We start from the raw sequence: 57,671 nt of genomic DNA, 5'->3' as shown, positions 1-57,671 counted from the left end.
TACAGCTTGAGTTTCAGCATTTTTCTTAATATGAACGACTGAAACACCGTGTGCATTTACTTCACGAATCACTTCATCTTCTGGGCGACGTCCATCCTTTTTAGTTGCGCCTTTTGGATGTAAGAAGGTTTGGTTGATATATTCGTGGTTCAAAACCAATAAGCCATGATCTGATGCATTTTCATCATAACGACCAGTTTTAGTACTTAAGCCAAAATAGCTCATGCCATCGTGACAGTCACCAGAGCGGAATTGGAAACTTGGGCCAGATGGAACATCTGCATCTGCATTCCAATTGCTATAAGAAGGATTGATTGAGTCACCTAAAGCATATAATACAGTTGCTTGGTAACCTTCAGGAACAGTAACAATATCATTTAAATTTTTATCTACAGCTTTAAATGTTAATGTTTCAGGCTTGGTATTGGGTTCTTCTTTACTTGTTGGTGGTGTTACATTTGTATCTTCATCATCATCACTACATGCAGATAAAGAAGAAGCTAAAGCTAAAGCTGCTGCACCGCTTGCAGTTTTTTTAATTAAACTGCGACGGCTCATGCGTTGTTCTAGAATGTCACGAAAGTGCGTATTGTCTGAAGTGTTATTATCTAACTCTTGATCTTCATTGTAAGGCATAAAATCAGTCATTTTTTTTCCTAGCAAATTGCTTAGTCGTTTGAAAGTTATATGTAAATTAGTGGCTAAACATGACATGCGGGTTAAGCTTATGTGTCAAACTGATTAAATCCGTTCAGTTGTGATCTACACGCACAAAAAAAGAAGCAATCATGTGCTTCTTTTTAAAATTCAATATTTTAGATTAGCTGTGACTGACTCGGCGCTTCTCAATTAATTTGCCAAAAAACAAACCAATTTCAAACAGCATCCACATCGGAATGGCAAGCATGATCATCGATAAAGCGTCTGGCGGTGTGACAAACATGGCCACAAAAAAACAGCCAACAATAATAAAGCGACGTTTTTCAACCAAAGTTTGCGTAGACACGACACCAATCATAATCAGCAAAAGTGTGACAATTGGAATCTCAAAGGTAAAACCAAAAACCAAAAACAGCTTCAAACAAAACGTAAGATAGCTATTAATGTCGGTCATCGGGGCGACTGTTTCAGGGGAAACGCTAATGAAAAAGTGCAGAATGGATGGCAAGGCGACAAAGTAAGCAAAGCTAATTCCGATATAGAACAAGCAAATACTGCCGATCAGCAAAGGCAGCGCCAAACTTTTTTCTTTTTCATATAACGCTGGTTTTACGAATGCCCAAATCTGATACAAAATAAATGGCATCGCAATGAACAGCGCGACAAAAAAGTTTAGTTTAAACGGCGCCATAAAGGTTGCGGTAACATCAGTCGCAATCATGGTTGATGTATGTGGCAACTGTGCACGTAATGGTTCCGACAATACTTGATAAGTTTTATTGGCAAAGGGCAATAAACAGAAGAATAAGGCAAGAATAAGCCCTACAATTTTAAAAAGATGATTACGCAGCACCATCAAGTGCTTGGTAATTGGCATTTCTTCTAATGCGGCTTGCTCTGCCTTCACAGGCAAATGTGAAAGCTCAGAAGCGTTTGATTGGCTCATACTGCAACCTTCATTTCAGTATAGGGCGCTGTAGTATGTTGTAGCGCAGATAAATTTGAATGTGATGTCATTTTAGTTTTAGGGAGTAACACCGCAGAGGTTTTTTCAGTATTTAAAACCAAGGTGTAATGATGCTGTTGTAAGGTATTTTTTGATACGGCATGCGGGGAATGTGTGCTTTTTGCAGTTGTATCTTCAAATATTTTTTCTTGCTGCATTTCATGCATTTGTGCTTGCATCTTTGCTTCAAGTTCCTGAATACGCGCCATTTCTTGCTGCATTTGCTCGCGTAATTCAGATAAACGCAATTCGCGGTCAATGTCATTTTGAACATTACTGACCATACGTTTAATTTTAGCGTACCACTTGCCGACAAAACGCGCTGCTTCAGGGAGTTTTTCAGGACCCAGCACCAATAATGCAATGATGCCGAAAATCAGCAGTTCCGTCATTCCAATATTGAGCATAATCTCAAACCCTCAGCCTTAATGCTTTACAGTCGAATTTACATCACTGCTATTGGCTTGATGTTCAATCGTACGAGGTTCTTTCAGTTGCGCCGCTTCTGCCTCATCATCTTTTATTGATTTTTTAAAATCTTTGACCGCGCCACCTACATCTTTACCTAAGTTTTTAAGCTTAGATGTACCAAATAATAAAATGACCACAATTGCAAAAATCAGCACGTGCCAAATAGATAATCCTGCCATGATTTAGACCTCTCAATAGTTGAGCCTATCTCAACAGGTCTGTATGACAATGCGGTGACGAATGTGTTGCGATTTGACGACAAGGGATGTTTGACCTGATTTGTAAAGCTTGAAAATAAAACAGCCCGTGTTTGAAAACGGGCTGTAAGATCAATCACATCTGTTAAATCTAAGCTTGTAAACTTGCTTTAAACAGTTGCATCGCCTGACCACGGTGACTGATTTTATTCTTTTCTGCTTTCGACATTTCTGCGCTCGACACTCCCAATTCAGGCAACCAAAAGAGCGGGTCATAGCCAAAACCATTTTCACCACGAGCTTCTGCTAAAATCTCGCCTTTCCAAATACCTTGGAAAATTTGTGGTAATGGATCATCGGCATGTTCAACCAAAGCCAAAACACAAACAAACATACCTTCAATTGCTGCGCCGTCTTGACGTAGTGGTTTGAGTTTATTCAAAAGTTTTTCATTGTTGGCTGCATCATTGCCATGTTCGCCTGCAAAACGTGCAGAATAAATCCCCGGTGCGCCGCCTAAAATAGGCACACATAAACCAGAGTCATCTGCAATGGCAGGCTTTCCTGAAATTTTTGCGGCATGGCGTGCTTTTAAAATGGCATTTTCAACAAAGCTCAAACCATCTTCAACAGCATCTTCAATATTTAGTTGACCTTGCGGAATCACTTGCACAGGCAAGTCTAATTGCGCAAACAGGGTTTCAAATTCTGCAATTTTTCCCTTGTTATTGCTTGCTAAAACCAAAGTACCTTGAGCGCGCCAATCAGTTACAGCCATAATTCAGATCTTAATTCAAAATAATATTGGATATTTTAACGGATTTTGCAGACTTAAAAGTTTAATCTTGCACAGATTTGTTTTCATACATGCTAATAATATTTAGGTTTCAAAAAGTAGGGGAATCATGATGAGCAAAATATCAGAGATTTACCGTTATTCGAGTCAGCACCGCGCATTACTGCAGCAAAGTGAGCGTTGTGGCTGTTTTTACTGTCTGGAAACTTTTGCTTATAGCGAAATTGAAGATTGGTGTGATGATGAGCAAACCGCAATTTGTCCGCATTGTGGTATAGATGCGGTATTAGGTTCTGCTGCAGTAGAAGAATTCAGCCCTGAACTGCTACAGGCCATGCAGGCAGTTTATTTCGGATAAAACAAAAAGCACCCGAAGGTGCTTTGAGATCACTTCAAACGTAGTTAAATTTATTGCGCTTGAATCCATTGGTCAGCACGGTCACGTGCTTGACGAATTTGTTCTTGAGTTAAGTTAGCTGCCAAAGCGGTTTTCTTACCTTCAGACAAAGAAATTACTTTATTGTCGAGCATGCCATCACGGGTAGATAACTCATACCACTGATACGCGCCCATATAGTTTTTCTTTTGTTCTTCCATCATGGCAAGGTTAAAGCTGGCACGGTTATCACCACGGCTAGCCGCCTTTTCAAAATATTGACGTGCTAAGACTTCGTCTTTTTTCGTGCCAATACCATCCGCCAACATACGGCCTACATTTAATTGCGCAGCCGATAAACCTTGATCTGCCGCAGCTTTGTACCAAGCAAACGCTTGACGGCTGTCTTGTTGAACGTCTTTACCTTGTTGATATTTCGTCGCTAAGTAAAATTGTGCGCCTGCCTGACCTGCTTTGGCTGCTTTAATCAAGCCATTAATATCCATAGTTGAATATTGAGCCGCTTGGCTCGCTACAGAAGATGACGGTGAAACATAATCTGCATGGGCTTGAATGCTCAACAGTCCAACCAATAGCGTGGTGCTTAATAATAGTTTTTTCATAGAGCGCTCACTCGATAAATTGCGACTTCACCAAACAAATTAGGCAGATGCTTACTGAGTAAACTATCTTGTTGATTCCCATTCACGGCAAGTCGGTTAATGATGCGAATATTATTTTCGGCACAAAGTGCCTCAAAATCACGAAACGTACATAAATGAATATTTGGGGTGTTGTACCACATATAAGGTAATGCATCTGAAACAGGCATTTTTCCTTTTAAGGCAAGAAAAGAGCGAGTCTTCCAATGCGCAAAGTTTGGAAAGGTAATAATTGCCTGTTTACCCACACGTACCATATCTCTTAATAATACGTCAGGTGCATCTACTGCTTGCAAGGCTTGTGCCATGACCACATAGTCAAAAGACTGGTCTGCAAAACGGCTAAGCCCCAAATTCAAGTCTTGTTGGATGATATTTAACCCGCGACTGATCGCAATTGCAATCTTTTCTTGATCAATTTCTAATCCGTATGCACGAATATTATGCTGTTTGCTCATGTGTGCCAACAGTTCACCATCGCCACAACCCAAATCGAGTACTTTAGAATTGGGTTTAATCCACTTTTCGGCAAGTTGCTGATCAAGACGCATTACACGGCCTCCTGTGGGGTTGCTTGAAGATGTTCTGTTCCGCCCAAGAATGCACGCATGGCTTTCACGTACAGTGGAATTGGGAACAAGAACGAGTCGTGTCCTTGTTCGGCATCAATATCTAAATAGCTGACAGGTTTATGATTGCTAATTAGCGCATCCACAATTTCCTGCGAACGCTCAGGGCTAAAGCGCCAGTCGGTGGTAAATGACACCACTAAAAACTTGCATTTTGTATTCGCCATGGCTTTTTGTAAGGATTGCTCGTATTCACGTGCAGGATCAAAATAATCCAGTGCCTTGGTCATAATTAAATAGGTATTGGCATCAAAATTACGGCTAAATTGTTCGCCCTGATAGCGCAAATAGCTTTCGACCTGAAATTCGACATCAAAACCATACATAAACTTGCCAGATTTTAAGTCACGACCAAATTTCTGTTTCATGGCTTCTTCAGACAAATAGGTGATGTGTCCGACCATGCGTGCCAAAATCAATCCACGTTTTGGATAGCTGTCATGTTCCAAATAACGCCCATGATGAAAATCTGGGTCAGATAAAATGGACTGACGTGCGACTTCGTTAAAGGCAATATTTTGTGCAGACAGTTTTGGTGCACTGGCAATAATCACGCATTTTTTCAGACGGTCAGGATAATCTACCGACCACTGCAAGGCCTGCATACCACCCAAAGAGCCGCCAATAATCGAATACCAGACCTCAATGCCTAAACGATCAGACAGCATGGCTTGGGTTTTTACCCAATCTCGCACCGTCACTAAAGGGAAGTCTGGGCCATAAGGACGGTTGTCATTTTCAGGGTTAGGCGATGTGGGGCCAGTAGAACCGTTACAGCCGCCAATATTGTTTAGCGCCACCACAAAGAAACGACTGGTATCAATGGCTTTTCCAGGGCCAATACAGGCATCCCACCAACCTGCTTTTTTATCATCGGCATGATGATAACCCGCAGCATGATGATGCCCTGACAACGCATGACAGATCAGAATCGCATTGGATTTGTCGGCATTGAGCGTGCCATAAGTTTCGACCATGAGTTCAAAGCGGGGCAGAACACGACCGCATTCGAGTTCTAAAGGTTCTTCAAATTGGAATTTTTCTGGAACAACAATACCTACTGAGTCAGCTGGAAAAGACACGGGAATAATTCGCCTTAAATCCTGAGGATGAATAAATAAAAGGATACCACTTGGGGTATCCTTTTCAAAATGCTTTTACATGTTAGCGCAAGATTATACTGCTGCTGCAACTACTTGATCTGTGCTTAATACGCCTTGTTCAATCAAGCGGTTGGTGCAGGCAATAATTGCATCAATAGATGAGGTCACGATGTTGTCATGTACCCCTGCACCAAAGGCAGATTTACCTGTGCCTTTGACTTGCAACTCAATCAATGCCAACGCTTTTGCATGTGCGCCAGAGCTAATGCTGCGTTCTTCATAATTCAAGACATCAATTGGTAATTGAAGTGCATTCAAAATTGCTGAAATTGGGCCATTGCCTTCACCGCGTAAGCGTTGCGTTTCGCCGTTCACGACCACATCTAACTCAATGACTTGATTGCCATTTTCATCAGATAGTTTGTAGTTTTTGGTCGCATAGTGCGCATCTTTTACTGCAACGTAAGTGTCTTTAAACAAGTTCCAGATTTCGCTTGCGCTAATTTCAGTGCCTTGCTCATCGGTACGTTGTTGCACAATTTGTGAGAATTCGATTTGTAAACGACGTGGTAAAGTCACGTTGTAGTTCGATTCTAACAAGTAAGCTATCCCGCCTTTACCCGATTGTGAGTTGACACGAATCACTGCGTCATAGTCACGACCTAAATCTTTCGGGTCAATTGGCAAGTAAGGCATATCCCAAATTTCTTCATTTTTCTGGAACTCAAAACCTTTCTTAATTGCGTCTTGGTGTGAACCAGAGAATGCAGTAAAGACTAAGTCACCTGCGTACGGATGACGAGGGTGTACTGGCAAGCCTGTGCATTCTTCAACTGTTGCAATAATTTCGTTGATGTTTGAGAAATCCAACTCTGGTGCAACACCTTGGGTGTACATGTTCAACGCAATCGCAGCAACGTCTACGTTACCTGTGCGCTCACCGTTACCAAATACACAACCTTCTACACGGTCTGCACCCGCCATGATGGCCAATTCAGATGCGGCAATACCACAACCACGGTCATTGTGACAGTGTACTGAAATGATCACGCCATCACGACGCGCAATGTTGCGGTGCATCCATTCCACTTGGTCGGCATACACGTTTGGTGTAGACACTTCTACCGTTGCAGGCAAGTTTAAAATTACTTTATTGGTTGGCGATGCTTCCCAAATTTCAGTCACGGCATCACAAACATCTTTAGCCACTTCCAACTCAGTTGCAGTAAAACATTCTGGGCTGTACTGGAATACCCATTCTGTTTCAGGTTGCTTCGCTGCGTATTCTTTTACTTTGCTTGCTGCATTGATTGCCAATTGTTTGGCACCTTCAACATCAACATTCAAGACTTTGTTACGGAAGGTTGGTGAGTTGGCATTATAAATATGCACAATCGCACGTTTAGCACCTTGTAAAGATTCAAAAGTACGTTGAATTAAGTGGTCACGCGCCTGTACCAAGACTTCAATATACACGTCATCTGGAATATGACCTTCTTCAATCAATTTACGGGTGAAATCGAAGTCAACTTGAGATGCCGATGGGAAACCAATTTCGATGTGTTTAAAACCAATTTTCACAAGCATTTGGAACATTTTGAATTTTTGTTCTATGTTCATTGGCTCAAAGATCGCTTGGTTACCGTCACGTAGGTCGGTACTCATCCAAATTGGCGCTTTGGTAATTTCGTTATTTGGCCATTGGCGGTCTGGTAAATCGACACGCTGGTACATACGACGGTATTTTTTGCTTGGATCTGCCAACATCATGTGAAAACTCCTTGAATAGTAGCGGTTGCATCGCGTGGATAACGGCAACTTACTATAAATATAGATTGTGTCTATTCTATCAATTTACAAGCTGTTTTCAGGAGGCTATCGCTAAAAGTAGAATCATGGCACTTGTAAACCAATATCTGTATGTTAATCGATCTGCAAGCGTAATAATTCCCTGTTTTTTACATATACTGCATGTGCTGTGAAATATTTTTCTGCTATTGGCTGTTTTGGTGATAAATATAACTGTTGTTAATCTGTTCAATGCTGCTTGTTCCCATAAGTGCCATGCTCACTTCAAATTCTTCTTTTAAGAGCTTGATGCTATGCGCTGCCCCTAATGCACCAGCAACTGCCAAGCCATAAATATATGGCCGTCCAATTAATACTGCATTTGCCCCTAGGGCTAATGCTTTAAAAATATCTGTGCCACGGCGGATACCACTGTCCAATAGAATAGGGAAATCGTGCGGTAAAATTTTTCGGATAGTACTTAAAACTTGAATTGGACTGACTGCGGTATCTAAAACTCGACCACCGTGATTAGACACAATAATCCCTTGTACGCCGTATTGATACGCCTGTTGTGCATCGGCAGGGTGTAAAATACCTTTGAGTAAAATAGGGAGCGGGCTGCGTTGTACCAGCCAAGCAATATCTTCCCATGTGGCGGCTTGCTGCATTAAGCCATCAAATAGAGCATGCTGATTGTCTTTGAGGGTTGCTGTACTCACAGGATGATGATGCACTGCCTGAATATGTGCGGGTAACTGAAAGTAAGCACGACGTTCACGATCTCGAATACCCATGTGCGGTGCATCTACAGTCAGAACAATGGCTTGATAGGCATAATGTTGCGCTTGAAAAATCAAATCCAAAGCGGCTTCACGGCTGCCTTGCCAATATAGCTGAAACCATTTTGGCGCAGAAGAAACCTGATTAAGCGTTGCCATTGGGGTGGTGCTTAAATGACTGAGAATCATGGGTGCTTGCATAGCGGCGGCGGCTTGCGCTGTAGCAATTTCCCCCTGCGGGTGAAATAGCTGTTGATAAGCCACGGGGGCTAAAAAAATCGGGTGTGGATAGTGTTTGCCTAAAAGTTGAATCTGCGTATTGGCATCTTTAAAAGAATTTAAGTGACGTGGTAATAATTGAATATTGGCAAAAGCAGTTTGGTTGTTATTTAGACTGTATTCATCGCCCGCAGCGCCTTCTAAATTGGCCCATGTGGCTGCATTTAAATGTAGTTGTGCCTGTTTTTGATAGTCGGCAATGGTTTGTAAATGTGGGGGAATATGGTTTAAGGCTGCTAATGGTGCGGTATTCATAATTGACTCCATTGACGAATCAAATTGTGATAGTGCGCAGTCAGGGACAATACTTCTGCTGTATCTCCAAGTTGTTGACGCAATTGCAAAATAGTCATATCTAAATTGAACAACATACTGCGTTGCCAGTCATCTTTGACCATACTTTGACACCATGTAAATGCTGCAATTCTTTGACCTGCGGTGACAGGTTCGACTCTATGTAAACTGGTGGCAGGGTATACGATGGCATCGCCTGCATTGAGTTTAACCGCATGGCTACCGTAACTATCTTCAATGATCAGTTCACCGCCCTGATATTCTTCAGGCTCACTTAAAAATAGGGTCATGGATACATCGGTGCGAATCGGGCGTCGTACTTGTGCACAATATTGCACGGCATTATCGACATGATTGCCATAAGTTCCTGTGTTTTGATAACAATTGAACATGGGTTGCAGAATGTGCAGCGGCAAGGCAAAGGACTGCAATAAAGCCTGTTGTTTTAGTGCACTGAGGATGTCTTGTGACAGAGTTACATAGCTCGGATGCTGCAGGTCAAATTGTAAATTCTGTTTAATTTTCTGTGCTTGTGCGCCTGCACTGAATTGACCATTTTGCCATGCAGCTGCAGTGTCCAATTCAGCGCGAATCTGTTGGACTTGCACTTTACTGAGTACGTTAGGAATGTGAAGCATCATATTGATTCTTCCTGTGAAAGTTATAATTCAAAAAATTGAATACTCGACATTATGGTTCAGTATTAAAAGTTCGAGCGATCTGTGCTATGAAAGCGACACATCACCCGAACCAATCTATATAGCCTCTTTTGAGCTACGCTATAGATTTATTGCAATTGCTTAGAACTTGTAATTCAAGCTAAGAGTTGCCGAGCGTGGCTGTCCAAGAACCACACGACCACCACCATTGTTAAGGGTGCTGATATATTCTTTATCGGCAAGGTTGTAGAGGTTAAGATTTAGTGAAGCATGCTTGTTAAAGTTGTAGCCGGCTAAGGCATCAAAGACGACATAGCCTGGGATATTCGGCATGTTGGCAGGTGCGGTGCTGTCAGTGACTACACGTTTTTGTTCATCAACATAACGAGCGCCTAAACCAAATTTAAAGCCTGCCCAGTCGTAGGTTGACCATAAGCTTGCAGTCCATTCAGGTGACCAGCGTTCAGATAATGTTGTGCTACTCGATGAACGTTGATTCAGTTGTTTAACTTTCATGTGGGCAACGCCTGCAGAAATATTCCAGGCATCGGTAATTTGCCCCACAGCACTTAGCTCAACACCATCGACACGTTTTTTACCTTCCTGCACGGCTAGCTGGGAAATCGGATCAATGGTCGATTGATTTTCATTTTCTGTACGATACGCAGCAGCAGCCATAGCAAGTTTGCCTTGCAATAACTCCCATTTGCTGCCTACTTCATAATGATGGGTTTCTTGAGGCTGCGCATTAATGGCATCATTGCCTGATTCAGACAGCGTGAAGTTGGCACTGCCTGGCGGAGTCAATGATTTGGCATAAGAGGCATACACACTGCTATTTAAAGTAGGTTTATACACACCGCCAAGTTTCCAGCTTAACAATGTGTCGTGCGTACTGAGGTCTTTGGCGACCAAGGCATTACCACCTCGCGGCAAAGTTAAGCCCTGATAATCGGTTTCATAATAATCGACCCGAACACCGCCGTTCAGCTGGAAACGCTCTCCAAATTTTAAAGTATCGAATAAATAAGCTGCGGCAGTTTGGGTTTCACCATTGGTATAACCGCCATTATAAATAAGCGCTGGCATGGCTTGATTGCGGTCTGGGTGATAAAGATTGGCCCACGGTGTATCGGCAGTGGCTTCGCCAGGCATCTGGGTTGCCATGAGTTTGCTAGATTGCTGTTCTTTTAAAAACTCCATGCCTGCAACAACATCATGCTGTACTGCCCCCGTTTTGACACTCCAGTTTAAAGTGCTTTGATTGGCCAGAATTTTATTTTCTTGATCGACGCCTTGGCGGGAGCGGTTCACTTCCCATTCGGCAGGGTTTGATGAACCATTGGTTCGAAGACCATTTGCACCTGTATTGATGCCTGTTAAAACCCGATTCATCTGTGTTTTGCCTACACGGGTGATGTTGGTCAGTTTGAGTCGATCCGTTAAATCACTTTCGATTTTTGCCGTAAACATATCGGCATCGACATCTTCATAGTCATTGACATGACCATAAAAATTTTCCCGATTGACTTGAGGTGCAGTCGCTAACAGCGAGTCTGAGTTATAAAAGCCCTGCATGCCAATTGTTGGAATACCACCATCTGGAATATTGCGCTGTCTGATGTGTTGAGAATATAAATATAAACGTGTGGCCGTGTTTAATCCAAAAGCAAGAGAAGGGGCGATGGCATAACTGTTATTTTCGATATAGTCACGTCCTTCCACACCACCTTCTTGCCCCATCACGTTCAGGCGAAACGCCGTATTGGGGTTGATGACTTGGTTAATGTCTGCAGAGAGTCGGGCATGTTCTGCGGTGTTATAGCTGGCAGAAATTTCCTGACTGTTTTCACTTTGCGGTAATTTACTCACCAAATTGATATAACCCGAAGCCGCACCACGACCTGCTTCTGAACCTGATGGGCCTTTGACCACTTCAATTTGATCAAGGTTAAAGACATCACGGCTGATAGCACCTAAATCGCGAATACCATCGACATAAGTAGAGGTTTGGGTAGAAAAACCTCGCATTTGAAAGGCATCGCCTGCGCTGGTATTACCATTTTCACCAAGTTGCAGGGTAATGCCTGGAGTGTTGCGTAAGGCTTCAACCAACGAGGTTGCACCTTGCTCCTGCAAGATTTCTTTTTTAATTACAGATATAGTTTGTGGAGTATCCAACAACGGCTGTGTGTATTTTGCAGAGCTTAAACTGTCTGCCTTGTATTTGCTTTCGGCTTCTGATTTAACCGTAATGGTGGGTAAGTGGGTGACGTCATCTTCAGGGCTTGCGGCATGTGCAAGTAGTGGAAGAGAGGCGGCTAAAGCCATCAGTTGCGCAGAGCGATTGTGTTTGCGGCTTTTGATCTGTGCCATTTATGGTATTTCCCTAAATGTAAACCAACAGGAGACCACGCTTTATTCAGCGTTTTTAGTTCAAAATGAATAAAGTGTGAAGTTGTTGTTATGACGTCTATAACAATTGATGCCAATTGTATTGAGAATCATTATCAACAACAATGTACAGATTGGTGCTTTTCTTTAATTCTTATTTGAAAATAATAATCATTATCAGTATTTTTATTTAATAAAACGATGTGAACGTGAAAGGCTTGGGAGTAAAGACAGAAAACCCTGCCGAAGCAGGGTTTGAGAAAAATAAAGCGAGTTTAGAATTTAAAGGTTGTACTCAATTGAACACGGCGACCTTCTTGGGTGTTGCTGTGGCGGTTGTAATAACTGCCATCAATTAGTTCGTAATCGGTAAAGTCTTTATCAAAAACATTGTACAGTGCGACACCAATATCCCAATTATCGTTTACGGTAAAATTAGAGCCAATATGGAATAAGGCATAAGATTTAAAGTCACCTAATTCATCATAAACCTTTTGGTTGGCAGCAGTTAAGTTTTCATAAGTTGATGTAAAACGAGCACGCTCACTTCGGTATTCACCACGAGCCCATAGATTCACGTAATCAGCTGCTTGCCATTTTAAAGAAGCATTGACAATATGTTCAGGAGTATCGTTTAAAGGTGGATTACCCAACTTGGAATCTTTAATTTCGGTTTCTGTCCAAGTGTAATTTAGACCAAATTTCCAAGCAGTGATAAACTCCCAATTGAAACCAGTTTCGATTCCATAAACCTCGGCTTCTTCTGCGTTAGTTGGACGAGTAACATTCCATGAGTCTGCTCGTGTTTGCCCTTTGCTTTTATAATAATCCATGGTCCACGGTGTTCCAATGGAGTCCATAAATGCTTCACAGGCTGCTTTATTGGTATCTGTGTCACATTTTAGTTCAGCATTACCATTTACAATTTTATCTTCCACCTGACTATAGAAGGCAGTAATGTTGGCATCAAAATTATCGTTATTATTGAAATATGCAGCTAACTCAAAGTTGTTGCTTGTTTCTGGCTTTAAATTAGGATTACCAAAAACTGGGTTACGTCCCTGGCCGCTGACATTATAAATACCATTGGTTAAGCGCTCTAAACGTGGTGCTTTATATCCTTCAGAATATCCGCCTTTAAATGTCCAATTGTCATTTGCATTCCAAACGAGGTACGCACGAGGTGTCCAAAAATCACCAAAAGTGCTGTGATCATCAAAACGTAGACCTAAAGTCAGAGCTAAGCTATCCGTCAATGCCCAAGTATCTTCTGCAAATAAACCGAGTTGATCAAAAGAAACTTCTTTATTCACACGTAAGCCGTCTTTAATGCTTGCATCCCACCATTGACCGCCTAGTGTTATGTTGTGCCCACTAAAGTGTTGTGTGGTGAACTTTGTATCAAAAATAGTATCTTCACTCTCAAGTAAGCGAGGTGTGACAGTTTTGGATAAATTCTGAGCACGTGCTGGAATTAAACGTCCTACAGTTTCGGTCTGAGTATTGCTAATACTTGAATCTAAAGTACCGATATTGGTACGCCAAGTATGGGCTAGAACCACTTTTTCACGATTATATTCTTGAGAGGAGTTGTATCCTCCATCTGCACCTAAGGTACCCAATTGCCCTTTACTATTGTCATACCATTGTTCGGTTTGCTCATATTCAGCAGAAATATCATGATTATCATTAGGTGTTAGTGTTAGGCGAACACCAAGAGTTTCTAAATCAGATTTGGTTGGGCTGTTACCTTGAGATAACTCGGTATCTGAATTGGCATCTGGGGTTACATGAGATTGATCACGTTCCGCTTTACGGCCACGTAATTGAATACCAAGTAAATTTTGAATTAAAGGACCAGTAACGTAGGCATCTACTGAGCGTTGATTGCCAAAATCTGAATAGTTTGGGTTAATTGTCCCTTCGAGTGTGACAGCACCTGTCCATTCTGGTGAAACTTTTTTGGTAATAATATTAACGACACCGCCAATGGCATCTGAGCCATAAAGGGTAGAAGCGGGTCCTCGGATAATTTCGATTCGCTCAACTGCAGAAATTGGCGGAATAAAACTGTTATTTGATTCACCAAAACCATTAGGGGTAATATCACCTGTACTGTTTTGGCGGCGGCCATCAATCAGTACCAACGTATATTCAGCATCCATCCCACGAATACGAATATTTAGTCCGCCTGTTTTTCCTGCTGTTGGACTAATATCAACCCCTTCCACATCAACCAAGGCATCAGCAACGGAGTTGATACGTTTATTTTTTAAATCTTCTGCACTAATGACAGTAATTGATGCAGGTGCATCCTTAATTTTTTGTTCAAAACCTGCCGCTGAAACCACAATTGTGGAAAGTTGGTGGGTTGAAGTCGCATCGGTAGAGGTATTTGCGAAAACAGCAGTAGAGGTAGCCCCAAGTAATGCAAGACACAGCGGGTGTAGGTTGAACTTAGCCATAAAATTATATCTCTAATATGAATCAATGATCCTAATTTAGACCTATATGGTAATTAGAATCATTCATGAAGGAGTTGGCTAATAATAATGATAAGGATTCTTATTTACAACAAGAAATATACACAAAGTTGAAAATTTACAGAAAATAGCGTGCCGATTAAAAAAATTCAGTCGAGATCAGAACGTATTTTGTATATCCTTTAATGTTGTCATATAATGTGGCACTTTTTTATAAACTGTTATTACTAACTATATCGAGGAAGCCATGCAAGTAACTTCTGAAGCGGTTTCGGGCGTTGCCCGTCGTTTAAATGTATCTGTACCGACGAGCCGTATTAACGAGCAGTTTGAAGCTCGCTTGAAACGCACTGCCAAAACTGTGAAGATTAACGGCTTCCGTCCAGGTAAAGTGCCTGTAAACGTTGTTCGTCGTGAATACGGTGCGGGTATTTATCAAGAAGTGGTGAACGACATTATTCGTGACACCGTTTTTGAAGCAATCCAACAAGAAAAAATCAACGCTGTTGGTATGCCAAACATCGAAAAAACTGAAATGAAAGACGACGCTTTAGTTTACGAAGCGACAGTTGAAGTTTATCCAGAAGTTGAAGTGAAATTTGAAGGTTTAGAAGTTGAACGTAAGTCTTCAGAAGTGAACGACAAAGATGTTGAGCAAATGCTTGAAAATCTTCAAAAGCAACGTGCTTCTTGGGCAGAAACCAAAGGCATGGCGAAAAAAGACATGCAAGTGACTTTTGATTTTGAAGGCACTGTAGATGGCGAGAAGTTTGAAGGCGGTGCTGCTGAAGACTTTAAACTGGTACTTGGTTCTGGTCGCATGATTCCTGGTTTTGAAGATGGCATCGTGGGCATGAAAAAAGGCGAAGAGAAAGTTATTGATGTAACTTTCCCTGAAGACTACCAAGCAGCAAACCTTGCAGGTAAAGCAGCTCAATTCAAAATCACTGTGAAACTTGTTGAAAAGCAAAAACTTCCAGAAATTGATGCTGAATTCCTACAAATCTTCGGTATTTCTGAAGAAGAAGGCGTAGAAAAGTTAAAAGCTGATGTTCGTAAAAACATGGAACGTGAAGTGAAAAACGGTTTACGTAACCAAGTAAAAGGCGCAACTTTTGATGCACTCGTTGCGGCAAACGAAGTTGAAATTCCGTCTGCAATGGTTGCTCAAGAAATTGACCGTCAACGTCAACAAATGATTCAGCAATTCACACAACAGTTTGGTGCGCAAGGTGCAAAAGCATTTGACTCAAGCATGCTTCCAGATGAATTGTTCAAAGAACAAGCTGAAAAATCTGTAAAACTTGGCGTATTGGTTAGCAAAGTATTAGAAAATGCTAAACTTGAAGTAGATCAAGCGCGTGTAGATGCTTACATCGAAGACATGGCTTCTTCTTATGAAGATCCAAGCGAAGTGATTGAATACTTCAAAAACGACAAACAACAACGTTCACAAATTGAAGCTGTTGTTTTAGAAGACCAGGTTGTAGATCACATCTTAGCTTCTGCAAAAGTTACAGATACAACTGTAAGCTATGAAGACTTATTGAAAGAGCAGCAAGCTCGTCAACAAGGCTAATTTGCTTTATACAAAAAGGCGCTTCGTGCGCCTTTTTTATTGCATCGCGGTTTTCAGTTTTTCAGAGATTGATCGCATTTAACTCAAAATATCTACGATTTAAGCCGTGAATATTTTGCAATTTAGACAATTATCCCTCATATTGTGAACATGAGTCGTGTCACACAAATTTAGGAATAAATAACCATTATGTATGTTCCAACAATTGAAAATGCTTTAGTACCCATGGTGGTCGAACAATCCTCTCGTGGTGAGCGTTCTTTTGATATTTATTCACGTCTTTTACGTGAACGTGTCATTTTTTTGACGGGTGAAGTCGAAGATAATATGGCCAACTTAATCGTGGCGCAGATGTTGTTTTTAGAAGCAGAAAACCCTGATAAAGATATTCACCTATACATTAACTCACCAGGCGGTTCAGTGACTGCAGGTATGGCAATTTACGATACCATGCAATTTATTAAGCCTGATGTTGTGACGTACTGTATGGGACAAGCAGCATCTATGGGTGCTTTTCTGCTCAACGCAGGTGCAAAAGGTAAGCGTTACTGTCTTGAAAATGCGCGTGTCATGATTCACCAGCCACTTGGTGGTTTCCGTGGTCAGGCATCTGATATTGAAATTCATGCACGTGAAATTCTATTCATTAAAGAGCGTTTAAACCGTTTAATGGCAGAACATAGTGGTCAGGACTATGAAACTGTCGCAAGAGATACCGACCGTGATAACTTCATGACTGCACAGGCGGCGAAGGAATACGGTCTTGTGGATGAAGTTTTAACAAAACGTCCATAAGTTTTAAAGATTGAGATATTGGAGTGACTATGTCCGAACATCCTCAGGGACAAAAACATTGTTCATTTTGCGGTAAAACGCAGTCTGAAGTCGGGAAGCTGATTGCAGGCGAGGACGCATACATCTGTAATGAATGTGTGGACGTATGCTTAGACTTGGTTCAGACCAGTCAACAAGTTGAGTCGGGTGATTGGGCAACACGTCCATTGCCAAAACCACATGAAATTCGTGCTGCGCTAGACCAGTATGTGATCGGTCAGGACACTGCGAAAAAAACCTTATCGGTTGCAGTGTATAACCATTACAAACGTCTGAAAGTGACCCAGCAAGGGCATAAGTCAGACGATACTGTCGAAATTTCAAAAAGTAACATCATGCTAGTTGGGCCTACAGGTTCGGGTAAAACCTTACTTGCACAGACTTTGGCGCGCCTACTGGATGTTCCTTTTGCAATGGCAGACGCAACCACATTAACCGAAGCGGGTTATGTGGGTGAAGATGTCGAAAACATTGTGCAAAAGCTGTTACAAAAAGCTGATTACGATGTAGAAAAAGCACAAAAAGGCATTATCTATATCGATGAGATCGACAAAATCACGCGTAAGTCTGAAAATCCATCTATTACCCGTGATGTATCAGGTGAGGGTGTTCAGCAAGCCTTGCTTAAAATGATTGAAGGCACGGTCGCATCTATTCCACCTCAAGGTGGACGTAAGCATCCGCAGCAAGAATTCATTCAAATTGATACCTCAAATATCCTGTTTATTTGTGGTGGTGCATTCTCTGGTTTAGAGAAAATTGTGCAGCAACGTCAGGAAAAAGGCGGGATTGGTTTTACTGCAGACGTGAAGAAAAGAGATGAAGGCAAGAAATTGTCGGATTTATTCCGTCAGGTAGAAGCAACCGATTTGGTGAAATTTGGCTTAATTCCAGAGTTCATTGGTCGTTTGCCTGTAATTGCAACGCTAGACGAGCTAGATGAAGATGCATTGATGCAAATTCTGACCGAGCCGAAAAATGCCTTAACTCGTCAATATCAATACTTATTCGAGATGGAAAATGTCGATTTAGTCTTTGAAGATGCGGCATTACGTGCAGTGGCGAAAAAAGCCCTTGAACGTAATACAGGTGCGCGTGGTTTGCGTTCAATTCTGGAAAATGCCTTGCTCGAAACCATGTACGACTTGCCAAGCCGTACCGATGTTGGCACAGTGGTAGTGACTGAAGCGGTGATTGAAGAAGGTGCTAAACCTGAATTTCAGACCGAACGTCAGCCTCAAACAGAAGAACCTGCAGCAGAAAAAATTGACTTAAAAGTATTAGACAGCAAAACTGCTTAATACGCTATTCGTCTGAAACGTGCCGAAACGCTAGGTTTCGGCACGTTTTTTATTGTCAAAAAAATCAAGGCAGTGTTAATCTTAGACCTAGGCGTGGATGCCCATTATTCAAAACAACAATTGCAAAATGAATTTGCAGCGTGATTTCAAAAACGTGATTTACAAAAATAAGAAACGCAGTGAGGGATAGACATGCGTGGTGTCGCAATCTTGGTCGTGACCAGTTTAATGTTAGTGGGATGTCATGGCAAAAAAAACGTGGTGCAACAAACACAACCACCGAGTACTTTAAAAGTTTTAGATTTAGAACAGAAACCGGGTTTTGTAGAGCAGCACCGCTTGGGCATGATGACCATTGGCGGTTGGGTTAATCAAAAACTGGGGCAGCGTTTTCAGCCCATTCAGGCACAGCATCAAGATGCGGCCATTGTGTATTTGTATCGCCCTGACTCTAAGTGGAATAGGCAAGAAATTGTCGCTGCCAGTATGTTTATCAATAAGCATCGGATTCCAAGTTTATTGCACAATCATTATTACTGGGTTGAACTGGCACCGGGCGCGTATCGTCTGAGTGTGAGTCGTCCTTTGGGTGCATTACATTTCCAAAAACCAAAGTATTTGGATTTTCAGGTACAGGCAGGGCAGTCGTATTTTATTAAATATGATGAAGAAAACCTAAGTACTCGCAAAGAGGTTTCAGGGCCTTTAATTCTTATGCCTTCAAGTACGGCACAACAGGAAATCGCGTTTACTCAATTGAAAACCGAAAGCTATAACTTTGTCGCGGAAGATCAAACCACAGGTAAGTTGCGTAAAAAGCCACAAAAAATCAAGCATGAGAAATATGACCCTGCAGAAGATGTGCATTTAACTCAGCCATTTAAGTTGTGGGATCCTAGAACCTGGTAAGGTTTTTCATCTTTATCTCGTGCATTGCTTTTATTCATTTCTAGCACGCATAAAAAAGCACCCAAAGTTGGGTGCTTTTTCTTTATCACTGCGTTGGAAAATTATTCTGCTGCAGCATCTACAACAGGAATTTTACCAATTTTAGCTTGCCAGATTTTTGGTGCAATGGCGTGGATTGATGTACCGTTTACATCCACCGCAACAGAAACAGGCATATCTTCAACTTTGAACTTGTAGATTGCTTCCATACCTAAGTCTTCAAAAGCAACCACTTCTGCTTCACGTACAGCTTTAGATACAAGATAAGCCGCGCCACCAACAGCCATGAGGTAAGTTGCTTTGTGATCTTTGATCGCTTCAATTGCTGCAGGACCACGATCCGCCTTACCAATCATACCGAACAAACCAGTGTGTTCTAATACTTGGCGTGTGAATTTGTCCATACGGGTTGCTGTTGTTGGACCAGCAGGGCCAACCACTTCATCACCTACAGGGTCAACTGGGCCAACGTAGTAAATGAACTTGCCTTTTAAGTCGACTGGCAATTCTTCACCATTGTTGATCATGTCAACCATGCGTTTGTGCGCAGCGTCACGACCTGTGTAAATCGTACCGTTTAATAATAAAGTATCGCCCGGCTGCCAAGTGTTCATTTCTTCTTGAGTGATGTTGTCTAAATCTACACGTTTAGATTTAGAAGAGTCCCAAGTCACTTCTGGGTAGTCATCCAGTTTAGGTGCTTGAATGTGTGCAACACCTGAACCATCTAACTGGAAGTGTGCGTGACGTGTTGCAGCGCAGTTTGGAATCATTCCCACTGGTTTGCCCGCAGCGTGGCAAGGATAGTCTTTGATTTTAATATCAAGTACTGTAGTTAAGCCGCCTAAACCTTGAGCACCAATACCCAATGCGTTTACTTTCTCGAAGATCTCAATACGGAGTTCTTCCATTTTATTTTGTGGGCCACGACGCAATAATTCGTCCATGTTGATTTCTTCCATGAGTGCTTCTTTTGCAAGCATCATGGCTTTTTCGGCAGTACCACCAATACCAATACCAAGCATACCCGGTGGACACCAGCCTGCACCCATGGTTGGAACAGTTTTAAGTACCCAGTCTACAATTGAGTCAGATGGGTTCAGCATGGCCAATTTAGATTTGTTTTCTGAACCACCACCTTTAGCAGCAACCGTAATATCAACTTTGTTACCTGGAACGAGTTTGTAGTGAATTACTGCAGGGGTATTGTCTTTGGTATTTTTACGACCAAATGCAGGATCAGCCAATACAGATGCACGAAGCACGTTTGAGTTTTCTAGGTAACCCTGACGTACACCTTCGTTAATCGTATCATCTAAGCTCATGGTTAAATCAAATTTAACGTCTAAGCCCACTTCAAGGAATACGTTTACGATACCAGTATCTTGACAGATTGGACGATGGCCTTCTGCACACATACGTGAGTTAATTAAGATCTGTGCAATCGCATCTTTCGCAGCTTTGTTTTCTTCACGATCATAAGCACGGCTCATCGCTTGGATGAAGTCTTGTGGATGATAGTAGGAAATAAACTGAAGCGCGTCTTTGATCGAAGTGATCAAGTCATCTTGCTTGATAATAGTTGTCATATCAAAAATCTCTTGAGCGGGCGAATAGCTAGCGGACTAAATTATAAGACAAAATGTGGTCGTTGTGGGCACTTTGATCAAGCTTTGGGCGAAAGTTTAATATCGCACATGGGCTGTGGGAGATTGATGAAAGATCAAGCAAAAATAAACATTGCGATATGCACTGATTTTGCTTCTTTAAGGCTAAATTTTCCGCTATGTTCAGAACTCTATTTGCTCAATATTGAAGTTATGTGATGACAGATTCCTCTGCTTTGGCGGCTCAGATTATCCCAATGTATAAAAGGCATGCCCGAGCGTGGACGGCTTTACGTGGTCAGGTGCTATATGAGAAAAACTGGCTGGATCGTTTGCTGCGTTATTTACCTGCGCAGGCCAAAATTTTAGATTTAGGTTGTGGTTCAGGCCGTCCAATTGCAGCGTATCTATTACAACATGGGCATCAGCTTACAGGTGTGGATAGTTCAGACACCATGCTGGAAATGGCACGAGAACATTTTCCATCACAATGTTGGATTGAAGCCGATATGCGTTCTGTAGAATTGAGTCAGCACTTTGATGCTATTTTGGCGTGGGATAGTTTTTTTCATTTAACGCCAAACGATCAGCGCTGCATGTTCGAGAAATTTGCGCAATGGTCTACCGCCAATACAGTTTTAATGTTTAGCAGTGGACCTGCTGCGGGTGAGGCGATTGGGGAAATGTTTGGTGAAGCACTTTATCACGCCAGTTTGTCGCAGGATGAATATCGGCAATTGTTAAAAGATTATGGCTTTAAAGTTGTGAAAATGCTCGCGGAAGATCAGGACTGTGCAGGGCATACGGTGTGGTTGGTGCAGAGGTTTTAAAAATGGAGCTAATCAATTTTTGTAGTGATCTATGAATCTACAGTGTGGAATAAAAAAACCACCCAATTTTTCAATCAGGTGGTTTGTAAAACTTAACTTTACGAATTATTGAGCTGCTTGTTGCTCTGCCTGAATCGCAGTCAATGCAATCGTGAACACAATGTCATCTACCAATGCACCACGTGACAAGTCATTCACTGGCTTGTTCAAGCCTTGTAGCATTGGGCCAACACTCACCACGTTAGCAGAACGCTGTACTGCTTTATACGTCGTGTTACCTGTGTTCAAGTCAGGGAAAATGAACACATTGGCGCGACCTGCAACTTGAGAGTTTGGTGCTTTAGAGCGACCAACACTTTCAACCGATGCTGCATCGTACTGTAATGGGCCATCAATCAGTAAGTCAGGACGACGTTGTTTCGCAATTTCAGTCGCTTTCGCTACTTTTTCTACGTCAGCACCTGCACCCGAAGTACCAGTTGAGTAAGAAATCATGGCAATACGTGGGTCAATACCAAACGCTTTTGCAGAGTCAGCAGATTGAATCGCAATTTCAGCCAATTGTTCAGCATCTGGGTCTGGGTTAATCGCACAGTCACCGTACACATATACTTCATCTGGTAACAGCATAAAGAATACTGAAGATACCAATGAATAATCAGGTGCAGTTTTAATGAGCTGGAATGCGGGACGAACTGTATTGGCTGTAGTATGCACAGCACCAGACACCAAACCATCAACCTGATCAAGTGCTAACATCATCGTACCTAATACGACAGTGTCTTGCAGCTGTTCACGTGCTTGATCGTCAGTAAGTTTGCCTTTACGCATCGCAACCATTTTTTCGACATAGTTTTCACGAATCAAGTCAGGATCAATGATTTCTAAGTCGTGTGGAAGCTCAATACCGCGTGCTTTGGCAACATCGACTACCGCTTCTGGTTTTGCCAATAATACGCAGTGGGCAATACCACGTGATTGACAAATCGCTGCAGCTTGAACGGTACGTGGCTCATCACCCTCTGGAAGCACGATACGTTTTTTCGCTGCAATAGATTTTTGCACCAATTCATGGCGGAACGCAGAAGGCGATAAACGTGGTTTATGCGTATCGCTGATTAATTGGGTTAACCATTCTGCATTGATGTGACTGGCCACAAAGCGGGTAACTTGTTCTGCACGCTCAGTATCATCTACAGGAATTTCGTTGCTCAGGTTTAATAACTGTTGTGCAGTTTCAAAGGTGCTCAATTTAGTATGTAAAATTGGCAAGCCATTTTTCATTGCTGCTTGGCAGAACTCTAAAGCTTGTGCGCTTGGTGCTTGATGTTCAGTTAACACCAAACCTGCAAGTGGAATACCATTGCTGCTGGCTAAGCTACTGGCAAGCAATACATCGACACGGTCAGAACCACTGATAATCAGCTCGCCTGCAACGAATTTATGCATTTCGTGTTCAATATTCGATGCAATTAAGCTGCTGTGTAATACACGGCGCTGCGCAGCTTCACCTTGGCTAATCCATTCAGCAGAAATGTGCGCAGCCAAGTCAGACATACGTGGCACACTTAAAGTATTGCTGAATGGTACTAAACCAATTACAGGCATACAGTCTTTACCAATCATTGGGTGCGTGGTTTGAATCGCACTAACGAATTGGTTGGTGTCGCTAATCAAACGTAAGTTTGGATCAAGTGTAACTGGAATTTGTGCAGAATCTTCTGGTAAACCTTTGGTACGCATAAACAATACGCCCGCAGTACGCTCACAAGTTGCACCACCAAAGAAACGTAATTGATTGTCTACTTTTGACGCTGTTTTAACAGCATTGTTGATGTCGGCATTGCTGACAATAATGACTTTTGCATCAAGTGCTTTAGCCAAATTTGCATTCAATTCAGTTGCAAATGGATCACGTCCGTTTGGCAACACGCCTTCTACAATAATGATATCGTGATGTTTAGAAATTTCACGATGTAAACGAACTGCATCTTCAAGCAATTCGTCATTTTCATCATTTTTTAAACGCTCAGTCAGCGCAGTATAAGAAATCGGCTCAACTGTTTCATGCTTGAACAGGTGACGATACAACGCAGTTGTGCGGTCTGCTTCAGGTTGTAATTCTTGTGAAAAAGGCTTTAAGAAACCTGCTTTTACGCCTTGGCATTCCAAAGCGTAAATTAAACCTAAACATGCTGATGTTAAACCAACACCAATTTCTGTAGGAACCAAAAGTATTGTTTTCATAATTTTTTCTAAATCGTAAAGGGACTGATTGAAAGTGGCTGAGCACTACGATTGCTTAAGCAATCGCAGCGTCACATTCAGACTTTTTTGCAGCTGACTTTAGCTCCTCTGCAACTTGCGCAGTTTCTTTCGCAATACGGCCTTCTTCGTCAGTTGGTACAACCCAAATTTGTGGACCGCCTGTACCTGCATCAATACGACCTTCAGTACCGCGTTTTAAGCTGTCATTGCGTTCTTTGCTGAAGTTAAAGCCAAAGTGTGGCAAGTAAGATACAGTTTTTTCACGGATGTACGCAGAGTTTTCGCCAATACCACCTGTGAAGAATAAGCCATCTAAGCGTGGTAAACCACAGCTAAGTGCAGCTAAAGATTTAGCTAAACGGTAGCAGAATACTTCAATTGCAAGCGTTGCATCTTCATTGCCTTGTTCAGATGCTTCAATCAGGGTACGCATGTCGTTCGATAAGCCTGACAAACCAAGTAAACCACTTTGGCTGTTTAGCATTTTGTCAATTTTGTAGATATCCCAACCTAAGTTGCTTGCAAGGAAGCTGTGTAAGCTTGGGTCTACATCACCACTACGAGTACCCATCACCAAACCTTCAAGTGGGGTTAGGCCCATCGATGTGTCTACACTTTGACCATTCCAGATTGCACAAGTCGAGCTACCGTTACCCAAGTGAGCAGTTAACCAGCCACCTTGTTTGAAGCTGCCAGCCAACTCTGAACCGCGCTCTGAAACGTATGCGTGACTTGTACCGTGGAAGCCATAACGACGTACGTTGTGGTCGGTATATAAGAATTTAGGCACTGCATAACGGTAAGCGTGAGCAGGCATCGTTTGGTGGAATGCAGTATCAAATACAGCCACTTGCGGAAGTTCTGGGAACAAACGCATTGTTGCTTCAATACCCACCAAGTGTGCAGGGTTGTGTAAAGGTGCAAGCGGAGTTGCTTCACGAATACGTTGCACGATTTCTTCAGTTAATAATTCTGCTTTGGTTAAAGTACCGCCGTGTACAACGCGGTGACCAATGGCTTGTGGCTTATATTGAGATAAGCGACCAAGAATAGTTTCCAGTGCTTTTTCATGGTCAGCATGTGGAATAGAAAGTTCGAGCGGCTCACCACCTGCGGTAATGCCTTTAATGCGCGCATCAGCAGAACCTAGATTTTCTGCCAAACCAAAGATACGATCTCCAACGCTTTCAGATACAAGCGCATATTTGATAGAAGAAGATCCGCAGTTAATCACTAATACTGATGTAGTCACTTTTATGTACCCGAATTCTAATTGAAGTTATCCCTAGTCAATCAAGCTGCATTGCAAGATATGGCAAACGGCAATCTATTGTGTTGCAATCTTGATCATTACGTATGTTTTATCATGGGTTTTTTATTGCTCCTAGATAGACTTTAGGAGATTAGACTTAAGCATTATCGACCATGAAATCAGAAATAATTAAAATTTATCAGCCCGAAACTTTCATTTTTTCATGAAATGATGGTCTAAAATTTCTGCTTAATTCCTGTTGTATTCTCTTAACATAGCACACTTCATTCTGCAGGCGAGTGGCAAACTGTTTTAAATTATTTCCTCAATCTTTGTCGGTTTATTTTGATTTGGCAGCGTATTTAATTTCCGACCAACGGACAATCACATAAGCAATCAGTGCCACCATAAAAAACACCAACATCATCCACGCCAAGCCTTGTAAGGTTTCAATAATGGTGCGGTAAATTTCCAATACCCAGCGTTCTTGCGTCAGTTCAATCACAATTCTTTTGTCATTTTCGGCATAGGTGAGTGGGGTAATGTATTTTTCCATATCGTAAATACGAATGCCTGAAGATGTGCCGACCACCATGCCTGCAAATTTGGTGTACTTTGCCCATGCTTCATGAATTGGGTCGTGGATGATACGCGCCAAAATTGCATTGATGGAGCTGGAAAACAGACGCATGACAATGAACGACACCAACAGTGCTAAAGCAAAGGTACTAATAATCAAATAATAAAACATAAGCATCGCCACTCTTTTTGATGATTTTTCTAATCTTGATGGTGTTTTTATTTTAAGTGAGCGTGAGGCAGAAATGTGTAGTGGAACTGTGTCTTAAAACAATGTCTAAAAAATAGAAGGGAATAATGTTCAGCTTCCTGTGAAACTGAACATTATATTTGGATATTGCAAAATTACAGATGGATTTTATTGGCGGATTTGACCATCGCCAAACACGATCCATTTTTGTGAGGTTAAACCTTCCAAACCGACAGGGCCACGGGTATGAATTTTATCGGTAGAGATTCCAATTTCAGCACCTAAACCATATTCAAAACCATCAGCAAAGCGTGTAGAAGCGTTAATCATGACTGAACTAGAATCTACCGCAGCCAAGAATTGACGCGCCAAACTAAAGTTTTCAGTAATAATGGCATCAGTATGATGTGAACCATATTTATTGATATGTTCAATTGCCTCATCAATTCCTGAAACCACTTTAACTGCCAAAATTGGGCCTAAATATTCGGTGTACCAATCTTCTTCGGTTGCTGTTTTAACACTTGTACCCAAAATCTTTTGGGTTGCAGGACAGCCGCGTAATTCGACTTGTTTTTCTGCATATAGCTCGGCAATACGTGGCAAGAATTGTGCGGCAACAGCCTCATCGACCAACAATGTTTCCATGGCATTACAGACGCCATAACGGTGAGTTTTTGCATTCAGGGCAATAGGCAGGGCTTTTTGTAAATCGGCCTGTGCTTCTACAAATACGTGACAGTTACCATCCAAATGTTTAATCACTGGAATACGCGCTTCATTGCTGATGCGTTCAATCAGACTTTTACCGCCACGTGGCACAATTACATCTACATATTCAGACATGGTAATTAATTGCCCAACGGCAGCACGGTCTGAGGTGTTAATCACTTGCACCGATGTTTCTGGCAAGCCTGATGCTTTTAAGCCGTGTTGAATCGCGGCAGCAATCGCTTGGTTAGATTCCAGTGCTTCAGAACCACCACGTAAAATAATCGCATTGCCTGATTTTAATGCCAAAGACGCAGCTTCAAGGGTTACGTTTGGACGTGATTCGTAAATCATGCCCACCACACCTAGCGGTACACGCATTTTGCCCAATTGAATACCAGATGGACGGTAAGCCATATCGGTAATTTCACCAATTGGATCCATGAGACCAATCACATCTTTCAGACCTTGTAACATGCCTTTAAAGCGTGCGGGGTTAAGTTCTAAGCGATCAAGCAGTGCGCTATCCAAGTTGTTGTTACGACCTTTGGTCATATCAATTTGGTTGGCAGCTAAAATAGCGGACTCGCTATTTTCCAATGCCGTATAAATAGCCGATAACGCATTGTTTTTAGATTGGGTAGAAGCGCTTGCTAAGACACGAGAGGCTTGGCGTGCTTGTTGTCCTACCGTTTGCATATATTGTTCAATAGACTCTTGCATAGCGGTTTGATCACTTAGAAATTTCAACTCGATATTAACAGTCTGTGCCTGCACAATGAAGCGTCTCAGCGGAAAATCGACTAAATTGTTCAATCTTTTCATATTTTTCAATGCTTTCATCACAAAAATTAATATTTTGAAATGCTTTATGATTTAAAAGTAGATGAGCGGTCATAGAAAATGTTGCGTATAAAATCAGCACCTGTATAGAATGATGCGATAACGACATTGATGTCATTCACAACAATAAGCAGGATGCCACTTTAATTCAGATAAGTGGGTAATCGTTCAATGACGAACACTTGCACAATAAAAATAAAATGCGCATGGAGGTAAGGAATATGAATTCCATGATCCAGATGGACACGGATGTACAGGACGCAAGTTCGCATGTCTGTTTTTTTGATATTTACGATAAACACAGCTTTAAACAACCCGCTCGTACCACTTGGATCAACGGCTGGAAAGTGGAATACATGGCAATTGCTCAGCCAGAAACCGCACATTTAACTCCAATTGTGATTATTGGTGGTGCATTCCAAAACTTTAATTCATATAAATATTGTGTCGAGCAGCTTTTTCGTGCAGGGCCAATCATTTTAATTGATATGCCATCTATGGGCGCCAATCAGCAAATGACCAATGTGGAAACAGGTGAGTCGGCAGGAACGCTAGAACTGCATGATTTAGGTCAGATGTTGGGTGATTGGCTGGATATTGTCGGCTTAGATAAAGTATCCGTCATGGGCATGTCATTGGGTTCGGTGGTGGCATCGTGTCTAGCAGATCAGCGTCCTGAATTGATTGATCGCATGATTTTAATGGGGGTTATGCAAAAGACCCGTAAAAGTTGGCGCATGTTGCTTGAAGAATCACTGCATTTAATGAAAGAGCAGCGCATGGATGAATTTGGTCAGGCGGTGATTTTATACTTGGTCAATCATGCCAAAATGGAACAAACTCGCATGTCACCGACTGCAAAGCGTTTGTTTTACCGACAAATGGCCGACTTTACCGCTACAGAGCAAGATCGCTACGATGTGAACTGCAACCGTTTATTGCGGTTAACCAATGTGCCTATTCCGCAATGTAAGGTTTTGGTGGCGTGTGGGCAATATGACAGTTTTACCTTGCCGCATGAAAATGCCAATTTTGCCTTACAGTGCCCGAACATGGAATTTGCCATGATTGCCAATGCAGATCATGTGCCGCAATTACAGCGCCGTAAAGAAACCATGAATTTATTTGCGACCTTTTTAAGCGATGAATCTATTCAGGACTTAGATGGCATTATTCCAATGACACGTGCGCAACTATTGACGATGGAACGCCGTGGAGAAGCGCGTATTCGGGTGCAAAATCCGCAAAGTCATTTGCAGTATCGTCATTCTGATTTGAAAATTGCCACGCACATTGTCGATTTAAACTTCTTTGGTGTATTGCTTGATTTTGAAAATGCTGCGTTGGCGGCACAAGCAGCACAGTTTGAACGAGATATGGCCTTAGAATTACAGGATGAGGAAGGCAGTTTTAGCATTGAATGTTTAATTTTTGAAAGCCAAGGGCAGCAACTACGCGCATTATTTAAGCATGGTAGTTTTGAGGTGGCAGAGCGTTTGTTGCGTTATGTGGAACGTCAAAAAGCGGCTGCACAAAATTTGGAATATGCCCGTTAGTAGATAAAATCAGTGCTTGGTTTAAAATTATCCAAAGAAAATAGAATCAAAATAGCGTGTTAAACCACGCTATTTTTTTTGTAGGCATGAACCATCCAGACTAAATCGCCTAAATGTTCTGCGGTTGTTTTTTCTAAAGAGCTGTTGGAAAAATACAGTTGTGGTTGTTGTAGCTGCACTTGCTCAAAACCTGCATTTTGAAAAAACTGAGTTAATTCCTGCGGAGATTGAAAGTGAAAGGTGAAAGCACTGCGTGACATAAATTTCAATAATCGGCTGCAGTTCCAAATAAAATTGGCGAGCTTGTTTTTGACGGGTTCAGGGTAAATATCGGTTAAATAATGCAGTTCTGGAAAGTCTTGGGTGTAGTTACACATGCCATTTAACAGCTGTTGTAGCATGTCTTTGCTGAAGTAGTTAATTAAACCTTCACTAATAATTACTAAGGGCTGCGAGTGATCAAAATATTCAAAGGCCTGTTGAAAGGATTCACTAAAAATATCGGCGGTGAGAACTTCAGGTGCGTCGTGGTCAATTTGTCGTAACGCTTGAGTTTTAATTTGCGCTATATCAGGCAAATCCAGTTCACGGTAATTCAGTTCAGGATATTTTTGTCGAAAGTTCCAGCTGCGTGGTGACAGCCCAGATGCAATTTCGAGCACTTGTAATTGCGGATGTTGCTGAATCAGTGCGGTTAAGTGTGCATCAATCATTTGGTGACGTTGTTTGAGGGTGCTGCGCATACTGCCGCCCACATGACGTTCTGCCCAGTTTTCTAAAGGATGTACCAATTTGGCTAAAAACTTGCCTTTTCGGGTCGCAAATACAGGATGTGAAATCCCCCTTTGATACCAGATATATCCCGTATAATGTGCGGTAAAAGAAATATGCCGATGTTTGGACAATGCAGTCGTGTCTGAGCGAGTTGGCTTGGCATCCGAGTTGTGCATTTCAGTCCTTTTTTCTGTCGTGATTTTGCTGTTCAGCAATGTTTTTGTCATTTTCGTATAGACCTTAATTGTTTGTATGGTGGTCGTTGTCTTTTTAGGCATGCTTTGACACTCAAGCTGCGGTGTCAGGCATATACTCAAAATAGAATAAGTTTATCATAATCAAAAAGGAACAAGCTGTCGTGTTCCTTTGTCGTATAAATGCTGTGAAAAAGTGAAGGCGTATAGGGTCTGTTGACATTTCATAAATGGCTTGCGCTGTAGGCTAAAACTGAGCAGATCAGGCATAAAATGCAGGGAATAGTGGACCTATTTTCAAGTTCCATAACGCAATCTGAGAAAGTTTTAGCCACATGAGCAAGAACAAAGCGTTGCTTTGTTTGCTGCGCAAGGGGACGAGCATATTTTTTGCTGCTATTGCGTTATGTGCCAGTCATTTAGAATGACTAAATTTCCTGTCCCATGCCTTATATCAGCTAAAAAATCTTGCGAGATATATCTCTCACGTCGCAAACATAGACGAATTGTCAACAGACCCTAGTTAGTTTGTGGTGATCTCACGTTGCAGCGTTTTTAGTGGTACTTGAGTAATTGGTCGGGTCGTGACTAGTTTGTGCTGCCAGTAGCGCGGCACTTTGTTCTTTAAATACCAAGATACGATCACGGACGCTTCGCCATTCATCACCCAAGTCTAAAACTTCAGCAATGCTAAACTCCGCACTAAGTTCAGGGATTTTACCACGCATGCGTTCTAAACGTGCCTGATTAGGTAGGGGTAAATCGGCAATTGCATTTAAAGCCAATCGTTGTGCAGCACGGTTGTTGCAGACCAATCCCATGTCACAGCCTGCAAGCAAAGCGGCATGAATACGTGCATCGGCATCGCCTGCTACACAAGCCGCCTGCATGCTTAAATCATCCGAAAAGAGTACACCATCATAGCCCAAGTCTTTGCGAAGCACTTGCTGTAACCAAAATTCAGAAAAACCTGCAGGGTTCGGATCGACCTGATCATAAATGACATGCGCAGGCATGAGCGCATCCAGTTGATTTTGCAGTTGGATAAAGGTTTGCATATCCTGTTGTTGAATTTCGGCAAAAGAACGTGAATCTATCGCGGCAGCAACGTGAGAGTCTGCTTTAACCGATCCATGTCCAGGAAAGTGTTTGCCTGTGGTTGCCATTCCTGCACGATGCATTCCACGTAAAAAAGCATCTGCCAAAGCAATAATATCGACAGGACGCGCAGCAAAAGCACGATCTCCAATGACATCACTGATGTCATTTAAATCTAAAACGGGTGCAAAACTAAAATCAATGCCTACGGCTAATACTTCGGTGGCCATCAACCAGCCACATTCTTCGGCTAAATCTAAGGCACGTTCAGGTTCGTTTTGGTATAACTCGCCAAATCTACCCATAGCAGGCAATAGGGTAAAACCTTGTTTTAAGCGTTGTACGCGTCCGCCTTCCTGATCGACTGCAATTAAAATATCAGGGCGTACCTGACGCATGTGGTCGGTCAAGGCGCGTACTTGCGCAGGAGATTGGATATTTCGGGCAAATAAAATGACTCCACCGACTTGCGGAGCGCTTAATAGTTCAATATCTTCTTGAGTAAGTTCTGTGCCAGCGATGTCGAGCATCAATGCGCCAATCATATTGGGTGTCCGTATTCGATTTTTATCAATAAAAAAACAATACCTGAATTCTGCAATGATTTGCTACATTTTGACAGCACAGATTATGATAAAACTACACGACAGATCCAAATTAAGTTGTATAAGATTTTGAATCTGCTCAATTCATTGTGAAAAGCAGAGATTGGTCAAAAACCAAGGACGTAAATATTTTTATGAAACTTCAAACCATCGCTTGTGCGGTTGCAATAGCAACTGGCGGTTTTTTCTTTTCTCACGCCATTAACGAGGCAATTGCAGCCAATAATACCGCTGTCGTTGCTAACAGTATTGTGCCGACGCAGGAACAAGCTTTGGTTTCGCGTCAATTGGCGACCTTGGTCGATCGTCAGCATTATTTAAATCAGCGTTTAGATGCTGCGACGTCGCAGCGCATTTTTGATTTTTATATCGACAGTTTAGACCCAGACCATACTTTGTTTTTGGCTAAAGAAGTTGAGCAATACCGCAAACAATATGCAGCAACATTTGGCGCTTCATTAAAAGCAGGCAATTTGGCGGGGCCGTATCAAATTCATGCACAGTATCGTGAACGCTTAAAACAGTTTTATCATTTCATGTTGGCAGAGCTGAAAAAACCACAAAATTTAAAACAGCCAAATGTCACGATTGAAACAGATCGTGAAAAAGCACCGTTCTTTAATACTGAAGCAGAAATGCGTAAGCATTGGCAAAAAATGTTGGTGTCACAGCTCATTAACCTGACCATTAGCAAAGAAGAAGAATTGGCAAAACAAAAAGCCATTAAAGATAACCCTGAATTGACTAATGGGCAGGATTTGGCAAGTCCAGAAGATTTGACACCAGTTCAGACTTTAACCAAGCGTTATACCCGCCAGTTAGAGCGAATGGATCGTTTAAAGAGCGATGACGTGCTGGATAAAACTTTGAATGCGATGATGCTGACTTATGATCCGCACAGCAATTATTTCCCACCTGTCGATGCGATGGAGCTGAACCGTCAAACGACTTTGCAGCTTGAAGGAATTGGGGTGTCGATTCGTCCTGAACGGGGCAATGAAGACTACACTAAAATTGAAACCATTGTTGAAGGTGGCCCTGCCAGTAAAACAGGGCAGGTGAAATCGGGTGACCGCATTATTGGTGTGGCGCAAGATGGCGAAAAAATGGTGGATGTTGTGGGTTGGCCGAGTAATGAAATTGTTGGGCTGATTCGTGGTAAACGTGGCACCAAAGTCACTGTGCGTTTGTTGGGTGCGGGTGCGGCGATGAATCAGGCGCGTAATGTGACCATTGTGCGTGATGTGATTCAGGAAGAAGATGCGGGAGTTCGCTCACGAACGATTGACATCAAACGTGATGGTCAAACTTATACCTATGGTGTGATTGAAATTCCATCCTTTTATTTGAATTACCGTGCACGTCGTGCAGGCAATGAATATCGCTCGGTGTCGGAGGATACCAACAATGCCCTGAAAAGTTTGGCGGCCAAAAATGTCGCAGGGATTATTGTCGATTTACGTAACAACCCTGGCGGTTCACTAGAAGAAGTGGCACGTATGCTTGGGCAAGTAATCAAATCAGGCCCTGTAGTGCAAATTCGTGATGGCAATGGCAACGTGAGCGTATTTGAAGATGACGATGGCGGTGCACAGACTTATGCAGGCCCATTGGCAGTGATGATTAACCTTGCTTCTGCTTCGGCCAGTGAAATTTACTCTGCTGCAATTCAGGACTATCAGCGCGGGATTGTGATTGGTAGCACCACCACAGGTAAAGGTACAGCGCAGGTACAACTCGACACCTTAGCTTATGGGCAGGCGACCTTAACTCAACGTAAGTTCTACCGTATTACAGGTGGAAGTACCCAAAACAAAGGTGTGATTCCAGATATTAAACTGGTGGATATTTACAATGAGGAGTTTGGTGAGCGTAAAGCTAAAAATGCCTTGAAGTGGGATACCATTCCAACTGCGCCATTTAAGCGTGAAGGTTCAGTACAGCCGTACATCACCAAGTTGGGTCAATTGTCACAGCAACGTGTCACGCTTGATCCACAATTTCAATATTTGGAACAACGTAAGCAAATTGCCAAACAAACTGAAGATCGCAAAAGCATTGTGTTAGATATTGAACAACGCAGAGCAGAGTTGTTAGCTTTGGAGCAACAAACGCTGACTGCGGAAAACAAACGCCGTCAGGAAACAGGTTTGAAACCATTTGCTAATTGGGAAAGCTATCAGGCATCTATTGATGCTTTGGCAGAAGCGCGTGCCAAAATGAAAGCGGCACAACGCCCTGCTTTACCTGAGGAAGAAGCTTTTGTGATTGAAGCAGCGCAGGTGTTGCAAGACTATGCCATGTTACAAAAAGGTGTTTCTGAGCCGAATCAACCTTAAAACAATGTTAGAATCTTAATCAAATAGAACCAGCAGCGAAAAGTTGCTGGTTTTTTTCATCCTAAAGCGAAAAGTAAAGTGACAAGATGCATATAGCTTTGAGTCAGACAGCTATTTTTAGCAGTTTTGAATTGCCATTATTTCATGATGACATATTATATATTTGACTATTGACCAAAGCGGAATAGTATTAGACTCTTAAGTCAATGCAGTCTTTGCTAGATCAATCCGTCGTTCAGGTTGCTTTTTAGTTATTATTTATAAGAGAGTGTGAGATTGAGTAGCCGAAAAACAATAAAATATGACAGAGATGGATACATCTAATGATGCATGTACATTATGATCTGAGCTTGGTAATTGGCTCGGTAGCAATCTCAGTATTGGCCTGCTATTTTGCAGTGTCTGTTGGGCAAATGCTTTTTCAAAATGTACAACAACAACTAAAAAAAATTGCATTAATCATGAGTGGTTTGCTGCTGGGTGCGGCAGTGTGGAGTATGCATTTTGTGGGCATGTTGGCCTGCCAGTTACCTGCACCGTATCAATTTGATCTTAGCTTTACGACCCTATCTTTTGTTATTGCATTTATCGCTTCTACGTTTGCGGTTTGGCTGACCACGCAATCGACCCTGCCTGTGGCGCGTTTGATCCTGAGCGGCATTTTAATGGGGTTGGGTATTTCAGGCATGCACTATACGGGCATGATGGGAATTCAGGTAGAAGGCTACCGTAGTTATTATGATCCTACCATTGTTTTGCTGTCTGTATTAGTGGCCATTGGCGGTGCAATACTTACCTTTTGGTTTATGTTTCATTCCAAGTGCAGAATGGGGCGTCAGGCACAATATAAAATTTTCATTGCGGTGCTCATGAGTCTGAGCATTGTTGCCATGCACTATATAGGCATGGAAGCACTGCATCTTTACTCTACAGCAGATTTGCCTCAATCAGGGCACTTCCAGATCGGGCAAGGGCCAGCTCTGTTGGTGGTTATTTTAGTGACCAGTCTGATTTTTGCTGCTGCGGTGGGCGTATCTCTGCTGGAGCTGCGCTTAGAAGAAAAAAGCAGACAATTGTCTTTAGCCAACCGTGAATTGGCCAATCAGGCAGTCAAAGATAACCTGACCAAATTGCCCAACCGTTTATATTTAGCTGAATATGCACAATTGCTTTTTTCTGAGCATCGGCAAAAAAACACTAAAATTGCATTTTTGTATATCGACTTAGACCGCTTTAAAGCGGTGAATGACGTATTTGGGCATCATGTTGGCGATCAATTGCTGATTCAGTTGTCTAAACGTGTGCAATCCCACTTGGGCGAAAATACCCAGTTATTAAGAATTGGTGGCGATGAATTTCTTTTGGTGATTGAACATACCGATATCGCAGAAGCCACGCTCATTTCTGAAAAAATATTAGAACTGATTCAGCAAAGTTTCTTAATTGCAGGCAAGGTCATTAATATTTCAGGCAGTATTGGCATTGCGATGTATCCAGAGCATGGCACCAATTTGCAAGATATTTTAATGAATGCTGATGCGGCGATGCTGACCTCTAAATATCAGGGGCGTAACACCAGTTCAATATTTAATTATGATCTGGAGTTACTTGAGGCTAAAAGCCAAAGTAAGTTGATTAATGATTTATATAAAGCAGTTGAACAACAACAATTTGCGTTGTTCTATCAGCCAAAGTTTAAAGCCGCTGACCATAAAATTTGTGGCGTAGAAGCTTTAATTCGTTGGTATCACCCCGTACATGGTTTACTTACCCCAAATATGTTTATTAAAGGAGCTGAAAAGACGGGGTTGATTATTCAAATTGGCTATTGGACGCTAGAAGAAGCCTTTAAACAAATTCAAATTTGGGAAAGATCGGGTGCACCGTTATTTCCTGTGGCTGTGAATTTATCGGCAGTGCAGTTTGAACATAAACACTTATTTTCGACTTTAGAAAACTTGTTTAAACGCTATGAGATTCAACCCCAACACTTGATGATTGAAGTGACTGAAAGTACAGCAATGCATCATATTGAATCGAGTATTCGTAGTTTTGAGCGTTTGCGTCAAATGGGGATTCAATTGGCGATTGATGATTTTGGCACAGGACATTCGAGCTTCTTATATTTGAAAAAATTGCCAGTCGATGAGTTGAAAATTGATCGTGCTTTTATTTTAGATTTGTGTTTGGACAGCAAAGAAGAATTAATTTTAGAAAGTATTATTCAGTTGGCGATTAAACTGGGTTTAACTGTGACCGCTGAAGGGGTGGAAACGCCGTTACAAGCAGAAATTTTAACCCGTTTAGGCTGTCAGCAGTTGCAAGGTTATTTATTAGGCTTACCTATGGATGTTGAGCGTTTAGAAGAGTTGTTTAAACATTCGGCTTAAGTTAGTGGCATATAAAAATGATCACTGGCATGAACATGAAATCAGCTATTATCAAAAACAGATGATTGAAGATTTTTATGAATATATGCAGTTGATAGGTGGTAAGGTTGTTTTGAAAAATGAGTTTATACGGTAATTTCTTTTATTTTTTAATAAGTTTATAAATATTAGTGTTTTGATGAATAATTCTGGTGCGCACTGAGGGAATATGAAATACCAACCGCCTTATACTATCACCTCAAAAATCATTCATTTGATTGCTCAGATCAGTGAGAATATAGGGCGTTTGACTGTTTTAGAAGAAATCCAAGAAAATTTAAAACTTAGAAAAGCTAATCGTATTCGTACCATTCAAGGTTCACTTGCGATTGAAGGTAACACGCTTAGCACTGAGCAAATCACGGCAATCCTTAATGGTAAAACAGTAATTGCACCTCCAAAAGAAGTACAGGAAGTGCGTAACGCTATCAAAGCCTATGAAGCATTTCAGCAGTGGCAACCGAGCCAAGAAGCAGACCTATTACAAGCACATCAAGTTTTGATGACAGGCTTGATTGATGAAGTCGGTCAATATCGTCATGGTGGTGTCGGTGTAATGTCAGGTGATCGTGTGGTGCATATGGCGCCACCTGCGAATCAGATCAATCGTCTTATGGCTGATCTACTTGGTTGGTTGAATGATAGTGATGTGCATCCACTCATTCAAAGTTCAGTATTCCATTATGAGTTTGAGTTTATTCATCCATTCGCAGATGGTAATGGGCGGATGGGAAGGCTGTGGCAGACATTGATTTTGAGCAAGTGGAATCCAATCTTTGCCAATATTCCTGTGGAAAGTCTGATCTACCAAAATCAAAAAGCTTATTACGAAGCTTTACAAGCAAGCACTGATCGGACTGATTCAGCAGTATTTATAGAATTTATTTTGCAAATGATTTTGGATGCAATGTTGAGTTCAAATGAAACCGCTCAAAATGGTGATCATGCTGCCGCTCAAGCTAGCGTACAAGTGAACGACCAAGTCCAACGTTTAATTTCAGTGATGGAACAAGGTGAATATAGCTTGGCTGAGTTAATGCAGTTGTTAGGTTTAACTCATAGAGCAACATTCCAAAAGAATTATCTGAATACTGCCATAGAATTAGGTTTGATTGAGCGTACGATTCCAGAAAAACCGAAAAGCCCAAAGCAAAAGTATAGATTGAAAAAATAACTATATTCTCAGTTATGGATAAATTAGAACATATCAACAATCAATAAAATTTGATTCAAATCTGCTACAATTACGCCAATTTTTCATATTGATCATTTTGATCTTATACACTGCAGTTCTGCAGTAGGTGTCTTGCATGAGTTTTAAAGATGAGTTAGCGGCGCAGGTCGCACAGCGACGTACTTTCGCGATTATTTCCCACCCCGATGCTGGTAAAACCACCATGACAGAAAAACTGCTGTTATGGGGACAAGCCATTCAAGTTGCAGGGATGGTAAAAAGCCGTAAGTCAGATCGTGGCGCAACATCTGACTGGATGGAAATGGAAAAAGAACGTGGTATTTCCATTACAACTTCGGTGATGCAATTCCCGTATAAAGACAAAATGATTAACCTGCTCGATACCCCAGGGCACGAAGATTTCTCTGAAGATACTTACCGCACTCTAACTGCGGTGGACTCTGCACTGATGGTGATTGATGGTGCGAAAGGTGTCGAAGACCGTACCATTAAATTAATGGATGTGTGTCGTATGCGTGACACACCCATCATTTCATTCGTCAACAAAATGGACCGCGAAATTCGTGAACCATTAGAGTTGTTGGATGAAATTGAAAATGTCCTCAAAATTAAGTGTGTGCCAATCACTTGGCCAATGGGTACAGGGCGTGATTTCGCAGGGGTGTTTAACCTCATCGAAGAAAAGTTTTATGTGTACAAATCAGGTTTTGGTTCAACCATTCCTGAAATTGAAGTACGTGATGGCTATAACCATGCAGACCTACGTGAAAAAGTAGGTGAATTGGCATGGGCGGCATTTGAAGAATCACTTGAATTGGTACAAATGGCGAATGAGCCTTTAGACCGTGAAGAGTTTTTAGCGGGTCGTCAAACACCAGTGCTATTTGGTACTGCTTTGGGTAACTTCGGTGTAGATCATGTATTGAATGCATTCAGTGAATATGCGCCGCCGCCAAAAGCACATCCAACGCAAGACCGTATTGTAGAAGCCAATGAAGAAGGCTTTAGTGGTTTTGTTTTTAAAATTCAGGCCAATATGGATCCGAAGCACCGTGACCGTATTGCTTTCATGCGAATCTGTTCAGGCAAGTATGAAAAAGGCTTAAAAATGAAGCATGTGCGTATTGATAAAGATGTACGTATCAGCGATGCCTTGACCTTCTTGGCAGGTGACCGTCAGCACCTCGAAGAAGCTTGGCCGGGCGACATTATTGGTCTACATAACCACGGGACGATTCAAATTGGCGATACCTTCACTTCGGGTGAAAAGTTGCAATTTACAGGGATTCCGCACTTCGCACCTGAAATGTTCCGTCGTGTACGCTTGAAAGACCCATTAAAGTCCAAACAGCTGCAAAAAGGCCTTAAAGAGCTTTCAGAAGAAGGTGCAACGCAAGTCTTTATGCCACAAAACAGCAATGATTTAATCGTAGGTGCTGTTGGTGTGCTACAGTTTGAAGTCGTCGCCTATCGCCTGAAAGAAGAATACAAAGTCGATTGTATTTACGAGCCTGTCAGCATCAACACGGTACGCTGGGTGTCTTGTGCCGATGAGAAAAAGTTTAACGAATTTAAGAAAAAAGCCCACGATCAGTTGTCTGTCGATGGTGGTGGTCACTTAACTTATCTCGCGCCAAGCCGTGTGAATTTACAGTTAATGCAAGAGCGTTACCCTGACATTGAGTTTAGAAATACACGCGAGCACTAAGCCTCAGGTTGATGATGCTTAATCTGGCAGATGCAATCAGCGTAGCGCAGATGAATGTTCGGCATGCCTAAAAGTTTCAAAATTAAAACAGCTTCTTTAGGAAGCTGTTTTATTATGGGGGCGGTAAAAGATTAAAGATTATTTTTGATAAATGAATTGGGGAAATCATGCAGCAAAAATCGGTTTATCTGGGTGCAATTTTGAGCGGGATGGTTTTGCTTAGCGCCTGTGACTCATCTAAACAAGATCAAAACTCAGATGAGCAAACGTCTATTTTTCAGAAAGATCAAGCAGATGTTTTGCCGTATTTGAATATCAAACAACAGGCGGCAGAAATTGCCTTACCTTTTTGTGAAAATAAAAACTGCATTGAATTAGAAGTACAAACTTTAAATACCCAAGATACATGGCTCAACAGTTGGATTGCAAAAAATCAGGCCATGGTGATTCAAGACCAAATTGGCTTAAAACAAAACATGAATTTGCAGCAAGCAGTAGATGCCTATGTGAAAAAATCCGATGCTTGGCAGGCACAATTAGATCAAAATAAAGCTTATGAATTGGCGATGTACACCCGTATGGCATATCAACGCAATCAATATGTTTTGTTGCAAGTCGGGGTAGATAGCAAACAGGAAGGCACGCAAGTCAAGGAACGCTATTATTTCTTTGTGGCAGATCGGAAGCAGCAAAAAGCCTTGTCTGTTTTAGATGTGATTGATGCCAAACAACAAACCCGTATGAATACTTTTGTACAGCAGGCCTATCAGGATTGGCTCAAAATACAAAGCAGTGACGTGCAAAAAGCAGCACCTGCCAAATTATACTGGGGGCAGGCAGATTGGTTTTTTGATGATCAGGGCTTAGGATTGCATTATCGCACCCATGAAATTGTCAAAGATGGCACGCAGTTAGATATTTACCTAAGCAAAGCACAAACACAACAAGTTTTAAAAGCAGACATCTATCCATCTATGTTTTAGTAGGTGAGTACGGTGACAAGCAAAAATAGATGAAATCAAGGTTGGATCCATGTTGAAAAATAAAAGTATTTTGGCGATCAGTATTTTAATTACAACGCTAGGGATTACTGCATGTCAGCCAAAGAAAACCGAACCAGAAACAGTCGAGCCAGAGCAGACGCAGGCGGAACAACAAAGCTTAAAACTGGTCGGGGATACTGAAAAACTGAATTTGTCGTTGCCTAAATGTGAAAGGAATAACTGCCCTGAAATTTCAATTGAGCGTTTGAATAGTAATCAGGCCTTTATCGACCATTTTATTGATCAGAAAATTATTCAAGAATTGGCACAAATTTTAGAAATTGCACCACAGCAGGCGGCTTCTGAGGCTATAGCAGTTGAGAATGCAGCCAGTGAAAATACAGCAGCCAGTGCTGCAGATGCACCTGCCAGCAACCCCACTGCAGCAGCCATTGCACAAGTGGAAACTTTGGCGCAAAAATTAGAAAAACAAACTGTGCCTTATGTGCAAAGCTTTTTGGTACTTGATCAGGAACTGAAAGCTTTAAGCTCAAATCATAAAATCAGTTTGATGATTAAGCCTAAAATTTTGAATGCAGATCAGCCTTTGGCAACCGTGGTACTGAATAGCAGTAGTTATTTGGGCGGAGCGCATGGTGCATCGGCACAGCAATACTATAATTTTGATTTAGAACAGAAAAAATTAGTATTGTTAAATGACATTCTGTTAGAGAAGCAGCGTCCACAATTGGAGCGCAAAGCCTACGAAGCGTTTAAACAATGGGTCATCGCATCTGAACTTTCCACCAATGTGCAAGAATATGAACAAGCGTGGAAATTTAAGCTGTCGGAAAATTACTATTTAGGTCAACAGGGTTTAATTCTGCAATACGCAGAATATGAAATAGGCCCTTATGTCGTTGGTTTACCGCGTTTAACCATTCCGTATGCAGAACTGCAGGGGATTTTAAAAGCTGCGTATTTGCCTGTAACAGAAGCAGCCTCTGAAGCAACCGCAAAATCTGCCGAAGCCAGTGCAGTAAACACAACCAAAGCGAAATCTTAATATGAGCATTGCGCTGTTTGATACGCATACCCATTTTGATGTACCTGATTTTGACTCAGATCGGGAGCAATTGGCGTATGCGGCCAAGGCAGCAGGCGTAGAACATTTGGTACTGATTGGCTTTGTACAATCACGTTTTCAAGATTTAATCTCTACACAACAGTTTTTAAACCAACTTGAGCATGTGCCACAAAGTCATCTTGCACCAGGCTTGCATCCTTTTTATATCGAACAGCATCAAGACCAACATCTACAAGATTTAGAACAGTTTTTGCAACAACAGCATTGTGTCGCGGTGGGTGAAATTGGCTTAGATACTTTTTTGGCTGAACATAAACAGCCTGAAGCGTTTCAAAAGCAGCAAGATTTTTTTGCTGCACAATTGGAAATCGCACGCCATCGACATAAACCTGTACTGCTACATATTCGTAAGGCCCATGCCGAAACCTTAAAAACACTCAAACAGCAACAATTTCAGTTTGGTGGCATCGCACATGCTTTTAGCGGTGGGGTGGAAGAAGCTAAAGCACTGATCAAATTGGGTTTTAAAATTGGTGTGACAGGGCAGATTACCAATCCCAATGCAAAAAAACTGCGCCGTGTTGTGCAGGAAATTGGTGCTGAACATTTGGTTTTGGAAACCGACTGCCCCGATATGACGCCTTTATGTTGTCAGACAGATACTCAATCACGAACCCGAAATACCCCTGCGAACCTGATTTATGTGCTTGAAGGTTTAGCGGATTGTTTAGATATTGCACCGCAAACTTTAGCCGCACAGATTTGGCAGAATAGCATTCAAATATTAGACTTGCCTAAACTTTAGATGAAACAACACGAAGTCTGCGAAACGCAGTAAAATGCCCACACTTTGAAATTAGATTTGATTGCAGCATGACAGACCTTCTTCAAGATGATGAATATGAACGCCGTTTTGCGGGTGTGGCCAAGATTTATGGCGACAGTGCTTTTCAGCATTATGCCCAAAGTCATGTCATGGTGATTGGAATTGGCGGTGTCGGCTCTTGGGCAGTTGAGGCGTTGGCACGTACAGGTATCGGCGAGCTGACATTGGTGGATATGGATGTGGTCGCAGCATCTAACATTAACCGTCAATTGCCTGCCATGAGCTCAACCTTGGGGCATGAAAAAATTAATGTCATGGCAGAGCGTTGTCGCGCCATTAATCCACGTATCAAAATTAATTTGGTCGATGATTACCTCAGTCCAGATAACGTCAAAGCGTTATTGGCGACTGCACCTGATTTGATTTTAGATTGCATTGATGACGTAAAAGCTAAACTAGCGTTGATGCTGCATTGTCGTTTTAACAAGATTCCACTGATTGTTTCGGGTGGTGCAGGTGGCAAACTTGATCCGTTGAAAATTCGAGTGGCAGATTTATCTAAAACCGAACAAGACCCAATGTTGGCCAAATTGCGCGCCCAATTACGCAGCAAAGGTATTTGTAAAAAGCCAAAAGAAAAGTTTGGGATTACCTGTGTGTATTCCATCGACAATCCATTTTCTAGTGCAAATGTTTGCCCTAGTGCAGGCTTGCGCTGTGGCGGTTATGGTTCGTCAGTCGTGGTTACCTCCAGTTTTGCGATGGTGGCGGTGGCAGAAGTGCTAAAAAAGTTAGATGCTTTACAAGCTAAAAATTCATAAATCAAAGCCATGCAAGGCATGGCTTATAAAAAATTCTCTTTGATTTTCTTATCGCCAATGACTTTATTCAGTAGGTCGTTGTAGCTGCTGCTCTTTTAAATAGTCTTCCGTACGCTGCATTGCTGCTTGAATATTGACCAATGCTTGCTCTACATCTGCAAATGTTTTGGCATTGCCGCCACTTAGTGCCTGACGCCATTTACGTGCACCTGGCAGGTTTTGGAATAAACCTAAAATATGGCGGGTAATGACAGAAAGTGGTGCACCTTGTAGTAGACGTTGTTCAATATACGGCAACATGCGCTGCATAATTTCAAAACGGTCAGGTAATTCTAGCCCCCATAATTGCCCAAGCTCTGCCAGTAAATAAGGGTTGTGATAGGCTTCACGACCAATCATCACCCCATCGACATGCTTGAGGTGTTGTTGGGTTTCGGCAAACGTTTTAATTCCACCATTAATTTCAATTAACAATTCGGGGCGGTCTTGTTTTAGGCGATACACATCCTCATAACGCAGAGGCGGAACTTCGCGGTTTTCTTTAGGCGATAAACCTTGTAATAAGGCAATTCGGGCATGCACGATAAAGTTATTGCAACCTGTTTGAGCCACAGTATCCACAAAATGCAGCATCTCTGCATAAGAGTGCATGTCATCAATCCCGATCCGATGTTTTACGGTCACAGGAATATCAACCGATTGACGCATGGCGGCAATACACTCTGCAACCAAGTCTGGTTCTGCCATTAAACACGCACCAATTTTATTGTTTTGTACTCGATCACTTGGGCAGCCAACATTCAGGTTGATTTCATCATAACCCCAGTCTTGTGCCATTTTACTGCAGGTCGCAAGGTCTTTCGGATTTGAACCGCCCAACTGCAAGACAATAGGATGTTCTTCTTTGCTGTAATCTAAATGGCGCTTGGCATCACCAAATAAAATTGCGCCTGTGGTCACCATTTCAGTATACAGAATGATATTGGGGTTAAATAAACGTGCAAAAAAACGGTAATCTCGGGTAGTCCAATCCATCATCGGGGCAACCGAAATGCGAGGTTGTAAAGTTTGGATGGCACGTGTCATAACCCACCTGAATTGAAAAACAAAAGCACAAGACCGCGCATTATACGGGGTTTAAATGAAAATCGACAGTGTCCCCACCCCACATCCATTGGCATCAACTTTGCTTTGTTCGCTATGAACACAGCAGCGCAACCGTAGGTGCTAAAGCGGAACTGCTCAGTATTTGTATGCGTAGCCGTTTTTTAGTATGTTGAAAAGATAACGATAACGCAGCATAAGAGTGAGAATAAAATGTTGGTATTAGAAGAAATTTATCGAACTAAGAAAAATGAATTTTCAAAGGCATTTAATTTACGCATGCAGCGCAGTTTAAGTTGGTGGAAAAAAGCCATTGAGTTTCATGATGATGTCGATATGCAATTTATGACAGCATGGGTGGCGTTGAGTGCCTTGTATGCGCAAGGTCAGACGGCAGAGCATACACAACAGACTTTGCAGCAATTTGTGCAGCGCATGTATCAAAAAGATGTCGATCAGCGCATGGCGAGAATCATTTGGGAAAAATATCCACAAAGTTTAGAGGTATTGCTGACCAATCCTTATTTGTATCAAAGTTTTTGGGATTGGCGTAATCAAAAAATGACTGAAGCTGAATGGCGTGCAGATTATGAAGCAGAGAAACAGCAGATTATGCAGGCATTGCACATCCATGATTCAGCTACAATTTTGGCATGTTTGTTTAAGCGCTTATTGACGTTACAGCAGCAACTTTTACAAGGTGGTGCAACTTATAACAGTGCAATCAACCGCAAACAACTCAGCCATGCCAATACTTTACTGTGTGCGTTGATGCCGTGTTTTATCCAAATCTTATTGGAAAATTTAGAAAATGTGGAGTTGAGTCAGCCATTTTACCCTGTGATGCAAATGTCTTAAGCGACTTGCTTGATTGTAATAGCAGCGTTTAAGGCATGGCGGTGTGTTGACGTTGATGCTGCCAGTCGAGCAGGGCAAAGCTCATTGCGGCGGCAACAAAACACAAACCAACTAGGCAACTCCACAACCATCCACCGTGTTGCCAAGCATAGATCCCCAAAGCAGAACCACAAGCACCGCCAGTAAAATAACTGGTCATATAAATTGAGTTAATCCGCGATTTGGCATCGGGGCGTAAGCGAAAAATCACGTTTTGGTTGCTGCTGTGTACGGTAGCAAGCCCAAGGTTAATTAAGCCAAAACCAAGAATATAACTCCATAAGCTAAATTGTCCGTTGTATAGAAAGCCCCAGCTAATTGCCAATAACGCCAACCCCCCCCACGTCAGCGCTGTAACATAGCCACGATCTGCAATTTTCCCCACGTGTTTGGTTGAAAGAGCACCGAATACACCCACCATTGCCACAATGCCCACCATAAAGTCAGCTAAGCCAAAACTAGATTTAAGTAATACTGCAATGGTGGAAAACAATACGCTCATCGCTGCAAAAGCAAACGCACCGAGTAAGGCACGATAGACCAAACGACGTTCTTCTAAAATGAGTTTGCCCATAGACTGAAATACGGCCAAATAGCTGAGTTTGCTGGTTGAGATAAAGGGTAAGCGTGCTTTGAGTACCGCGGCAATGCAAAGCATCAGCACACCGCTAATCAGGTAAATCACTTTCCAATGGAATAAGTTGGACAGCAAACCTGCCAAACTGGTCGAAAGTAAAATACCGACCAATAAACCACTCATCAATAAACCGACCACTTCACCCATTTTTTCAGGTTTTACGGTCATGGTGGCAAAGGGAATTAAGACTTGTGCTGCAACTGAAAACAGCCCTGTGATAATCGTGCCAATCCATAGCATGCTTAAATTGCTGGAAAAGGCACATAAAAATAAGCCAATCGAGGCCAAAAACATCAATAAGGGAATGAATTTGGTTTTATTGATAATATCGCCCATGGGCACAATGAACAATAAACCCAGTGCATAAGACACTTGTGCAAAAGTCACAGTCAGTGCAACTTGTGACTGTGGAATTTGAAAAGATTGATGAATGGAGTAAATCAGAGGTTGGCAATAATAATTTGCACCTGCACATAAACCGCAGGCAATCGCCATTAACCATAAAAGGGTTTTGTCTTGGCTAATGTCAGGTGCAGTATTCATAGTCTTCCTAGCTTATAAGGCAGTGTGATGCTGTGAGTAAATAGGATGCTGTTTGAGTTTGAGCAATAAAAAATCGGTGAGTATCCTAAATTTTATGCTGATGTTTTCAGTCTTCAATGTGAAAACTTGTTTTTGGATAATGTAATCATCATCACCCCTACAATATTCAGCAGACAGCCCAACCATTGTATGCCATTCAGGTGCTCACCTAAAAATGCTGTAGCTAATAAAATCGTTAAAATGGGGCCAATTGAGGCAATCATAGCTGATTGTGCTGCACCTAAACGGGCGATGCTGTGCGCCATTAACAAGGTAGGCAATACTGTCACAAAAATGCCCAACGCAACGCCGTAGCCCAGCACTTGTAATGGCAGTTGCTGAATCAAAGCTAGAGGATGCGGTGTGGCCAAGCAGTAATGAACCAAGGTACCTAAACAGGCAATGCTTAAAGCCAAGCCTGTAAAATTCCATGAGCCAAAATGTTGAATCAAGCGTCGAGTCAGCAACAAATAGCCCGCAAAACATACCGCACTGGCAAAGACTAAACTGCTGCCTAGCCAAAAGTACGAGTCGTGTGGTGTGTTACTTTGTTCTTGTAGCATCACAATGACTGTGCCGCCATAACTCAGAGCAATGGCAAGTAAACTCAACCAGCTGAGTTTTTGTTTATAGATCAGGCTAGACGCCAATACAGTCAGAGTTGGATATAAAAAAAGAATAATCCGTTCTAATGAGGCACTAATGAACATCAGCCCTAAAAAATCCAACCAACTGGAAAAATAATAGCCCATCAAACCTGCAAAGATCAGCAGCAGCCAATTGCGTGTAGAGATGTTGCGGCTGTGGTAGCGATTGAGCCAACAAATCAGTAGGAAGAAAGGCAGGGCACTTGCCATGCGCAAAGCCATGAGTACGGTTGCATCGACCAACGGTGAAAGTGCATAAGCTTGTTTAATAAAAATGGCTTTGGTACTAAACAAAAAGGCTGCAAATAAGGCAAAGATGGAGCCCCATTGTGTGGCGTTAAGTCTGATCATGAAAAATGCTGTCGAGCAAGGTGGATGCAAGAGAAGTGACACATGCCGCGCACACAAATGCAAGTTGCATGATAGATAAAGGCAGATGCGACTGCATGGATCAAGCTGTGTGTGCTGTATTTGAGCAAGCATAGCCGATTTTATGCAGATGGTCTGCTTGAGATGGCATAAATTTTGTGAAAAGTAGAGTAAATGGGATTTGCACGATAATGGTGCAAATTAGTTGAAAATATTGCAAAACAGAGAAAATCCATCATCAGACAAAATGACGCACAAAAAAAATGAAAAAAATAGCAGCACTTAACTTAGACCTGAGTTGAATAAATTCAAGCTTCTTTTAAAAGTTTTACTGTTTCAAATATTCGATTTTACTCATAAGGCAAAGGTAGGTTTTTCTAAGGTTTTCAGATGCGCAAAACACTTCTAAATTGAACTGTGTTGTGCGGTGTAAAAATTGTCAAAAAAGTCAATTTGGTGTTTAAGTTTTTGCTTTTAGCGCTTAAATGTATAGATATGCAATCTTTTGGCGCTAAGTCGGATTTTCCCAATTAAGTGAAATGGATGTCAGAATGATCAATGCTTAATTCATTTAAATGTGGTCAACTGCAAGCTCAAAGCATCGCTTTTTTTCTTTTAGACACGTCAAATCGAAGTTTTGCTGAATAATTAGACTTATATTCAAGAAGCAAAACTTATCAATTATATCTCGCAACAATATTTTTATGAATCATCAGTTCAAAATATGGGTATTTATTAAATAAATATTGGGTGGTAATTTAAAAATGTTGCATTAGAATCCAAAAATTCAACAAAACTTATCCTGAGGGGAAAGCATCGTTATCCACGATGTTGACTTAAGAAAAACTAGCTTGAGGAACGCTCATGCAGATCGGAATTCCAACCGAAACTGTTGTCGGTGAAAATCGTGTCGCTGCGACGCCAGAAACAGTAAAGAAGTTGATTAGCGCGGGTCATAGCGTAGTCATTGAACGTGGTGCAGGCGTAAAAGCCGCTTATATCGACAGCGCTTACGAACAAGTAGGCGCGACCATGACAGATGATGCTTATCGCGGTAGCCAAATGATTTTGAAAGTTCGTGCCCCAAAGGGTGAAGAAATTCAAAAACTTGCACCGAACAGCACTGTGGTGGCGATGTTTGATCCTTACCGCAATACTGAATTAGATCAATTTGCTGCGGCTCAAGTGTCTGCATTTGCTTTAGAGCTTTTGCCACGTACCTTGTCGCGTGCGCAAAATATGGACGTGTTGTCATCACAAGCCAACTTGGCAGGTTATAAATCTGTGTTGTTGGCTGCAGCAGAATATCAACGCATGTTCCCAATGTTAATGACAGCAGCGGGTACTGTAAAACCTGCGCGTGTTGTAATCATGGGTGTGGGTGTTGCTGGTTTGCAAGCGATTGCAACAGCGAAGCGTTTAGGTGCTGTAGTCGAAGCAACTGACTTGCGTCCAACGGCAAAAGATCAGGTGGAATCTTTAGGTGGTAAGTGGTTAGACGTACCAATGTCTGAAGAAGAACAACAAAAAGCTGCCGATGCTGCCAAAAATGGTTATGGCTGGATGCCTGGTGAACAATACATTAAAGACCAAGCTGTGATTGTAGATAAAGCCGTTTCTAATGCGGATATCGTGATCACCACTGCGTTATTGCCGGGTCGTGATGCACCGCGCTTAATCAAAGCGGAAACTGTGGCAAAAATGAAGCCGGGTTCTGTGATTTTAGATATGGCAGTCGAAACGGGCGGTAACGTCGAAGGTTCACAATGCGGTGAAACTGTAGTGACTGCCAATGGTGTGAAAATTTTGGGTATTCCAAACATTCCATCGACTGTATCGACAGAAGCATCTGCACTATATGCGCGTAATGTGTTGAATTTTGTTGAAACATTATTTGATAACGACAAGAACTTCGCATTGAATCCTGAAGAAGAAATTCAGAAAGCGTTGCTGGTCACTCATAACGGTCAAGTGCTGTTAAAGCGTGGTTAAGGAGAATTCTCATGGTTGAAACAATTACGATTTTTGTCCTTGCCATCTTCGTAGGTTACTACGTGGTGTGGGGGGTAACACCTGCGTTACATACGCCATTAATGGCAGTAACCAATGCACTTTCTTCAATCATTATTGTCGGTGCGATGATTCAAACTGTTGGTCTACCAATCATGGGTGTAGAAGGCAGTGTCGATTTCCAAACAATTAATGTGGTGAGTGTACTGGGTGCGATTGCTGTGTTCTTGGCAAGCATCAATATTTTCGGTGGTTTTGCAGTGACTGCACGTATGCTGGAAATGTTCAAACCAAAAGCAAAGAAAAAAGAGGGCTAATGCATGGAATTTATTCGTGAATATGCAGACTGGTTCTATTTAATCGGGGCTGTGCTCTTTATCTTAACTTTACGTGGTTTGTCTGGGCCTAAAACTGCGATTGCGGGCAACCGTTACGGCATGATCGCAATGGCGATTGCAGTCTTGACTACATTCTTTGTGGCAGACAATCCAGTTGTGTGGATGATTCTGGCAGCTATGGCAGCAGGTGCGGTGGTGGGTATTGCCCGCGCACGTACGGTGCCAATGACTCAAATGCCTGAAACTGTAGCGTTAATGCACTCTTTAGTCGGTTTGGCTGCAGTTTTAATTGCGATAGCTGCGATTATTCATAACAACAAGTTGATTGAACTTGGTCCAGACTTGTTGGCTACAAATGGCATTACTTTCCATGAAATGAGCAAAGTTCATTTATTTGAATTGTTTGTGGGCTGTTTCGTGGGGGCGATTACCTTTACTGCATCTGTTTTTGCATACGGTAAATTGGCGGCGAAGAAATGGGCAAAAACTATTTCGGGTGCATGGGTAAAACCTGTTCAGGCGTTAATTTTCCTTGCCATGCTCGGTTTTGGGATTCACTTCTTCCTGAGCGGCAACATGACTTCATTCTGGGCAATGACAGGTTTAGCATTGGCATTCGGTTGGGTATGGATTGCACCAGTGGGTGGTGGTGACATGCCAGTTGTGGTGTCATTGTTGAACTCGTTCTCAGGTTGGGCGGCAGCAGGTATTGGTTTCACACTTGAAAACAACATGCTGATTGTTGCAGGCTCATTGGTCGGTTCTTCAGGTGCGATTCTGTCTTACATCATGTGTAAAGCCATGAACCGTTCAATCATCAACGTATTGTTTGGTGGTGCGATGGGCGGTGCAGCAGCACCAACGGCAGCAGCGGGTGCGCAAGTACAACGTAACTACCGTTCAGGTTCTGCTGATGATGCTGGCTTCTTGATGTCAAATGCAGACAGCGTAGTAATTGTACCGGGCTATGGTATGGCGCAAGGTCGTGCACAGAATGCGGTCAAAGAATTGGCCAACTTGTTAAAAGAGCAAGGTGTAACTGTTCGTTTTGCGATTCACCCAGTGGCAGGTCGTATGCCGGGTCACATGAACGTATTACTTGCAGAAGCAGACGTACCGTATGAAGACATCTTAGAAATGGACGAAATCAACTCAGATTTCCCTGCAACAGATGTGGTGTTGGTGATTGGTGCAAATGACGTAGTTAACCCTGCGGCAAAAGACGATCCAAACTCGCCAATTTACGGCATGCCAATTCTTGAAGCGCATAAAGCACGTACCATTATGGTCATCAAGCGCTCAATGGCAACAGGTTATGCGGGTCTAGACAACGACTTGTTCTATAACGACAAGACCATGATGATCTTTGGTGATGCCAAGAAAGTTGTGGAAGATATGACTAAATCAATCAACGGTACAGGTCACTAAGACACTGTTTCCAGATATGAAACCGCCTTCGGGCGGTTTTTTTTATGGCTGATGTAAAGTGGTTAATTGAGATCAGGCAGATTGAGTTCGGGCGAGTTTTATAGGATTGGTTTGAAGCAATGTATTGGGTAGGGGATGATATAAACCAATATTTGGTGGGTAAATTAATGCGATATAAAAATGATTAGGGATATGAGCTTCAAAAGATCTGCATTAAAAAAGCGACTTATTTGAAAGTCGCTTATTGTGTATCTTTAAGGCTGCTCAAGTGAGCTGTTGTATTAAGCAACAGACTCAGGCGTAGTGCGCCATAAGCTTTCTAGGTCGTAGAATTTACGTGCTGTTGGTAGCATTATGTGAACCACTACCATACCAAGATCGACCAAGATCCATTCTGCATCACGTTCACCTTCAATACCAATTGGGCGGAAGCCTGCTTTGCGCGCTTCTTCGGCAACATTGTCGGCAAGAGATTTTACGTGGCGAGTTGATGTACCGCTAGCAATCACAATGGCATCTGAAACATTGCTGATGCTGCTGACATCAAGTTCAACAATTTCTTTGGCTTTTACATCAAGGAGAGCTTCATGTACAACTTTAAGACAAGTTTGTACGTCATGCTTTTGGGTATTCATTGCAAGATCGTGAGAATTAGAAGCGCCGGGCGATGGTTCTAAATTCATGGGGTGTATAATTTCCTAAAATTATTCATCGTCTAATATAGCTGTTTTAGCCTGAAATTTCAAATCGGTTTAATTTTAACCACTTTGATTTGAGGGAAAGTATTTGTCTTTCCATGCAAATGATTGATTTGACGCCAGACTTGGGCGGTATTCTGCAGCGATATAGCCTGAATAAGCACTGTGCTGTAACCATTTGAAAATAGTAGTATAGTCTAGCTCGCCTGAATCGGGTTCATGGCGTCCTGGATTGTCGGCAAACTGGATATGACCAATATCCTGAATGTTTTCTTGCAATGCGCTCAGCACATCTTCACCCATCATCGCCATGTGATAACAGTCGTATTGCATTTTAAGAGCAGGATGTTTGACTGCTTCTAGCATCTCTTGAGCTTGCGCAATATTTTGTACTAAAAAGCGTGGCATGTCGGTGCCATTAATCATTTCAAAGACAGGCTGAATATGATGTTGAGTGAGCATCGAGCAGGCCAGTTTTAGGTTTTCTGCCAGTGTGTTTAAGCAAGGCAGTAAATCGGCATCGACAGGTTGTTTGCCTGCCAAAATATTGACGCTAGGGACATTTAATGCCGTGGCATAGCGGATGGCTAACTCTAAGGCATGATGAAATTCAATCTCTTTTCCGGGTACGCCCGCCAAACCATTGCCGCCTTGCATGAGGTCACCCGCAGGGACATTGATTAAACACAGGCTGAGTTGGTGGAGTGTGAGTTGGGTTTGAATCTGCTCAATACTCAGCTCATAGGGAAATTGAATTTCAACATGCTGAAAACCATGTTCGCGTGCAAGGGCAAAGCGTTCAATTAAAGGCACTTCGGTAAAAATCATCGACAGATTAACCGCCAGTTTAGACATGCAGGTGCTCCTTGCAGGCAAAGGTTGGATCAGGAATCAAGCCGATTAAGCTTCGACCTGATGAATAAAGGTGGCTAAATCTGCTTCTGCAAAACCCTTGGCTTGATGGGCTTGCAGTTGTGAAAGGGCTTTTTCTGCCACAGGAATCTGTAACTGAAATTGCGCTGCCAGTTGTAAGGCATTGTTTAAATCTTTAGACAGGGTTTGGACTTTCCATTGCACAGGCTCAAAACTGTGAGTTGCCATACGTGGAGTTAAAATCTGAAACGGTTTCGAGTCGGCAAAACCACCCGCCAAAGCAGGTGCAAGTAAACGGGTGTCTACACCTGCCTGTCCAGCTAGGGCAACGGCTTCGGCAATCAGGGTGCTATTGGCAGCAACAATCAGTTGGTTGCAGATTTTAGTGGCTTGTCCTGTGCCTGTTTCACCCATACGGGTTACACGTTGTGACAGCACATCATAAATCGGGCTTAATTTTTCGATGGTGTTTGCATCACCCCCTGCAAAAATCACTAAACTACCTTGTTCGGCTCCCGCAGTGCCTCCCGATACAGGTGAGTCAATCCATGTGACCTGTTTGAGGCTGGCTTGCTGCGCTAGCTTTTGGGTTTGATCTACAGACAAACTGGAAAAATCGACAATGACTTGTTGAGCAGTCAAAAAAGGCTCAATTTGATCTAATACAGCTTGGACGGCATTATCATCGGCAAGGCAACTCAAGATCACTGGATATTGTCCGATCTCGCTCAATTGCAGCGACTTTGCCCCCAGACTGAGCACAGATTCGCAAGCCGCAGGGCTACGATTCCACACCGCGACCTCAAAACCTGCCTGAACTAAGCGGGTTGCCATGCGCGTACCCATGAGTCCCATACCTAAAAAAGCGATTTTTGTGTCACGATCAAAATGCATAGCGCTGATTCTCCGTTTTTGCCTACAGTACAAGTCTGGCTTGAAATGTCAATTTAGCCTTTGGTCAAAGTCTGTTGTGTTTGAACTGAATCAAAACTGACGCGGTGCAAAGGTCACTTCAGGGTTCTTGTCCTTTTTACGTGCCAGTTGGCTATTTTTACCCAGCAATAATTTTAATTGCCAAATTTTTTCTAAACGTAAAGATTTGTTTGGCGCATGTTCCATAGCATCCAGCACTTGTTTGGCTGCAGCCAATGCATCTGGGGAGCGTTGTGCAATTTCTTCAGCAAGGGCTTGTGCTTTTTGTAAAGGTGTTGCATCTAAATGCGTGACCAAGCCAATTTCTTTGGCATAGTTGGCATCAAAAATACGTGCAGTTAAGGTCAGTTCTTTGGCAAGGTCTAAACCAATTAAACCTTTTAATGAACGGCTTAGCCCCATATCAGGCACTAAGCCCCAACGGCTTTCCATAATCGACATTTGCGTGTCAGGATGCGAGATACGAATATCTGCAGCCAAAGCCAATTGCATCCCTGCACCAAAACAATAGCCTTCAATTGCAGCAATTACAGGTACAGGCAATTGTTGCCAAACGAGAAATGCTTTTTGAAACAGGCTTTGCCCCGGCTTAATTAACTCCCAAGCCGCAAATGCACGGTTTTGTGGATTGTTGAGGTCGGCCAAGTCAATGCCTGCACTAAATACCTTTGCTTCGCCTGTTAAAATTACACAACGTAAGCTGCGGTCTTTTTTAAGTTTTTCGGCAGTCCGCACCAATTCTTTAAGTAGGGCAAAACTCATGGCATTGCGTTTGTCTGGGCGGTTCAGGGAAACTGTGGCGATGCCGTTATTTTTTTCGATACGAAGTAAGGTCATGATGTGAGCTCTTGTTTTTACTGGGCAAAGCATAACATGGGCAGCAGTGCGATAAATGACAGCAGAGTCACGGCAAAGCCTTGCGACCTTGCCTTTGATTAAGTGACTTTTTTTTGTGAATAGTGCTGGGTGAGTCGTGCTTACAAACTGTATCTTCTCGTTGAGGCGTTCGCGGTGAATGTCACTTTGATGTTGGCTAACTCACCGCATTGTGTTTGGTAAAAATGTGTTCTGCTGCATGTTCAACTTGCTGTATACAGGTTTGTAATTCCTGATAACGGTTTAAGACCTCTTGCACAAACAGATCATCGGCTTTACGACGTTCTTTACGTAAGGTCGAAACAAACTGTTCAAATGAGCCTGTTACTTCTTGCAGGTTCGGTGTGCCAACATAGCGGGTCGCACCATACAGACGATGCAACACATGCTCGAGTTGTGGGAAATCTTCCAGTTCAATCAGCTGTTCAATTTCATGTAATTCTGTGGCAAAGCTATCCACTAGCATTTTCAGTAAATCCACTGCAAGGTCTTCTTTGTTGGCTGCCAGCATTAGGCTTTGTTGCCAATCCAACACCTGTGGATCTAGCGCTTCAATCACAATGGCTTTATCGACTGCAGGTGGCTTATTAAAACTTTGCGTGGTCCAATGGGTTAAAATTTGGATGATTTGTTCAATCTGAATCGGTTTGGTGACATAGTCATCCATACCGACTTTGAGTAATTTTTGCTTTTCATCGGCAAGAGCATGCGCGGTGAGGGCAATAATAGGTAAGCGTTTGTGATTTTCCAAAGTCGATTCTAAAGAACGAATCGCACGGGTGGTATCTACCCCCGACATCACAGGCATTTGAATATCCATAAAGATCAGGTCAAATGGTTGCTGTCCCTGCTCAATGCGTTGCTGCAAAATCCCCAAAGCTTCCTGACCACTTTGCGCTTTGGTGGTGGTCACATTCAGTTCGCCCAACAAGGCTTCGAGTACAATCAGGTTTGGTAGATGGTCATCCACCGCTAAAACGTGCAGGCCTTTACCATCAAATGATGCAGACTCCTGTTCATCAAAACTGTTTTCATTGTTGAGTAAGTCAATTAAGGCTGAACGACTGAGCGGTTGATACAAAGCGCGCGCACGATATTCATTTAACAGACTTGGGTCTAGCGCCATTTGATAGCCATACACTGCCAAGTTACCTTGATAACGGGTACGAATTTCTTTTAATAAAGCTTCGGTGTCGCCACTATGATCAACAATCAACCAAGTATTGTCTTGCAGGTCGGATACATCTTTTAAGCGGCTAAATAAATCTAAAATTGAAGCGGCTTCAATATGTCGCACCGCATAATTTTCAAGATAATGACGCAAGACATTCGCTGTGGCAGGGTGCGCCAAATACGACACCACCTGAATCTCTTTAAAGTTTGGATGCTGCTGTGCATGCGCTTCATCTACCGCAAACATGGCAGTAAACCAGAAGGTCGAGCCTTTTTCGGTTGGGGCGCGTTCCTGATTGTCTTCAAAGCCAATTTGACCTTGCATCAAATGCACCAACTGTTTGGAAATGGCCAAACCTAAACCTGTACCACCAAATTGACGCGTGACCGAAGTATCACCTTGAGAGAAAGACTCAAACAATTTTTTACGGTCTGTACCGCTTAAGCCAATGCCACTGTCTTGGACGCTAAAGTGAATTAAGCATTGTCCAATATCGTCATGTTCTACCCGCGCCCGTACAATAATTTCACCATCGGGGGTGAATTTAATCGCATTGGAAATTAAATTGGTTAAAATTTGCTTGAAACGTAAAGCATCGCCCAGCACATATTGCGGCACGTTATCGGCAAAATAAAAGGCCATGTTGATGTGTTTTTGCGCAGCCAAAGGCGAGAGCATATCCATCACATCAAAAATGGCTTCTTCTAAATCAAAGGGTGCGGTATCCAGTTCCAGTTTGCCTGCATCAATTTTAGAAAAATCCAATACGTCATTAATGAGTGCTAAAAGATGCGCCGATGATTTACGAATGGTCTGTAAATATAAATTCTGTTCATTGCTAAGATTTTCCTGACGCAATAACAGGTGAATAAAGCCATCAATACTGTTCAATGGTGTTCTGAGTTCGTGACTGATGTTGGCTAAAAATACCGATTTAGACTGGTTGGCAGAAATCGCTTGGTCACGTGCCTGACGATAAGTGATGTTTTGCACTTCCAAAGTATCGAGGGTGCGGCGCAAGTCATCTTCGGTTTGTTCGGTATGTTCTTTGAGTTCTAAAAAGCTGAAATGCAGGCGTTTTACCACATTGGCAATATCCCGCTGCAGTAAGCGTAATTCGCCAGTACTGTTAATGACCATGTGTTGATCGAGCGTATCGGCATTCAGGCGTTGTAGCTGCATGCGAATTTCATACATGGGTGCAATCCAGCGTCGTGAATAGAAATTCAGACACAGCAATAACAACAACAGGGTCAGCAAGCCTGTGGCAATTAATACAATCATGACCCGATAACGGGCAATTTGTAATGGCTGATTGTCCAGTTCAATCAGCAACCATGCAGGACGGTTGATGTCTTGCTGAATTTGCATGCCATACACATGATTATTTTTATACAGAATTGGGCCAAAAAAATCGGCATTTTTAGGGAATTTGGGCCATTCGGCTTGGTCTTGAAAGCCCATGCTTAAACGGCGTGTACCAGAAGCATCAATCAGTGCAGTACGAATCAAGTGCTTTTCGTTCATCATGTTTTGCATAAAAGTACGTGCTTCTTCGTACTTCCACGGAAAGCTAGCCAGTTGATGCAAAGCTGCTTCAGATGGCAACTCAAAACGGGTCAAAATCGCAATTGCCATTTGTCGCTGCTGTGCTTTTGCGGCATTCGAGGTTTCAGATAAAACTAGCATCGTGCCGACGCATGCCAAAACCATAATTGGCACAAAAATAAGTGCAATCAGCTGTCCATAAGCATGATTTAAATGTAAGCGCTTAAATAACTTTTTATTGATATTTGACATGGTTAACGCAGTTTAATCCCTATGTTTGGCAGTTTAGCATGCTTTATCAAATGGAGCGTAAAACTCAGTCCTTCAGGTCAGAGATATAAGCGACACGACATGAAGTGTCGTTTGATTTAACTAAGGACTATTTTCCTTGAGTTTTGATTGTTAATATAAGTACATGAAA

Annotated in this window: 47 protein-coding genes (1 of these 47 running past the window's edge); 19 read left to right on the top strand and 28 right to left on the bottom strand. The window is 42.3% G+C overall.

From position 1 onward, the window contains the following. The 5 genes from FTU66_RS07750 to rdgB form a co-directional block, all read right to left on the bottom strand. Positions 1 to 648, bottom strand: the 5' portion of a protein-coding gene (locus FTU66_RS07750) for a PhoX family phosphatase (RefSeq protein WP_180112592.1). 1,668 nt of this gene lie to the left of the window's left edge; 648 of the gene's 2,316 nt are visible here — the first part of the coding sequence; it begins with the start codon at positions 646 to 648; the stop codon falls past the left edge of the window. A 172-nt stretch (positions 649 to 820) separates the two neighbouring features. Continuing rightward, positions 821 to 1,606 carry a twin-arginine translocase subunit TatC gene (gene tatC, locus FTU66_RS07745; RefSeq protein ID WP_004974811.1) on the bottom strand — a complete coding sequence of 262 codons (786 nt, stop codon included), beginning with the start codon at positions 1,604 to 1,606 and terminating at the stop codon, positions 821 to 823. Beyond that, the gene (gene tatB, locus FTU66_RS07740) at positions 1,603 to 2,073 is read right to left on the bottom strand and encodes a Sec-independent protein translocase protein TatB (protein ID WP_019836836.1); all 471 of its coding nucleotides are present in this window, start codon (positions 2,071 to 2,073) and stop codon (positions 1,603 to 1,605) included. The genes tatC and tatB overlap by 4 nt, the downstream gene beginning before the upstream one ends. 18 nt (positions 2,074 to 2,091) lie before the next feature. Beyond that, positions 2,092 to 2,316 (bottom strand): Sec-independent protein translocase subunit TatA, encoded by a 225-nt coding sequence (gene tatA / locus FTU66_RS07735; RefSeq protein WP_004974820.1) that lies wholly within the window; start codon positions 2,314 to 2,316, stop codon positions 2,092 to 2,094. A gap of 169 nt (positions 2,317 to 2,485) precedes the next feature. Beyond that, positions 2,486 to 3,112 carry an RdgB/HAM1 family non-canonical purine NTP pyrophosphatase gene (rdgB, locus tag FTU66_RS07730; protein ID WP_154320316.1) on the bottom strand — a complete coding sequence of 209 codons (627 nt, stop codon included), beginning with the start codon at positions 3,110 to 3,112 and terminating at the stop codon, positions 2,486 to 2,488. Between the two features lie 130 nt (positions 3,113 to 3,242). On the opposite strand from rdgB, the gene FTU66_RS07725 reads away from it, so the two are divergent. Further along, the gene (locus FTU66_RS07725) at positions 3,243 to 3,488 is read left to right on the top strand and encodes a cytoplasmic protein (protein ID WP_242769824.1); all 246 of its coding nucleotides are present in this window, start codon (positions 3,243 to 3,245) and stop codon (positions 3,486 to 3,488) included. 50 nt (positions 3,489 to 3,538) lie between these two features. Here FTU66_RS07725 and FTU66_RS07720 read toward each other — a convergent pair whose 3' ends face one another. The 8 genes from FTU66_RS07720 to FTU66_RS07685 all read right to left on the bottom strand — a co-directional run bounded on the left by FTU66_RS07720 (position 3,539) and on the right by FTU66_RS07685 (position 14,561). Then, the gene (locus tag FTU66_RS07720) at positions 3,539 to 4,129 is read right to left on the bottom strand and encodes a tetratricopeptide repeat protein (protein ID WP_070153255.1); all 591 of its coding nucleotides are present in this window, start codon (positions 4,127 to 4,129) and stop codon (positions 3,539 to 3,541) included. Then, positions 4,126 to 4,719, bottom strand: coding sequence for a methionine biosynthesis protein MetW (metW, locus tag FTU66_RS07715; protein WP_004974832.1), 594 nt, complete (start codon positions 4,717 to 4,719; stop codon positions 4,126 to 4,128). Before metW ends, FTU66_RS07720 begins: the two co-directional genes overlap by 4 nt. Next, complete coding sequence (locus FTU66_RS07710) at positions 4,719 to 5,879, bottom strand: homoserine O-acetyltransferase (RefSeq protein WP_004974835.1); 1,161 nt, start codon at positions 5,877 to 5,879, stop codon at positions 4,719 to 4,721. The genes metW and FTU66_RS07710 overlap by 1 nt, the downstream gene beginning before the upstream one ends. Positions 5,880 to 5,972: 93 nt before the next feature. Next, positions 5,973 to 7,670, bottom strand: coding sequence for a 2-isopropylmalate synthase (leuA, locus tag FTU66_RS07705; RefSeq protein ID WP_131260575.1), 1,698 nt, complete (start codon positions 7,668 to 7,670; stop codon positions 5,973 to 5,975). A 224-nt stretch (positions 7,671 to 7,894) separates the two neighbouring features. Next, positions 7,895 to 9,004, bottom strand: coding sequence for an alpha-hydroxy acid oxidase (locus FTU66_RS07700; RefSeq protein ID WP_180112591.1), 1,110 nt, complete (start codon positions 9,002 to 9,004; stop codon positions 7,895 to 7,897). Further along, positions 9,001 to 9,684 (bottom strand): Fe2+-dependent dioxygenase, encoded by a 684-nt coding sequence (locus FTU66_RS07695; RefSeq protein WP_180112590.1) that lies wholly within the window; start codon positions 9,682 to 9,684, stop codon positions 9,001 to 9,003. The genes FTU66_RS07700 and FTU66_RS07695 overlap by 4 nt, the downstream gene beginning before the upstream one ends. 159 nt (positions 9,685 to 9,843) lie before the next feature. After that, on the bottom strand, positions 9,844 to 12,078 hold the full coding sequence (locus FTU66_RS07690) for a catecholate siderophore receptor Fiu (RefSeq protein ID WP_180112589.1): 2,235 nt from the start codon (positions 12,076 to 12,078) through the stop codon (positions 9,844 to 9,846). Between the two features lie 293 nt (positions 12,079 to 12,371). Beyond that, entirely contained in the window at positions 12,372 to 14,561 is a 2,190-nt protein-coding gene (locus FTU66_RS07685) for a TonB-dependent receptor domain-containing protein (protein ID WP_180112588.1), read from the bottom strand. Between the two features lie 265 nt (positions 14,562 to 14,826). Between FTU66_RS07685 and tig the strand changes: the two genes are divergently transcribed. The 4 genes from tig (at position 14,827) to FTU66_RS07665 (ending at position 19,202) form a co-directional block, all read left to right on the top strand. Beyond that, positions 14,827 to 16,158: a trigger factor gene (tig, locus tag FTU66_RS07680; protein WP_180112587.1), complete on the top strand. Its 1,332-nt coding sequence runs from the start codon at positions 14,827 to 14,829 to the stop codon at positions 16,156 to 16,158. A gap of 189 nt (positions 16,159 to 16,347) precedes the next feature. Beyond that, complete coding sequence (gene clpP, locus FTU66_RS07675) at positions 16,348 to 16,953, top strand: ATP-dependent Clp endopeptidase proteolytic subunit ClpP (RefSeq protein ID WP_004974855.1); 606 nt, start codon at positions 16,348 to 16,350, stop codon at positions 16,951 to 16,953. 29 nt (positions 16,954 to 16,982) lie between these two features. Further along, the gene (gene clpX, locus FTU66_RS07670) at positions 16,983 to 18,293 is read left to right on the top strand and encodes an ATP-dependent protease ATP-binding subunit ClpX (RefSeq protein ID WP_180112586.1); all 1,311 of its coding nucleotides are present in this window, start codon (positions 16,983 to 16,985) and stop codon (positions 18,291 to 18,293) included. A 192-nt stretch (positions 18,294 to 18,485) separates the two neighbouring features. Continuing rightward, the gene (locus tag FTU66_RS07665; RefSeq protein ID WP_180112585.1) at positions 18,486 to 19,202 is read left to right on the top strand and encodes a DUF2846 domain-containing protein; all 717 of its coding nucleotides are present in this window, start codon (positions 18,486 to 18,488) and stop codon (positions 19,200 to 19,202) included. Positions 19,203 to 19,303: 101 nt separating this feature from the next. Here the strand turns inward: FTU66_RS07665 and FTU66_RS07660 are convergent, their stop codons facing one another. Further along, positions 19,304 to 20,830: a fumarate hydratase gene (locus FTU66_RS07660; RefSeq protein WP_180112584.1), complete on the bottom strand. Its 1,527-nt coding sequence runs from the start codon at positions 20,828 to 20,830 to the stop codon at positions 19,304 to 19,306. A gap of 236 nt (positions 20,831 to 21,066) precedes the next feature. Between FTU66_RS07660 and FTU66_RS07655 the strand changes: the two genes are divergently transcribed. After that, positions 21,067 to 21,678, top strand: coding sequence for a class I SAM-dependent methyltransferase (locus tag FTU66_RS07655; protein ID WP_180112583.1), 612 nt, complete (start codon positions 21,067 to 21,069; stop codon positions 21,676 to 21,678). Between the two features lie 105 nt (positions 21,679 to 21,783). Here FTU66_RS07655 and pta read toward each other — a convergent pair whose 3' ends face one another. The 4 genes from pta to FTU66_RS07635 form a co-directional block, all read right to left on the bottom strand. After that, positions 21,784 to 23,925, bottom strand: a complete 2,142-nt coding sequence (pta, locus tag FTU66_RS07650; protein WP_180112582.1) for a phosphate acetyltransferase — start codon at positions 23,923 to 23,925, stop codon at positions 21,784 to 21,786. Between the two features lie 55 nt (positions 23,926 to 23,980). Then, positions 23,981 to 25,198, bottom strand: a complete 1,218-nt coding sequence (locus FTU66_RS07645) for an acetate/propionate family kinase (protein WP_096901391.1) — start codon at positions 25,196 to 25,198, stop codon at positions 23,981 to 23,983. Positions 25,199 to 25,538: 340 nt separating this feature from the next. Next, positions 25,539 to 25,949 (bottom strand): hypothetical protein, encoded by a 411-nt coding sequence (locus tag FTU66_RS07640; RefSeq protein ID WP_026438428.1) that lies wholly within the window; start codon positions 25,947 to 25,949, stop codon positions 25,539 to 25,541. A gap of 186 nt (positions 25,950 to 26,135) precedes the next feature. Beyond that, the gene (locus FTU66_RS07635; protein ID WP_096901406.1) at positions 26,136 to 27,401 is read right to left on the bottom strand and encodes a glutamate-5-semialdehyde dehydrogenase; all 1,266 of its coding nucleotides are present in this window, start codon (positions 27,399 to 27,401) and stop codon (positions 26,136 to 26,138) included. Positions 27,402 to 27,742: 341 nt separating this feature from the next. On the opposite strand from FTU66_RS07635, the gene FTU66_RS07630 reads away from it, so the two are divergent. After that, a complete protein-coding gene (locus FTU66_RS07630; protein ID WP_004974874.1) occupies positions 27,743 to 29,077 on the top strand; it encodes an alpha/beta fold hydrolase in 1,335 nt (444 codons plus the stop codon). Between the two features lie 59 nt (positions 29,078 to 29,136). Here FTU66_RS07630 and FTU66_RS07625 read toward each other — a convergent pair whose 3' ends face one another. Both FTU66_RS07625 and nagZ read right to left on the bottom strand, forming a co-directional pair. Further along, complete coding sequence (locus FTU66_RS07625) at positions 29,137 to 30,027, bottom strand: class I SAM-dependent methyltransferase (protein ID WP_180062332.1); 891 nt, start codon at positions 30,025 to 30,027, stop codon at positions 29,137 to 29,139. Positions 30,028 to 30,584: 557 nt separating this feature from the next. Then, complete coding sequence (gene nagZ, locus FTU66_RS07620) at positions 30,585 to 31,688, bottom strand: beta-N-acetylhexosaminidase (protein WP_004974880.1); 1,104 nt, start codon at positions 31,686 to 31,688, stop codon at positions 30,585 to 30,587. A 194-nt stretch (positions 31,689 to 31,882) separates the two neighbouring features. Between nagZ and FTU66_RS07615 the strand changes: the two genes are divergently transcribed. The 8 genes from FTU66_RS07615 (at position 31,883) to FTU66_RS07580 (ending at position 43,136) form a co-directional block, all read left to right on the top strand. After that, positions 31,883 to 34,087: a carboxy terminal-processing peptidase gene (locus FTU66_RS07615; RefSeq protein WP_096901393.1), complete on the top strand. Its 2,205-nt coding sequence runs from the start codon at positions 31,883 to 31,885 to the stop codon at positions 34,085 to 34,087. Between the two features lie 323 nt (positions 34,088 to 34,410). Beyond that, positions 34,411 to 36,477 carry a bifunctional diguanylate cyclase/phosphodiesterase gene (locus tag FTU66_RS07610; protein WP_180112581.1) on the top strand — a complete coding sequence of 689 codons (2,067 nt, stop codon included), beginning with the start codon at positions 34,411 to 34,413 and terminating at the stop codon, positions 36,475 to 36,477. Between the two features lie 208 nt (positions 36,478 to 36,685). Further along, the gene (locus tag FTU66_RS07605) at positions 36,686 to 37,690 is read left to right on the top strand and encodes a Fic family protein (RefSeq protein ID WP_180112580.1); all 1,005 of its coding nucleotides are present in this window, start codon (positions 36,686 to 36,688) and stop codon (positions 37,688 to 37,690) included. Positions 37,691 to 37,826: 136 nt separating this feature from the next. Then, complete coding sequence (locus tag FTU66_RS07600) at positions 37,827 to 39,419, top strand: peptide chain release factor 3 (RefSeq protein ID WP_004974887.1); 1,593 nt, start codon at positions 37,827 to 37,829, stop codon at positions 39,417 to 39,419. Between the two features lie 167 nt (positions 39,420 to 39,586). After that, entirely contained in the window at positions 39,587 to 40,402 is an 816-nt protein-coding gene (locus FTU66_RS07595) for a hypothetical protein (RefSeq protein ID WP_180112579.1), read from the top strand. 49 nt (positions 40,403 to 40,451) lie between these two features. Then, entirely contained in the window at positions 40,452 to 41,468 is a 1,017-nt protein-coding gene (locus FTU66_RS07590; protein ID WP_180112578.1) for an RsiV family protein, read from the top strand. A 1-nt stretch (position 41,469) separates the two neighbouring features. Next, positions 41,470 to 42,294, top strand: a complete 825-nt coding sequence (locus FTU66_RS07585; protein ID WP_180112577.1) for a TatD family hydrolase — start codon at positions 41,470 to 41,472, stop codon at positions 42,292 to 42,294. Between the two features lie 68 nt (positions 42,295 to 42,362). Then, on the top strand, positions 42,363 to 43,136 hold the full coding sequence (locus FTU66_RS07580; RefSeq protein ID WP_180112576.1) for a ThiF family adenylyltransferase: 774 nt from the start codon (positions 42,363 to 42,365) through the stop codon (positions 43,134 to 43,136). 63 nt (positions 43,137 to 43,199) lie between these two features. Here the strand turns inward: FTU66_RS07580 and dusA are convergent, their stop codons facing one another. Then, positions 43,200 to 44,222 (bottom strand): tRNA dihydrouridine(20/20a) synthase DusA, encoded by a 1,023-nt coding sequence (gene dusA, locus FTU66_RS07575; protein WP_180112575.1) that lies wholly within the window; start codon positions 44,220 to 44,222, stop codon positions 43,200 to 43,202. 231 nt (positions 44,223 to 44,453) lie between these two features. On the opposite strand from dusA, the gene FTU66_RS07570 reads away from it, so the two are divergent. After that, positions 44,454 to 45,098 carry a hypothetical protein gene (locus FTU66_RS07570; RefSeq protein ID WP_180112574.1) on the top strand — a complete coding sequence of 215 codons (645 nt, stop codon included), beginning with the start codon at positions 44,454 to 44,456 and terminating at the stop codon, positions 45,096 to 45,098. Between the two features lie 28 nt (positions 45,099 to 45,126). Here FTU66_RS07570 and FTU66_RS07565 read toward each other — a convergent pair whose 3' ends face one another. Beyond that, positions 45,127 to 46,317, bottom strand: a complete 1,191-nt coding sequence (locus FTU66_RS07565) for an MFS transporter (protein ID WP_180112573.1) — start codon at positions 46,315 to 46,317, stop codon at positions 45,127 to 45,129. Between the two features lie 113 nt (positions 46,318 to 46,430). Then, a complete protein-coding gene (locus FTU66_RS07560) occupies positions 46,431 to 47,354 on the bottom strand; it encodes a DMT family transporter (RefSeq protein ID WP_180112572.1) in 924 nt (307 codons plus the stop codon). Positions 47,355 to 48,236: 882 nt separating this feature from the next. Between FTU66_RS07560 and FTU66_RS07555 the strand changes: the two genes are divergently transcribed. The 3 genes from FTU66_RS07555 to FTU66_RS07545 are packed head-to-tail and all read left to right on the top strand — an operon-like array spanning position 48,237 to position 51,148. Beyond that, positions 48,237 to 49,364 (top strand): Re/Si-specific NAD(P)(+) transhydrogenase subunit alpha, encoded by a 1,128-nt coding sequence (locus FTU66_RS07555; RefSeq protein WP_004974923.1) that lies wholly within the window; start codon positions 48,237 to 48,239, stop codon positions 49,362 to 49,364. An 11-nt stretch (positions 49,365 to 49,375) separates the two neighbouring features. After that, positions 49,376 to 49,699 carry a proton-translocating transhydrogenase family protein gene (locus FTU66_RS07550; RefSeq protein WP_004974924.1) on the top strand — a complete coding sequence of 108 codons (324 nt, stop codon included), beginning with the start codon at positions 49,376 to 49,378 and terminating at the stop codon, positions 49,697 to 49,699. A gap of 3 nt (positions 49,700 to 49,702) precedes the next feature. After that, entirely contained in the window at positions 49,703 to 51,148 is a 1,446-nt protein-coding gene (locus FTU66_RS07545) for an NAD(P)(+) transhydrogenase (Re/Si-specific) subunit beta (RefSeq protein WP_104852534.1), read from the top strand. A gap of 281 nt (positions 51,149 to 51,429) precedes the next feature. On the opposite strand, the gene rsfS is transcribed toward FTU66_RS07545, so the two are convergent. From rsfS to FTU66_RS07520, 5 genes are all read right to left on the bottom strand, one after another. Continuing rightward, entirely contained in the window at positions 51,430 to 51,831 is a 402-nt protein-coding gene (rsfS, locus tag FTU66_RS07540) for a ribosome silencing factor (protein ID WP_004974926.1), read from the bottom strand. 75 nt (positions 51,832 to 51,906) lie between these two features. Then, positions 51,907 to 52,701, bottom strand: a complete 795-nt coding sequence (locus FTU66_RS07535; protein WP_096901402.1) for a hydroxypyruvate isomerase family protein — start codon at positions 52,699 to 52,701, stop codon at positions 51,907 to 51,909. A gap of 45 nt (positions 52,702 to 52,746) precedes the next feature. After that, positions 52,747 to 53,613 carry an NAD(P)-dependent oxidoreductase gene (locus FTU66_RS07530; RefSeq protein WP_180112571.1) on the bottom strand — a complete coding sequence of 289 codons (867 nt, stop codon included), beginning with the start codon at positions 53,611 to 53,613 and terminating at the stop codon, positions 52,747 to 52,749. Between the two features lie 90 nt (positions 53,614 to 53,703). Then, positions 53,704 to 54,489 (bottom strand): crotonase/enoyl-CoA hydratase family protein, encoded by a 786-nt coding sequence (locus tag FTU66_RS07525; RefSeq protein WP_180112570.1) that lies wholly within the window; start codon positions 54,487 to 54,489, stop codon positions 53,704 to 53,706. A 196-nt stretch (positions 54,490 to 54,685) separates the two neighbouring features. After that, positions 54,686 to 57,502: an ATP-binding protein gene (locus FTU66_RS07520; protein ID WP_131260559.1), complete on the bottom strand. Its 2,817-nt coding sequence runs from the start codon at positions 57,500 to 57,502 to the stop codon at positions 54,686 to 54,688. Between the last annotated feature and the right edge of the window lie 169 nt (positions 57,503 to 57,671).

This window comes from Acinetobacter sp. YH12131 (assembly GCF_013418635.1).
GTDB lineage: Bacteria > Pseudomonadota > Gammaproteobacteria > Pseudomonadales > Moraxellaceae > Acinetobacter > Acinetobacter towneri.
Note: the sequence above shows the minus strand (reverse complement) of the source record. Positions and strands in the feature narration are given on the sequence as shown.

What these genes read in the sequence shown, in the direction of transcription:
- tatC (WP_004974811.1), bottom strand. Translation starts at nt 1,606, where the DNA reads ATGAGCCAATCAAACGCTTCTGAGCTTTCACATTTGCCTGTGAAGGCA.
- tatB (WP_019836836.1), bottom strand. Translation starts at nt 2,073, where the DNA reads ATGCTCAATATTGGAATGACGGAACTGCTGATTTTCGGCATCATTGCA.
- tatA (WP_004974820.1), bottom strand. Translation starts at nt 2,316, where the DNA reads ATGGCAGGATTATCTATTTGGCACGTGCTGATTTTTGCAATTGTGGTC.
- rdgB (WP_154320316.1), bottom strand. Translation starts at nt 3,112, where the DNA reads ATGGCTGTAACTGATTGGCGCGCTCAAGGTACTTTGGTTTTAGCAAGC.
- FTU66_RS07725 (WP_242769824.1), top strand. Translation starts at nt 3,243, where the DNA reads ATGAGCAAAATATCAGAGATTTACCGTTATTCGAGTCAGCACCGCGCA.
- FTU66_RS07720 (WP_070153255.1), bottom strand. Translation starts at nt 4,129, where the DNA reads ATGAAAAAACTATTATTAAGCACCACGCTATTGGTTGGACTGTTGAGC.
- metW (WP_004974832.1), bottom strand. Translation starts at nt 4,719, where the DNA reads ATGCGTCTTGATCAGCAACTTGCCGAAAAGTGGATTAAACCCAATTCT.
- leuA (WP_131260575.1), bottom strand. Translation starts at nt 7,670, where the DNA reads ATGATGTTGGCAGATCCAAGCAAAAAATACCGTCGTATGTACCAGCGT.
- FTU66_RS07700 (WP_180112591.1), bottom strand. Translation starts at nt 9,004, where the DNA reads ATGAATACCGCACCATTAGCAGCCTTAAACCATATTCCCCCACATTTA.
- FTU66_RS07695 (WP_180112590.1), bottom strand. Translation starts at nt 9,684, where the DNA reads ATGATGCTTCACATTCCTAACGTACTCAGTAAAGTGCAAGTCCAACAG.
- FTU66_RS07690 (WP_180112589.1), bottom strand. Translation starts at nt 12,078, where the DNA reads ATGGCACAGATCAAAAGCCGCAAACACAATCGCTCTGCGCAACTGATG.
- FTU66_RS07685 (WP_180112588.1), bottom strand. Translation starts at nt 14,561, where the DNA reads ATGGCTAAGTTCAACCTACACCCGCTGTGTCTTGCATTACTTGGGGCT.
- tig (WP_180112587.1), top strand. Translation starts at nt 14,827, where the DNA reads ATGCAAGTAACTTCTGAAGCGGTTTCGGGCGTTGCCCGTCGTTTAAAT.
- clpP (WP_004974855.1), top strand. Translation starts at nt 16,348, where the DNA reads ATGTATGTTCCAACAATTGAAAATGCTTTAGTACCCATGGTGGTCGAA.
- clpX (WP_180112586.1), top strand. Translation starts at nt 16,983, where the DNA reads ATGTCCGAACATCCTCAGGGACAAAAACATTGTTCATTTTGCGGTAAA.
- FTU66_RS07665 (WP_180112585.1), top strand. Translation starts at nt 18,486, where the DNA reads ATGCGTGGTGTCGCAATCTTGGTCGTGACCAGTTTAATGTTAGTGGGA.
- FTU66_RS07660 (WP_180112584.1), bottom strand. Translation starts at nt 20,830, where the DNA reads ATGACAACTATTATCAAGCAAGATGACTTGATCACTTCGATCAAAGAC.
- FTU66_RS07655 (WP_180112583.1), top strand. Translation starts at nt 21,067, where the DNA reads ATGACAGATTCCTCTGCTTTGGCGGCTCAGATTATCCCAATGTATAAA.
- pta (WP_180112582.1), bottom strand. Translation starts at nt 23,925, where the DNA reads ATGAAAACAATACTTTTGGTTCCTACAGAAATTGGTGTTGGTTTAACA.
- FTU66_RS07640 (WP_026438428.1), bottom strand. Translation starts at nt 25,949, where the DNA reads ATGTTTTATTATTTGATTATTAGTACCTTTGCTTTAGCACTGTTGGTG.
- FTU66_RS07635 (WP_096901406.1), bottom strand. Translation starts at nt 27,401, where the DNA reads ATGCAAGAGTCTATTGAACAATATATGCAAACGGTAGGACAACAAGCA.
- FTU66_RS07630 (WP_004974874.1), top strand. Translation starts at nt 27,743, where the DNA reads ATGAATTCCATGATCCAGATGGACACGGATGTACAGGACGCAAGTTCG.
- FTU66_RS07625 (WP_180062332.1), bottom strand. Translation starts at nt 30,027, where the DNA reads ATGCACAACTCGGATGCCAAGCCAACTCGCTCAGACACGACTGCATTG.
- nagZ (WP_004974880.1), bottom strand. Translation starts at nt 31,688, where the DNA reads ATGATTGGCGCATTGATGCTCGACATCGCTGGCACAGAACTTACTCAA.
- FTU66_RS07615 (WP_096901393.1), top strand. Translation starts at nt 31,883, where the DNA reads ATGAAACTTCAAACCATCGCTTGTGCGGTTGCAATAGCAACTGGCGGT.
- FTU66_RS07610 (WP_180112581.1), top strand. Translation starts at nt 34,411, where the DNA reads ATGATGCATGTACATTATGATCTGAGCTTGGTAATTGGCTCGGTAGCA.
- FTU66_RS07605 (WP_180112580.1), top strand. Translation starts at nt 36,686, where the DNA reads ATGAAATACCAACCGCCTTATACTATCACCTCAAAAATCATTCATTTG.
- FTU66_RS07600 (WP_004974887.1), top strand. Translation starts at nt 37,827, where the DNA reads ATGAGTTTTAAAGATGAGTTAGCGGCGCAGGTCGCACAGCGACGTACT.
- FTU66_RS07595 (WP_180112579.1), top strand. Translation starts at nt 39,587, where the DNA reads ATGCAGCAAAAATCGGTTTATCTGGGTGCAATTTTGAGCGGGATGGTT.
- FTU66_RS07590 (WP_180112578.1), top strand. Translation starts at nt 40,452, where the DNA reads ATGTTGAAAAATAAAAGTATTTTGGCGATCAGTATTTTAATTACAACG.
- FTU66_RS07585 (WP_180112577.1), top strand. Translation starts at nt 41,470, where the DNA reads ATGAGCATTGCGCTGTTTGATACGCATACCCATTTTGATGTACCTGAT.
- FTU66_RS07580 (WP_180112576.1), top strand. Translation starts at nt 42,363, where the DNA reads ATGACAGACCTTCTTCAAGATGATGAATATGAACGCCGTTTTGCGGGT.
- dusA (WP_180112575.1), bottom strand. Translation starts at nt 44,222, where the DNA reads ATGACACGTGCCATCCAAACTTTACAACCTCGCATTTCGGTTGCCCCG.
- FTU66_RS07570 (WP_180112574.1), top strand. Translation starts at nt 44,454, where the DNA reads ATGTTGGTATTAGAAGAAATTTATCGAACTAAGAAAAATGAATTTTCA.
- FTU66_RS07565 (WP_180112573.1), bottom strand. Translation starts at nt 46,317, where the DNA reads ATGAATACTGCACCTGACATTAGCCAAGACAAAACCCTTTTATGGTTA.
- FTU66_RS07560 (WP_180112572.1), bottom strand. Translation starts at nt 47,354, where the DNA reads ATGATCAGACTTAACGCCACACAATGGGGCTCCATCTTTGCCTTATTT.
- FTU66_RS07555 (WP_004974923.1), top strand. Translation starts at nt 48,237, where the DNA reads ATGCAGATCGGAATTCCAACCGAAACTGTTGTCGGTGAAAATCGTGTC.
- FTU66_RS07550 (WP_004974924.1), top strand. Translation starts at nt 49,376, where the DNA reads ATGGTTGAAACAATTACGATTTTTGTCCTTGCCATCTTCGTAGGTTAC.
- FTU66_RS07545 (WP_104852534.1), top strand. Translation starts at nt 49,703, where the DNA reads ATGGAATTTATTCGTGAATATGCAGACTGGTTCTATTTAATCGGGGCT.
- rsfS (WP_004974926.1), bottom strand. Translation starts at nt 51,831, where the DNA reads ATGAATTTAGAACCATCGCCCGGCGCTTCTAATTCTCACGATCTTGCA.
- FTU66_RS07535 (WP_096901402.1), bottom strand. Translation starts at nt 52,701, where the DNA reads ATGTCTAAACTGGCGGTTAATCTGTCGATGATTTTTACCGAAGTGCCT.
- FTU66_RS07530 (WP_180112571.1), bottom strand. Translation starts at nt 53,613, where the DNA reads ATGCATTTTGATCGTGACACAAAAATCGCTTTTTTAGGTATGGGACTC.
- FTU66_RS07525 (WP_180112570.1), bottom strand. Translation starts at nt 54,489, where the DNA reads ATGACCTTACTTCGTATCGAAAAAAATAACGGCATCGCCACAGTTTCC.
- FTU66_RS07520 (WP_131260559.1), bottom strand. Translation starts at nt 57,502, where the DNA reads ATGTCAAATATCAATAAAAAGTTATTTAAGCGCTTACATTTAAATCAT.